Source organism: Leptothoe sp. LEGE 181152 (assembly GCF_032906605.1).
GTDB lineage: Bacteria > Cyanobacteriota > Cyanobacteriia > Phormidesmidales > Phormidesmidaceae > Leptothoe > Leptothoe turfae.
Window position 1 is genome coordinate 1 of record NZ_JASATU010000021.1, and the last position, 57,671, is coordinate 57,671.

The following is a 57,671-nucleotide window of genomic DNA, read 5'->3' on the forward strand; positions in this document are numbered from 1 at the left end:
ATCGTTTGGTATACTTGAGGCAACATTTTATTTTTTGTGGGGGCTGCATAGTCCCCTATTTTTTTGCCCTTTTAGTTTCCCAAATCATTGCCGACTATAGGCTTGAAGTTCCTTGTCACCCTTTAAGGGCGGATAGTTTCGCCAGTGGGTAGGGCGATGGATAGGTCGGCAGGCAGTGTGGTTGGCGCAGTCATGGGGCGTTTTCCTTGTATTTTCGTAAGGGTCAGGAAAGCGCCCAAAAAGTTAGCCACCCTGCAACGTCATCAGGGTGGCTGTAAAATGCTCACAGCTCACCAACTGGTTGTGCAGTTGGAGGGGTTAGCGGGGTGGGGGTGTTGGCGCACCGCCATCTCGCGCAGCTAAATTTTTGGGTGCGAAATAGCTGACAGAGGTGTTCCGTAGCTATTAGCTTTGTAGGCTATCAGTCCTCAGCTAATTCAGTCAATATGCGGACTGACATCAAGAAAAATTGTTGAATATAGTGAGTTAAGATCCTGCAAAGCATTTGCCCTATGTCAACGACAGTCGCCATTATCCTGACAGCTTTAGTCAAAGCGATATGAATAATGATGATAGTTTTGTGGCAACTCAACCTACCCTTTCATGTATTTGTATTATTCTGAGAGATTCTGGTATCAAAGGCACAATGGTTAACTCGTAGGGGCTGCGCCTTGTGCCAGCCCTGCAACACTATCGCAATTAACCGAAATCTCTTGAGACGATATATGTTGGGTTTATGAGGTTTTGGTGTTAAGGCGATACGTTAGGTTTTGTGACAACCCAACCTACGGGTTATAATGGTTAACTCGTAGGGGCTGCGCCTTGTGCCAGCCCTGAAACACTATCGCAATTAACCGAAATCTCTTGAGACGATATATGTTGGGTTTATGAGGTTTTGGTGTTAAGGCGATACGTTAGGTTTTGTGACAACCCAACCTACGGGTTTACAATTAGAAGCCTGTCAATGCTGGAGGGCAACCACGAGGGATTGTTTCGGAATCCCCGATTGCCCCTACAGTGGATCAGACCACCTTTATTCTGATAATGCCAATGTCTGACTAACGGTTAACATCAGGTCATTGTCAGGATTAATCGAAATTACCTCTACGCGTTCACGTCCTAAGATCAGACCACCGATTGCTCCAGCAACAGTACCCGTTAATACCTCCCAAGTTTGGGGCTCATCATCACCTGTGACTGAGGCAACAGCTGTGGATGCGCCAGAACCTAATACAGCTCCAGCAAATATTTCACCAACGCTGGCTCCCCGACGAATAGTTTCAGTTGTCGTGATAATCCGAGACTGTGCCTGGATGTCAAGCCGACGACCATTATCTAGCACCAACGTTTGTGCCATAAACTGAGAACCTCGCTGACTCCCTGCACTCGCAGGACGCAACTCGCCAATAATTTGGCTATTACGGGGAATAAGTATTTGACCTTGACGATTGGTGACAGCTTCAGCGACCTGAAGTGTGAGAGGTAATGTCTCATCCGGTAATATGACAATCTTGTCACCATCAGCGTGGTCAACTGAAATCGTCGTTCCGGCTGCAACCGATGACTGGGAAGTCGTTGTCGTTGTTCTTGTTTGAACAATATAAGGAGACTGTACTGTTGCTACCTGGTTGCGACTGGCTAACGCTTGATAAATAAAGGCTGCGACATCTGCCCGTGTAGCGGTTTGATTGGGGCGTAAGACTTCGATGTCAGGATAGTTAACGACGAGTCTCTGTTCAGTTGCAGCGGCAATGCTAGCTGTGGCATAGCTGGGGATGGACCGAGAATCACGGTAAACGTCTGCGCTGGCGACGGTTGTGGCCTCGTAGTTAAGGCCGTTCGCTAATGAAACCAATACCTGGGCACGGGGAATATTTTGGTTGGGTTGAAACACATTGTTGGGATAGCCAGATAAAAAGCCCATGCGATAGGCATTGTCAATGGCGGCTGTGGCCCAATAGTTAGCGGGTACATCCACAAAGTTAGTGCTGCTACGAATGTTGGTGAGGTTAAATGCCTTGCGTACCATGGCAGCATACTGGGCACGGGTTACTGGTTCATCAGGGCGAAAGGTGCCATCGGGGAAACCTGCGATAATATCTCTTTCCGCTAGGCTCATAATAAACTGGCTGGCCCAATAGTTAGACGAAACATCAGTAAACTGGGTTTGAGTTTGGGCGATAACTGGAGCTGGTGTGACGAGGGGTGAGAGTGTTCCTGCACCCATGCCCAGCATCAGTAATAAAGCAGTTGTTGTCTGAAACTGTCGCATTTTTAGCATAGTAAAGATCCTCAAAAACAATGCATAATTTTTTAGAAACTGTGGCTTTGTGCCAACTTGCAACCTCAAGAAAAAGAATCTTTTTAGTTGTTGTTGATCTGTTGTAAGGGCGCGCTGATGTTTGCCCTTCGAAAGATAGGCAAAATGCTCAATATCCTGTATTGGGCGTATTACCATACGCCCCTACAAAAAATCTTTCAGTTCTATAGAGAGAAGGTGGTTAATGTCTGTAGAAGGATAGATGAGTAGACAGAAAAATCGTATATAACCCTAAAAATCTTTTCCTGGTTGAGCAATGCTATTCAACAAGGTGGTAGAGCCCCTGTTCACGAATTGACTCTAACAAGACTTATTTTCAAAATTCGAATGGTGTCATTACGCCTTTTTAACTGGCATAGTGACAAATCTGGGATATGAAGCGCTGATATCAGATGATTTACCTTTTATCTATTGTTTTTTCTGGCTTATAAGCTGCTGAAACCATTGATAGGAAAAGAGTTAGGCAAGCTTTATAGAAAACTACAATGGTCTATATCGTTATTTTGAAGCTGCTTTCTTTCTTTCAAACTGTCACATTCATGCTTCCTTTGTGGGTTTGCCACACAACCTACCGGGGGATATTTCCGGCTTGCTGGCCGACGAAATCACGGATGGCTTCCCAAATGGCGGTGGGGCCAATGCCAAAGAAAATTTGTAACCCTAGCAAAATCAGGGCTGCTAAAAAGGCTGTTTTTAGGGTGGCTTTTACCACCTTGATCAACCAGGTAAAGACCAGGATTGAAATAGCGATCGCACCAATGACAACCACAATTTCCATGGGCCGTGCTTCCTCTTAGAGTCTGACCAATCTTAACCTATGAACCCAGGGCTACAACCTGACGCTCGGTGAGTGTATTGCTAACGTTAATCACTTCCTGGCGAGCCCACTGGTCAGCATCCAGGATGTCCTGGAGTGAAGGGGTTGTGGTGAGGTGGTCACGGTTGCGATCGCACACCTTCTCAATCACCTTGGGAATATCCAAATAATGAATTTTCTCATCCAAGAATAATGCCACCGCCTGCTCGTTAGCTGCATTGAGAACGGCAGTCATGGAGCCACCAGCTCGTCCAGCTTCATAGGCCAGATTAATGCAGGGATACTTAGCATGATCTGGCTCCTGAAATGTCAAACCAGCCAGCTTTGATAAATTCAAAGGATCCCAATCTGTGCAGATACGTTCAGGCCAGGAGATCGCGTACAACAATGGCAACCGCATATCGGGCCAGCCCAGCTGTGCCAGCATAGAGGTATCTTGGGTCTCAATCAGCGAATGAATAATGCTTTGAGGATGAATCCAAATATCAATATGGTCATAGTCCATCCCAAATAAATAATGGGCCTCGATCACCTCCAGCCCTTTATTCATCATGGTGGCAGAGTCCACTGTAATCTTACGTCCCATGGACCAGTTGGGATGCTTGATGGCATCGGCAACGGTGACATCCTTGAGCTTGTCGACAGGCCAATCCCGGAAGGCACCGCCGGAAGCCGTCAAAACAATGCGGCGTAGTCCGCTCTCAGGCACTCCCTGCAAACATTGGAAAATGGCGGAGTGCTCGGAGTCAGCAGGCAGCAACTTCACACCATGTTTTTCCACCAGGGGTAGCACAACGGGACCACCCGCAATTAGGGTTTCTTTGTTAGCCAGAGCAATGTCTTTACCTGCTTCAATGGCGGCAATAGTGGGCAATAATCCTGCACAGCCGACGATGCCAGTTACGACAGCCTCTGCATCACCATAGCGGGCTACTTCTACGATGCCATCTGCGCCAGCCAGAATTTGTGGTTGTGGGTCTACATCAGCAATTGCTTCTTTGAGTTCTGCCAGCTTGTTCGCATCGTGGATGGCGACAATTTCTGGCTTAAATTGGCGGACTTGCTCAGCCAGAAGTGTCACATTGCGGCCTGCAGCAATGCCAACTAAGCGAAACTTATCAGGGTGATGCTCAACAATATCGAGGGTTTGGGTGCCAATGGAGCCAGTTGAACCAAGCAGAGTGATTGCCTTCACGGTAATTGCCTATTGCTAAAGGTTTACAGCTGACCATCTGGCCCGCCCTGTTTCAACTATAGATTCTTAACGTCTTTTCACAAAATTTTAAGAGCTGTGGGGAATGGTTCGCTTTTAGAAATCACGACCATAATTGATTGAAGGAGACGCTAGCGAATCGCCCTAACCATTTATGGAAGCTTTTTCCCCTGACCCACCTAAGTGGGCCGAATCTGCAACTCATGCCCTGACGTTTTCCTGTCCGCACTGTAGCGAGTCTGCCAGCGTAGCGACTGATGTTTGGATTAATCGCCGATCGCCTGTTTACACCCACAACCACAAACGCAAGTGGCAAGAGTTTTATCAATGTAAATGTGGCGTAGCCTGGTGGGCTTGGAGTAGCGATCGCCCGCCGAACTCCTGGCAAGTAAACGATCCACCAAATGATCCACCAGAGGAATCACCGTCCAATTTGGATCCCCTGACAGGGTTAGGGGATAGTTGGGGAAGTTTTGATCCCTAGTGTCTGAGCTGTGTTTTTTTCAATGCCTATCATTGTTTTTGGCAGTCTTAATATGGACCTGGTGGCCCAGGTCCCTCGTTTGCCTCAGTCTGGCGAAACATTATTGGGAACCGGCTTCACCACAGTCCCAGGAGGAAAAGGCGCTAACCAGGCGGTAGCGGCTGCCCGTTTGGGTGCGCCTACAACCATGGTGGGTCGGGTTGGTGACGATAGCTTTGGACAGGAGCTATGCAATAGCTTGCAGGCGTCTAATGTGGCTACAGAGTTAGTGCTGGCCGAGCCGGGACCTTCAGGGGTGGCCCTGATCAACGTGGATGAATCGGGTGAAAACCAGATCGTGGTGGTGCCTGGAGCTAATGGCCATGTGGATTTATCCGATGCAAACCGCCTACCTCTAGGGCCTGGGCCCTCAGTTTTACTGATGCAGTTTGAAATTCCCCTGGTGGCGGTACAGGCAGCTGCAAAGCGAGCGGCTGAGCATTGTGTAATTCTAGACCCAGCCCCGGCTCGCTCCGATTTACCTACAGATTTTTATAGCCTGGTGGATATTCTGACGCCTAATCAAACAGAGGCATCCCAGCTTGTGGGCATGAAAGTAAAGAGTGTGGCCACCGCCATGGAAGCTGCTCAGGTGCTGCGACGGCGGGGCGTATCGACAGTCATTGTGAAATTGGGGAGCCAGGGGGCAGTGGTTGCCTCAGATTTAGAGGTCTTTCATGTGCCTGCTTTTGAGGTTAAAGCGGTGGATACTGTGGCTGCTGGGGATGCGTTTAACGGTGGTTTAGCAGTTGCTTTGGCAGAAGGAAAATCGTTGCGGGCAGCAGTTGTGTGGGCCAGTGCAGTAGCCGCTCTAGCGGTTACAAAAGCTGGGGCACAGTCATCTATGCCAATCCGAGCACAGGTGGAAGACTTTTTGCTCAGCCATCCTTCAGGTAGTTTATAGTCTTGATGCTCTAGACTGAATGAGTACCGTGTCGAGTGGAAAAAATTGGTGTAGTCAGTGGAGCATTAGCAATAATTTGCGGTTAATTCAGCATTGCTAATAGGCGAGACTGTGCATCCGAATATTTTTCGCAAACGTAGTACTTACACAGCGGCGTTGCTGCTTAGCAACAGCGGCAAGATTGTCATTACGCTTCCTGCGCTTCAATGCCCTCAAATCAACCAGATGTCATTTTTTTGGTGCTCGACACTCAGCGTGTGGATCGCCTGTCGTGTTACGGCTACGAGAAGCCGACTTCGCCATATATAGATGCGTTTGCTGAGGGGGCGACACGGTTTAAAGTCGCGATCGCACCCGGCCAATGGACCATTCCTTCCCATGCGTCCATGTTCACTGGACTGTATCCATCACAGCACCAGATGCAGCAGTCCTACTCAGTAATGCCGCCTCATCTCAAAACCTTGGCAGAGCGACTGCAAGATGGCGGTTACTACACATCTGCATTTTGCAATAACCCTCTGGTTGGCGTCATTAACAATGGTCTGCGACGTGGGTTTTACAGCTTTCTCAACTACAGCGGTTTACTCAGCTCTCGCCCTAACCAAGCCGGTATCCCCTCAAGCTTTTTAGATAAATATCGCCAGCTATTCAAACGCATTGTTGCAAAGGCACTCAACCAGGTTCAAGATGCCTTTGCTCGTTCTGACTGGTTACTATCATTATCATTTACACCTTTAATGGTGCCCCTGTGGCAAACGGCCCTCAGCTTCAAAGGCAATACTCGCAAGTCTTTAGACGATGCCGCTCAACTGTTGATTGAGCGGAAAGGTGTGAAGGCGAACCAACCCGTTTTCACCTTTATCAATCTGATGGGCACCCATATGCCCTACCATCCTCCCCGCGAGTACATCGAAAAATTTGCCCCCAATGTTCTCAAAGATCGCGATGCTCAGACGTATCTACGTCGCTTTAATAGCGATGTCTACGGTTGGCTTGCGCCCCTGATGGGAGCCTTGGGAGACCAGCAAAAAGAGACCCTAGATAGCATGTATGATGCTGAGGTCGCTGCACAAGATGTACAGGTTGGTCATTTTCTAGAACAGCTGAAACAGGCCGGTCGTTTAGAGAATACCTATGTTGTTGTTTGTGCCGATCATGGAGAGCATTTAGGAGAGAAACAGCTCATCGGCCACAGCCTCTCTATCTATAATGAACTGGTGCAAGTACCATTAATTATCCATGACCCTAACGATATAATTAGTCGCGGCACTGTTCGTGATGATGTCGTCTCCACTCGCTGTTTATTCCATACTGTATTGTCAGCAACAGGGCTGGCAACTCCAGAAGAGGCCGAGCTTAGTTTAGAGCATTCAAACACCAGCAAGACTCTAGAAGAGGTTGATCCTGAACATTGTGTTTATGCAGAGGCCATCACTCCGCAGAATGTGCTGAACTTGATTCAAAAACGGCAGCCTGAACTTATATCTCAACATGCCTGCGATCAAACTAGAAGGGCTGTGTGGGTTGGGAATCACAAATTAATTGAAACTGCTCAAAATCCTCCCGAACTCTATGATGTTCAAGATGATCCGAATGAGAGTTTAGATTTGAGCGAAATTTTTCCAGAGATGGTGGAATCATTACAAGATTCTCTCTCTGCCTTTAGTCAAGATGCTGATCAGCATCGGGCTCTATACTCTCAAGCCCGTGCAACTGGATTTGATGATCCAGAAGTTCGCCGTCGTCTCAAAGACCTTGGATATCTAGAAGAATAAGTATGTATCCTCCCGTAGATCCGACGATTGTCGAAATTGGTCCCTTTGCCCTGCGTTGGTATGGCCTACTCATGGCCACCGCTGTGATTACCGGCTCCTGGTTTGCCAGTAAAGAAATTGAACGCCGTGGTAAGAACCCTGAAGATTTTTGGGACATGTTGATCTGGGTGCTCATCCCAGCCTTTATAGGTGCCCGTCTCTACTATGTTTTTGTCCAGTCCAGTGATAAAGCCTTTTACCTCCAGAATCCTGGTCAGATTTTACAAGTCTGGGGTGGCGGTATCCATATTTTTGGTGCATTTATCTTTGGGAGCATTGCCCTCTGGCTCTTTACCAAATTCCGTCGTTTACCCACGCTAATGTACCTAGATGCAGCGGCGGTAGGTTTACCCATTGCCCAAGCCATTGGTCGCTGGGGTAACTTTATCAATCAAGAACTCTATGGTCCCCCCACCGCTTGGCCCTTTGGTTTGCGTATTGATCCACAGCACCGTTTAGCTCCCTACAACGATTTAATTGCCTACCCTGAGTCCACCCGATTTCATGCCCTGTTTCTATACGAATCTGTTTGGAATTTGTTAGGTTTCTTGGTGCTGTACTGGGTGTCAAAGCGGTTTGGTAGACAGTTACGACCTGGCGATATATCCCTGTTGTACTTAATTTGGTATCCCTTTGGTCGTTTCTTTATTGAGTTCTTAAGAACAGATTCCTGGTTCTTCCTGGGTACACCGTTTAATGTGGTGCACATTCTATCTCTTCTCGCGGTTGTTGGGGCGGGAGCTACGTTTTTCCTCAGGAGACGTGTTGCTTTGAGATAATGCCCTCATCCTAATCCCGTTCCCCAGGGAGTGGGACGTTGAAAAAGCCTTTATCAGCCTTTCGGTTAATAGAAATCAAAGTCTTTCTTTCCTTCTCCCCAGGGATAAGGGGCTGCGGGATGAGGGGCCATTCCCGACTTAAATAATACTCACATATCTAAACTCATTTACTTCTCCTTCTTCCTCTACCTGTCCCATGCCTCCCTCTCCTCGCCTCATTATCATCGGCCTTGACTGCATGGAACCCTCTCTCGTCTTTGAGCAATGGCGAGAGGATCTACCTAATCTCTCCCGCCTCATGACCCAAGGTAGCTATGGTCGTTTAGAAAGCTCCATTCCTGCCATTACCGTTCCAGCTTGGAGCTGTATGATGACTGGGCGCGATCCGGGGGAACTGGGCATCTACGGCTTTCGTAATCGAGCAACGCGGGCCTATCAGAACATGACAATTGCTGATGGTCGAGCTGTGCGTTTCCCTCGGCTATGGGATTATCTGGGCGATGCTGGTTGGAAGGTGGCTGCTCTAAGCGTTCCCGGCACATCGCCACCCTACGAGGTAAATGGTTCAATGGTGTCATGTTTTCTGACGCCCAGTCCCCAGGTTACCTTTACCCATCCGCCGGAGCTGGGTGCTCAGATTCGTAGCTGGATGCCGGACTTTATGATGGATGTGCCTGAGTTTCGGTCAGAGGATAAGGCTGAAATTCTGTCGAATATTCATAAGCTATGCGATCAGCGCTTTACCCTGGCGGAGAAGCTGATTGTGCAGGACCAGCCGGACTTTTTGATGCTGGTGGATATGGGTGTGGACCGCATTCACCATGCCTTTTGGAAGCCTATGGATCCACGTCATCCTGACTATCAGCCAGATATGCCCTTTGCTACGGCGATCCATGACTATTACTGTCATGTGGATGAGCGGGTAGGGCAGCTGCTTGCTCAGTGTGATGATGACACGGCTGTTTTAGTTGTGTCGGATCATGGCGCACAGCCTCTGATGGGGGGGATTTGCATCAATGAATGGTTAATTGAAAAGGGCTATCTCACACTGAAGGAAAAGCCGAGTGATCCAATTGCTTTGGATAAGGTTGAGGTGGATTGGGAGAACACCAAGGTGTGGGGTGCGGGTGGTTACTATGCCAGAATTTTTTTGAATGTGCGAGGGAGAGAACCCCAGGGAGCGATCCCCTTACAAGAGTTCAAAGCATTTCGCGAGCAGTTGATTAGTGAATTAGAATCAATTACGTTTCCAGATGGTTCTCCGATGGAGGTGAAGGCCTATGTGCCTCAGGAGACTTATCAGAAGGTGCGGGGAATGGCTCCGGATTTGCTAGTGTACTTTGATTGGTTAGCGTGGCGTTCGGTGGGCAGTGTGGGCACAGGCGAGCTGTATGCTAAAGGGAATGATACTGGGCCGGATGATGCCAACCATGCTCAATATGGGTTAATGATTTTCCATGATCCGAAAGCCCCCCAGGGTGGTCAGGTGTTAGAGAATGCCCAGCTATATGACATTACGCCGACCATGCTAGATCGGTATGGAGTGGATGGTCCTAGTGATTTGCGGGGTAAGGTTTTGTCGATATAGATGAACCGTCCCCAGGCAGTGACGCCGTCTACTACCATTGAGCGAGATAAGACTGAGTTACAGTGCTTTTGTCAGTCAATGTAAGGAAAATGTAGGGAGGCGCAACCCGATGCCTATCAACTGGTCAGCCTTGGGACGGCAACCTCAGACCTATGGGTTACTTTTGGGGACAGCCTTTGGGTGTGGTCTGTTGGTTATCTTAGCCGGTAACCGACCGGTGGCCTGGTTGGGGGGTGGTGCTGTGGCGACTGTGATGACAGGCAGCTGGGTAACGGCTTATCGATCGTCGTCCAGCGGTGTACAAGATGACAGTGACTTGCTGAATGCTGCTACCTTTCAAAGGCGGATTGAGGCCATTCACGCCCAGGTGGCTCGCGATGGTTATCAGACTTGGCAGCCGGTTAAAGCTTGGGCATTGCAGTCGCAAACGTTTGCGATGGGTATTTGCGATCGCGAGTCCACCCTTCGCACTGAACTGCTCGAAGCCCTACACACCGTCGTGGAGTTAGCCCAACAGGTGGCCGATGGCCTTCAGGTACAGGCCCAGATTCAAACGCCCACCTATCAACAAATGGCCAAAAGGCAGCTGAAGCAAAGTTGCGATCGTATGGAGCAAACCTACAAGCAGCTACAGCAGCTCCAAGATCAGGTAGCCTTGGCCAGTCTCTCCCAGGGGGATGCCTCCCTACCCCAGCGATTAGAAACCCTCATCGCCGCCAATAAAGAAATTCTAGAAACCTAGGCCGGTCAACTGCTTAGATACCTGCTCAGACACCCGCTGCCATCGTTGCTTCAATAACAGCCATGCTCAAAAAACTGTTTCCAAATCGCACCCACCGTCAGCTCATCAGTCTTGTCCTAGGACTGATGTTTACCCTTAGTCTTGGGGGTATAGGTGGCTGTCAATCGCCAGTCACATCCCTGGAAACAGCCCAAGCCACCCTCACCAAGCAGGTCTTACCCCAAATCAATGTTGCTAGCAATCTAGTCTCCGACGAAGTTGCCAGTCGCTACACCGTTGATCAAATTGCAGAGCCCCTGCCCGACATTGAGAACTTTCCCCTCTATGGAGCCCAACCCAGGGCAGACCAGCTCTATCTAGAAATCTACAGCTCCTCGGAAAAAGCCAATATTGACCGGCAAAATGAGCGTTGGCTGGTGGAAGTGGCCGATGCCTTTAACCAACGTCAAGAGAAAAGTAGCTCTGGCAAAGTTATCCAGGTGGGTATCCGTCAAATCGCCTCCGGTACCGCCGCTCGCCTCATCGGTGCAGGGGTCGCCCAGCCCACGGGCTATAGCCCTTCGAACGATCTATGGGTATCGATGATCCAAAGTCAGGGCATTCAGGTGACCCCTGTGGCTGAGCGGCTGGTGGCGAATACGGCTGGGTGGGTGGTGCCCAGTGATGTTTACCAACAGCTGGAGGGTAGCGGTGAGGTTACGTTTGATAGTTTGTTGAATGCGATCGCAGCAGGCCAAATCAGCGTAGCCTACCCCAATCCCTATAAAAGCTCCACCGCCCTAAATTTGCTCTACACCCTCTATTGGCGTGCCGCTGGTCATCAAAAAGATGGTGGGGCGTTGACCAAAGCCGAGTTACAAACCCCCCAAGTAACATCGGTCTTTGACCAGTTTCAATCCCAGGTGCTGATCACCACACCGACTACATTAGAGCTGCAGGAACTTTTCCTCCGAGACCAGACCAAACTCCAGGCATTTCCATTGGAATATCAAAACTACCAGGCCCTCAAACAGGTCGCTGGATTTGAATCCACTGAATTTATTCCCTTTGGTATTCCCCACAACAATCCTCTAGTGGGTTTTGATTGGAATACTCCCGAAACCGCCGCTGCCCTGCAAAAGTTCGCCGCCTTTGCCCAGTCTCCTGACATGATAAAACTGGCCAATAATCAAGGCTTTGTTGACACCGATTATCTCAAGGCTGCCCATCCCCCCATCCCCAATGGAGAAACCCTACTAGCGGCCCAGTCCACTTGGAAAAGCAATAAAGATAGTGGTCGTACGGTTTATCTCGAAATGGTGATTGACACTAGCGGGTCCATGGAAGGTGAACCCCTGCAGGCTGTTCAAGCCGGGTTGCGCATTGCCAGTCAACAAATTAACCAAGGCAACCAGGTGGGCCTAGTCACCTTTGCCGATCAGCCAGTCCGACGGCTGGAGCTGACTCCCTTTGATGAGCTGCAGCAGAAAAAACTATTGGCCGCCATTGACCAGCTCCAAGCCGATGGCGGTACCGCCATGTACGACGGTGTGATGGTGGCTTTAGCAGACCTGATGGAAAAACGAGCCAACGACCCCAACGGTCGATTTTACCTACTACTGCTCAGTGATGGTGATGTTAATGAGGGGCACCTATTCCGCGATGTCCAAGACATCATGGCCTATAGCGAAGTGCGGTTTTATCCCATCGCCTACGGCAACGTCAATGAAGCCGAACTACAAGCCATTGCTAGCCTGCGAGAGTCTACCGTGAAGCAAGGCAACCCCGACAATGTACAAACCTTGTTTAAGGACTTATTCCAAGTAAACCTGTAATGGCCCCACAAAATCCGACAAAACGTTTGTTGAGTACCCTTGGCCTGGGCTGGTTAGCCTTTGGTGGCCTGGGGCTAGGGCTACGCTATGGGGTTCAAGTCCCAGAAGTGACTGTGATTATCGATCAGAGTTATTGCCCCCCTGCCCAGTGGCAGACAGCTGTGGTCAAGCCCTACAGCGACCTGTATGACAAGAGTCAGGCCAACCAACGCAAGATTGCCCAAGTAGTTGTGGTCACTGACATTGAGCAAACAACACTGGCTACGATTCCTACCCCCGACGATCTGGGTAAGCCATTTGGTCAAGCACCTAGCCCAGAAACATTGACTACACTGCAGCAACAGTTTTCAGAAACTGTTGTGCTCAAATGTGGGCCGCATTAAGGATGTATATTTGATAGTGCTTCAAACAACCTCTGCAAAAAAATAATGACTCTCTTTAACGCTGTGGCTATACAAAGCATACGCAGTCAAGCATTGTTGCCCTTGAGTTTGCTTCTGTTGTTGCCGGTGACAGCCTGTGATGCAACATCGTCAGATGCTGGTGATATTAGCTCAGAGACTACACAGCCACCGGCTGAATCTATTCCAGTTGAAGAGCCCCTCCCAATCGATGAGCCAATCGATGATCCAGATGCATTACCGGCAGAAGAATTGACGGGTGTAGCCCTCGCTCTGTCTGGAGAAGGCGTATTAGTGGTCGATCAGCAGTCTGGAAAAACTCAAACCATTCCCTTTGAGACAGATCTTGAGACGTCCCAAACAGCGATTTCTGCGTCTTTAGGAGAACCCACAGAAACAGCGGAAAATGGCGAATGTGGTGCTGGGCCAATGAGTTTCATTACTTGGTCCAATGGTTTTACGCTCAATGCGATGGAGAATCAGTTTGTTGGTTGGACAGTACGTCCAGAGACTGAGAGTGCAAACTTGACAACGTTGGATGGTGTTGGTCTAGGCTCAACGTTAGTGGAATTGGAAGAGAACTATGATGTTGGGGTAATAGAAAGTAGTTTAGGAACAGAGTTTAATGCATCCAATAGCTTGTTTGGTTTGTTGGATGCTAATGAGCCGGATGGTATTGTTACCTATTTATGGGCTGGCGTAGCTTGTAATTTTCGCTAGTCAACGTCCCATCTTGTATCAATCTGGAATATTGACTAATTTGTGAACTTCAATGGCAATATCAGGAAAGGCAATTGGATGTATACTGCCATCGCTGAAGGTGTCCTGACTTACAAAATCACCCTTTTGTAAGTTTCTAAACACGGTTAGCTGCCTGTCTGTGATGTTAATGACCCAGTACTCTTGGATGCTTGCTTGAGCGTAGAGCTTTCGTTTGATATTCAAATCGTAGGTTAGGGTGGTATCTGCCACCTCAACTAACCAATAAATATCTTCCGGGTAAGGATGACGCTTTAGATAGAGGGTTTCAGGTAGACGAACGATGGCGATGTCCGGTTGTGGTTCAGAGTCAATAAGGGTGATGGGATGGGCTTCAAAAACCTTAGCCTGATCTTGCAGAATGCGTCTCAGGTACTCGGCACCACGATCGTTAATAAATCTGTGAAACGCGCCTTCTGGAGCCATGTCCCAAATTTCTCCGTTGATGAGTTCGCAGCGCCGATGATCGAGAATACCTAGATCTCGCATGTGCTGATAGTCTGCAACTGACCATTTGGTTAATGTGCGCATGACTTGAACCTTCTATGGAGGGTCGACTGTTAACTAGATTTCTATATTCTAATTGTTGATTTCTCCGTCTATTGAAACCTGATGATATACAGGACGCTTCCTAAAGCTTGTGTATCAATTGATTAGAGGGGTAACTCTCTGTCTATTTGTTCTGTTACTTTAGTTTTCGAAAATCGTTACAATAAATCAAGCAAGGCAAAGCTACTTTTAAGTCAGCATATGAAGATATTTTTGAGCTTTAGCGGAACCTCTAGTATGCATGTAGCAGAGGCGCTTTATGAGACTCTACCGATGATTTTACATTACGCACAGCCTTGGTTATCTCGTAGAAATATTAGTGCTGGAACCAGATGGGGGGAAGAGCTTAGTGAGTCGTTGCAATCCACTTCATTTGGGATTCTTTGCTTGACTCGTCAAAGTTTAAATTCTGACTGGGTAATCTTTGAGGCAGGTGCGCTGTCTAAGTTTGTATCGGAAGCAAGAGTGGTTCCTTACTTGTTCAATTTAAGCAATAACGATTTAGGAGGTCCGTTAGCTCAATTTCAGTCGAAGCTTGCTGAGAAAGAAGCTACATTTCAAGTCATAGAAGCAATTAATTCTGGAGCTGAAGAACCTATTGATGCGGCTCGTTTGCGAAAGCAGTTTGAAGTTATATGGCCCTATCTAGAAGGTAAACTTCAGGATATCGCAGATGACTCAACCGCGTCTGAAGCCCGACCAACTGAATCAGTCATCGAAGATCTATTTGTGTATGTTCAAGATCTAAGTCGAAGATTTAGTGTATTGGAAGAGGTAATTAACCAGAAGTCAAATTCTACAGATGCTAAGGCATCTTCAGACAGCACAAATAAGATCAAGCTTGACTCTTTAAAGGAAGTTATTAGGCACTCTGAGCGATTGCTCTCTGGTGACTCAATGTCTCCGGACACAGTATCATCAGCCTTGGAAATGGCTGAGCATTGCCAACGTGAAATAGCCAGCTTGCTCTCTGGTGAGATTCTATCTGCACCTACTAGGGATCAGGCAAAACGTTTAATTGGAAGAGCAGAGGCTCTGATCGCGCTGGCAGAAAAAAAGCAGGAAGACAAGGATTAGTTCAGCAGACCTAACTACCCTTCATCAAAGCTTGGAAAAATGTCTGTGATTTTGTACCTTGATGCACCTACAAGTCGATTAATTCCATTAACAATTTTTCCCATAGTTGTAGGTGATGGAGTCCTCCTCTGATTGTAGTACTTCGATAAAGAAGATGTACTTACTCCGCTTGCCTGTGCAACTTTGCCTTGGGTAAGTTCCTCATTTGCTAACACCCTCTTCAGATTATTCGTGGCCATAGCTTTAAACAGATTGCAGCTTTTGCTAAGTATCGCCAAAAGATAGCATATTTTTTCATATGCTGCCATTTTTTCTAAAGAGTTGCCATATTTTCTCAAAGACTGACATGTTTTACCATGAAGTGACGAGTGGATGGACTATGTGTCTCTCTTCTTTGTCTGGTACCTAGTTGTCAAAGCTGCATCGTGTTGTACAGCGCTTGAGTTCTTCTTCGATAAGTATTTCACTGTTGATTGTAATTAATAAACTGTTTCCACAATTACAACTGGTAAAGGACTCGTTTCTATTACTGCCTGTGAAACAGATCCAACAAGTAAGGTTTCTAGATATCGATGTCCTCGCTTACCCATGACGATTTCTGCAGCTCCATAGTCCTGGGCAATTTGTAGGATGTCTATAGAGATAGCTCCAGATGTTGTGATAAATCGATGGCGGATGTCGGCTAAGTATTTTTTGGTCTGTTGTTTGATTTGGTGGATGCCTTGAGGATCATCAAGGCGTTGGACGTGTAAAACCACCACATCGCCATCACATCGGCGAGCAAGATCAGCAGCCTTTGTTAGAACTTGTTTCGCTAAGGGGGAAGTGTCAATAGCGGCGAGTAGAACAATACGGCGATTTACAGAGACTTTGGTGGGGTCCACCTCGCCTTTGTCTAGCAGTTTTGGGGCAAAGGTGGGAATAGCCCAAGCCCCTAAGGGAGCCGTCACTAAAATCGATAGAGCCGCGAGGGCAAGGATTGTTTCTCCTCCATCCACTCCTTGAGCTAAGGGAATAGCCCCAATTGCTGCTTGGACTGTGGCTTTTGCGGAATTACCTGAGAGCAGAAACAGACGTTCTTTGCGAGTCCAGTTGCTACCTAACGTGGCCAGATACCAGCCGAGAGAACGTCCTACTAATGTGCCGATAGCCAATATCAACAGCCCGGCCAGGAGAGTATCTTCTAAAACATGGAGCTGAATGCTAGCTCCTAGCAATACAAACAGAATAATCTCAGCGGCAACCCACAGACTGTTGAATCCTTCTCTTAGCCGCCTTGCCAGGGGGGGATCGAATTCAATAAGAAAGAATCCGGTGGTCATGACGGCTAAATAGCCAGAGAAGATAGGGATATGTTCTGCAAGAACAACGAGCAATAATGCAACGCTGGCAGCAACTAGGGCATCCTGAACGACATTCTGAGTCCAGTTTTGTTTGGCTAAAACCACGACGAGCAAACGAGCTGTGAGCCAGCCTAATATGATGCCTAAACTGACTTGCAGGATGACCTGAAGTGGCAGAAGTTGCACAGGGCTGAGGCTGAGACCACCAAACGCGATGCCTGTGGCAGTTCCTTGGGTGAGAAAGGCTAGCAGTAGGCTAAACACGAGTAACAGCAGCACATCTGACAGAGCACTACCAGTCAAAATGGCGTCAGGGATACCCTTTTTGACACCCCAGCCGAGACTCTTGAGGCGCAGCATTCCTGGCACGATGACAGCTGGAGATTCTGCTCCAAGGATGCAGCCGAGCAGTAGCCCAGTGGCTAAATCAAATTGAAATAGCCAGATAGCGGCTAGAGCGACGGCGATGGCTTCACAGGTAGCGGGTAAGAAGCCAAGTCTTAGGGCGACGGTGCCTTGTTGGGCTAGCTTTTCACGGTCTAGGCCCAGACCAGCTTTCATGAGGATCACCATGACAGCAATGGTACGGAGAGAGTCGGCTGCACCCAGCACTCCAGGGCTGAGCACGTTGATGACTTGGGGACCGAGGAGGATACCTGCGAGGACCATGCCGACCAGGGCTGGGGCTTTGAGCCGTCGGGCGATTTGTCCGGCAAAAAAGCCTGTGAGGAGGATCCAGATGATGCTTTCTAGCATTGGGTCGATGACTGGGAAATGTTGAAGATTGCTCAGGGATAACCATACCTGTTCTTGTCGGTACTGGTTGAGTGCAGGGTGGGCTAATGCTTCTTGAGGAGATGTTGACTTTGACTCCGCTCAGCCAGCTATTTCGCGGGGGAGCAGTGAAGTCGAACTCCGATCACGGCGAGTTGTTTATTTCTGATAATGACCGCCGGCCATCATGAGATCAACTAAGCCATCGACCATGCGATCGCACTCTAACGGCATAATCTCTTTCCCGCCCATCATCTCCTGCACAATCAGATAGTGAACCATCGAGCCGGAAAAGACCCGAGCCGCAATCTCAGGATCTGTAAACTCTAACTCGGGATGATTTGCCAGATAAGTCGATAGCCTTTCCAATAAAGGTTTAGTCAGCTCTCGCACAAAGGTTTGGGCTAGTTCAGGAAACTGCTCAGATTCACCAATAATCAAGCGCATCAGGGTGAGGAACGGTTGATTGCTAACCGCCTCATTGATAAATGATCGTCCCATTTTGCGCAGCATGACGTCAGGCGAGGTGGGCATTTCCGCACGTGCAGGCAAGTTTCCCATCATGTTGCTGCTTTTGTGCAGCAGCTGTTGCACTAATGCGACAAACAATCCCTCTTTATCCTGAAAATAGCTGTATAGCGTGGGTTTTGATACCCCTGCTGCCTTGGCGATACGAGCCATACTCGCTGCAGCATACCCTTGGGCCATGAACACTTCGAAAGCACCGGCCAGAATCGCTTTGGCTTTGTCAGCTTTAGGATCTGAGGATGCGTCGGATGGGGCAGGGGTAACAGGGCTCACTCAAATAACTCCGGGGGGTGGGAAACGGGATCTCATTTTACTAAACCGTTTTGATTTTTATTGACTTTACTAAACCGTTTAGTAAGATAAAAGTATAGCGAGTTGCGTAAGCTCATGAATCTCAATCTGATAAATCCCCAAAAAATAGCTGTAAGCCGTCAGTGGTGGTTGATTGTGGGTGTCGCCGTTTTAGGCGTAGTGGGCGTTACGGCTTGGCGTAGTGCTCAGGTCCTGAATCAGCGTGAAGAGCAGGTGGCTGTGCTGCCTGAAATCACATCAGTGACCGCTCTAGGTCGTTTGGAGCCAGACGGTGAAACGATTGATCTGACAGCCCCTACTTCTGCCCAGGAGAGTCGGATTCAGGAGCTACTGGTGAAAGAGGGTGATGTTGTGGAGGCGGGGCAGGTCATTGCGATATTGGATAATCGCGATCGCATGCAAGCCGCGTTGCAAAAAGCTGAGCAACAAGTGCAAATTGCCCGCGCTCAGCTGGCCCAAGTTGAGGCGGGTGCCCAAACTGGCGAATTGCAGGCGCAAGTGGCAGAAATCGCTCGGCTTGAGGCTGACCAGGCTGGTAATATCAGTGCCCAGCGAGCGACGGTTGCTCGCCTGGATGCTGAAGTGCAACATGCTCAAATTGAGGCCCAGCGCTATGGGTCGCTATATCAGCAGGGGGCGGTCTCGGCGTCCCAGCGCGATGCTAAACAGCTGACTTACACCACAGCCCAACGCCAGCTTCAGGAAGCTCAAGCTTCTCTAGGACGAATTGAGTCAGCAGGTCAGGAGCAAATTACCCAGGCCCGTGCCACCCTCGACCGGATTGCAGAGGTGCGTCCGGTGGATGTGGATGCAGCTGAGGCGGACGTGCAATCTGCGATCGCAGGCGTGGCTGAAGCGCAAGCCAACCTTGATCAGGCTTATGTGCGCTCTCCCCGCGACGGACAAGTACTGAAAATTCATACTCGCTCGGGAGAAACCATCGGTGATGAAGGGATTGCCACCCTGGGCCATACCCAGCAAATGATGGTGGTTGCTGAGGTGTACCAGGATGATATTGCCAAGGTAAATCCTGGTCAGCGGGTGGAGATTACGACGCCTACTATTGACGATGTTCTACAGGGAACGGTTCAACGAATTGGTCTTCAGGTGGAATCGCAACAGGTGGTCAATGAAGATCCGGCGGCCAATATTGATGCCAAGGTCGTAGAGGTTCATATTCAACTCGATGACCCTGATGGTGAGACGGTGGCAACGTTAACAAATTTGCAGGTCACCGCCGCCATTCAAATTCAATAGATCCTCGTTCCCATATTCCCGTGTAGAGATATTCCATGGAACGTCTCTACACGGGGTGCTCCCACCTCTATTGGTCCCATGAACCCTCTCCAAATTATTAAATCTCTCCAAGAACGAACGCCCCTAGGGTTGTTGCAATTAAAACACGACCCAATGAGATTGCTAACTGCGATCGCCGGTATCACCTTTGCCGATGTGCTGATTTTTATGCAGTTAGGGTTTTCAGATGCGCTCTATAAAACCAACACCCAATACCCTCGGTCTCTTCAGTCAGATATTGTCCTGATTAGTACCCAGGCCAAGAATTTTGGACAATTGCGTACTATTCCTCGTCGACGGTTATATCAAGCACAGGATGTACCGGGGGTTGTTGCTGCCGATGCTCTTTATGTGGGCTCTGTAGAGTGGCGTAATCCTCAAACCCGTAAGAAAACCTCCATGATGATTGTTGGGCAAAATCCCCATCGCCCTGCCTTTGATATTCCTGAGGTGAATGCCAAAATTTCGGAGACTCGAATGCCGTATCATGTTCTCTTTGATCAGGCGTCGCGGGGTGATTATCAAGCGATGATTGCCAAAGTGCAAGCAGGACAATTGGCCACAACTGAGGTGGGTGTGAATACGGTAACGGTTTCAGGGTTGTTCACCGTAGGCGCATCCTTTTCTGATGATGGGGCCTTGATCACCAGCGGTCAAAATTTTTTACGATTGTTTCCTAGGCGTGAAGCAGGCACTGTCAGTTTAGGGTTGATCAATGTCGATCCCGCCTATGACCCTGAACAAGTGAGAGAACAACTCATAGCTCGTCTGCCGGAAGATGTCATGGTGTTAACCCATGATGGCTATATTGACTTTGAGTTAAATGAGATTCAGGCTAACTCTCCCATTGGGTTTGTGTTTGGTCTCGGAACGACCATGGGTTTTATTGTGGGAGTGGTGATTGTCTATCAGGTGCTTTCCACAGATGTGAATAGTCATCTGGCTGAGTATGCCACCTTTAAGGCCATGGGCTATCGCAATAGCTATCTTCTCGGTGTTGTTTTTGAAGAAGCCTTGATTCTCTCATTTCTAGGATTTTTCCCCAGCTTAGCTATTGCCCTTGGTGCCTATAGTCTGACGGCTACAGCGACGGCGTTGCCGATTGCGATGCCTGTGAGTCGAACGTTTGTGGTGTTTTTGCTGACGCTGGTGATGTGTAATGTTTCCGGTGCGATCGCAACCCGTCGTCTCCAAGCGGCTGATCCTGCCGATATTTTCTAGCCTGGTGTTGGAGGGCTGGCACAAGGCACAGCCCCTACCCGTTAATCTCCATCTCCGTCTCTATTTCTCTTTCACAGACCTATGACGACTGCACCTGCTATTTCTGTTCACAAGTTAGACCATTATTTTGGCTCTGGGCAACTGCGCAAACAAGCCTTGTTTGACATCAATTTAGACATTGCAGCTGGAGAAATTGTGATTATGACGGGTCCCTCTGGTTCTGGAAAAACCACGCTGCTCACCCTGATTGGTGGCTTACGCTCGGCGCAATCCGGGAGCCTACAAGTCATAGGACATGAGTTATGCCAGGCCAGTGGGCAGGCTCTAGTTAAAGCGCGGCGCAATAATGGTTATATATTTCAAGCCCATAACCTGCATGGTAGCCTGACTGCACTGGAAAATGTGCAAATGGGCCTGGAAGTGCAGGGAAGAGTTACTAAACAAGCCAGGCATCATCGAGCCGCAGAGATGCTGAAGCAGGTTGGGCTAGAAGAGAGGACCGATTACTATCCTGCTGATTTATCGGGTGGACAAAAACAACGAGTTGCGATCGCGCGTGCGCTAGTCAGCCATCCTAAGATCGTGTTGGCTGACGAACCGACAGCTGCCTTAGATAAGAAATCAGGCCGAGATGTGGTAGACATTATGCACAACTTAGCTAAAGAGCAGGGCTGTACAATTCTACTAGTCACTCACGACAATCGTATTTTAGACATTGCCGACCGTATCATTTACATGGAAGATGGACGTTTGTCGACGCAAGATTCAGGATAGTAGGACCTTGTATCTGTCCTCAGTTTTGTAGCTACTTCAGCAGAACGCTTGTACCCTCACCTATCGAACCATGGGCGTTCTGGTTAATTAGAGTCATCAACCCATATGGGTGCTCCCTTGTAAAAGAATTCTGAATGCTTACAGCGAGGACAGATATGAACATCAAAAATCAGATGCTCTTCAACATCTAAAAGAGTGCCTAGAAATCCCCTATTTTGATTTTGAGAGTCAAATCTATAGGTCTTAAGATACTTCATCTCTGTTTGACAGCGTAAACACTTCATCGATATCTATCCTTCAGGTGATGAGCCGGAATCATTGTTTCTTATCGTTTGATACAGAGCTCTTAAGACAATTTACGAACGGCTCAACAGCCTTGACTATGAGACATTTGTTAAAGAAATGCCATTGAGGGTTCGGTATCACATCCACATTTAATAATGGACACACTTACGCCACAGAGTACTAGTGATCGATAGGCCCGTAGGTCTAGATATGCACAGCTTTACTCTCATAGGTCTGTTATTCCCTCTGCAATATAGTCTTTGCCAATGTGCTGATACTCGGCCAAGGTAAACGCATCTACTTGAATAGCATCCAACTGTGCCTGTTCTGTCGTTGTGGCCAAGTCAGATTCTGCGCCTGTAATCAGCCCAGCTCGCAGTGCCGCTTCCACACGACCCACAGGTGGTGTAATCTTCAGCTGACCATGGCGTAGTGCCGTTTTGATTTTTTTAAAGATTGGCATTGCCACAATGGAAAGCTGGTAAGCACGCTCTAGTCGACCGAGTGCCTGTTCTGCCTCAATGGGTACATACAATCCTTTAGTAATGTGCTTGCGTCCATCAGGAGATTGCAGTAATTGAGCTACAGCATGGCCTTGGGCATCGGTGGGAATCACACCAATGGGATTTAACCGGAACCAGGGTAACGTTGTGGCTCGCATCAGACCACCCAAAACAGGAATCTTCAGATTTACCAATAGTCCTTCTAATGCTTGCTGAATCTGCCCAAGGCTATGGTGCATCGCCCAGTGAACCAGGGGTAAATCGTCTTCACGACGCCCTTCTGCCTCAAACCGTCTGAGTGTGGCTGTCGCTAAATACATCCAAGAAAGCATATCGGCAAAACGACCTGTAATTTTCTCGTGACGCTTGAGTCGACCACCGTAGGTGAGCATGGCAAGATCCGATAGAGCTGCAAATGTGGCCGAAGCCCAAGCCAACTTTTGATAATATCTCGCCGTTTCTCCTCGAACGGGAGGTTTCACCCCATGGCCATGGGTCCAACCTAAGACTTTTGCACGGGTGAGATTTCGTAAAACAAGCCCCACATGTCGCCAAAATGCATGGTCAAAGGCTGCAATGTTGTTGTCTTCTAAAGCGTCAATTTCATTGACAATATAACCATGACAACGGATCGCTCCTTGACCATAAATCATCAAACTGCGGGTGATAATATTCGCTCCTTCAACCGTAATGGGAATCGGTGTTGCTGTATAAATATTGGCCAACAGATTGCGAGGTCCGCGACAGATTCCAGCACCACCGAGAATGTCCATGCCGTCATTGATAATGTGGCGGGACAGCTCAGTAAACTGATACTTAGCAATGGCAGAGACCACGGCAGGCTGTTCGCCTTGGTCCACAGCACCGCAGGTATATAGACGCGCCGCATCCATCAAATAGGTGAGACCACCAATGCGAGCCAGGGGTTCTTCTACCCCTTCAAATTTGCCGATGGATAACCCAAACTGTTCGCGTACAACACTGTAGGCACTGGTTACCCGCGAGACGAGCTTGGCTATACCAGTACAGGTGGCTGGGAAGCTGATACCACGACCAGCAGCAAGACTCTGCATCAGCATTGCCCAACCCTGGCCAGCGCACTCAACACCACCAATAATCTGACTAGCAGGCAAGACTACATTACGACCAGAAATTGGAGAGTTATAGAAGGGTACACCCATGGGGTCATGGCGATGGCTCAGTTGAACGCCCGGAGTATTTGCAGGAACTAGGACACAGGTAATGCCGACATCGACTCCTTTGCCTAGGAGATTATCGGGGTCACGGAGACGAACAGCTAAGCCGATGAGGGTGGCGATCGCACCCAGCGTAATGTATCGCTTCTGCCAGTTCAACCGCAAATATAGCTCACCATCTTTGCCCTTAAATACCGTACCGCCAGACTGCAGACTTGCTGCATCCGAACCAGCCGTTGGTTCCGTTAGGGCAAAGCAAGGCATTTCGTTGCCCATGGCGAGTTTTGGCAAATAGCGCTGCTTTTGCTCGTTAGTCCCATAGCGCAGCAGCAGCTTGGCTGGCCCTAAAGAGTTCGTCACGCCTACCGTCGCTGTGTAGGTAAATGAGCGCGATGCTAGCTTGGTCATGATCGCACTATAGGCTGTATTCGAAAACCCCAAACCGCCATACTCTGACGGAATCATCATGCCAAAGAAGCGTTCTTTTCTTAGATAAGCCCACACATCATCGGGGAAATCTTTGCGCTGATGGATCTCCCAGTCCGTGGCCATGCGGCACACCTGTTCCACAGGGCCATCAATAAACACTTGTTCATGGGGACTCAGTGTCGGGTAAGGCTCTGCCAAAATCCGCTTAAAGTTGGGTTTACCAGAAAACAGTTCGCCATCTACCCAGACAGTACCTGCTTCGATAGCCGCGCGTTCTGTTTCTGAAATTGCTGGCAACAACTTAAAGAGTCGGATGGTTTTAGCAATGGGTGCCGTAATCACTACTTGACGGATAAATGGCACATTAAAAATAATGGCCACTAGGCCAAATAGAATCCATAGCCATAAAGGCACATGGACGATAGCGAGTACCAATGCTGCGTAGGCAAACCAAGCCAGCATCGGCACATTAATGTAGGCCAGAACAACAAATAGTCCAAGCAATCCAACAATTAAACCAACGATCAAGAGAGTCATAGTATTTACCCCTTGTGTCACAACTGGACTAGGGCATGAAGAAGAATCTGTATTTTTGTTGAAGTCTAATTGACAACAAACGCTGCCTTGCGCTTTCCAAGCCTAGTCTCGTTTTGTCACTCTCTATGAATTAGAGCAACAAATTTTCAAACACTCCAGCGGCACCCATGCCACCCCCAACACACATGGTGACCATGCCATAACGGATGTGGCGACGTTGCATTTCATGGAGCAATGTTGCAGTAAGTTTCGCACCGCTACAGCCGAGGGGATGGCCGAGTGCGATCGCACCGCCATTCACATTGATTATGTCCTCGTTTAGTCCCAACTTACGAATGACCGCCAGACTTTGGGCTGCAAACGCCTCGTTAAGTTCAATTAGGCCAATGTCATCCAGACTTAGCCCCACCTGCTTCAGCACTTTAGGCACCGCTTCCACCGGCCCAATTCCCATAATCTGCGGCGGTACACCGGCAACCGCAAAACCCAACAGTCGCGCCATCGGCGTAAGGTTCAATTCCTGTACCTGGCGAGCACTCATCAGAATCGTGGCGGCAGCCCCATCCGACATTTGGGAGGAGTTACCGGCTGTGACGCTGCCCCCACGCCGAAATACAGGTGGCAATAATGCCAAAGCCTCCAGGCTGGTATCAGATCTGTAACCTTCATCCACTTGGAATTGAGTTGTTTGGGTGTGGACATCACCATTTTGGTAGACCGTGTCAGTGACGGTCAGGGGGATGATTTCATCGGTAAAGTTACCAGTCTTGATGGCTTTGATGGCGTTTTGGTGCGATCGCAGTGCAAATACATCTTGATCCGCCCGTGAAATCTCAAACTGCTTTGCCACATTCTCCGCTGTGAGCCCCATAGAGGTATATACCTGGGGTGTTTCAGCCATCATGGCTGGGTTAGGGCTCCAGCGGTCCCCACCCATGGGAATCAAGCTCATGGACTCCACGCCTCCAGCCACCATCACATCCGCCTGCCCAAAGCTAATCGCCTGGTGTGCCATAGCAATTGTCTGTAACCCTGACGAGCACAGCCGATTAACCGTCATGCCCGGTACTGACGATGGTAGGCCAGCCCGGTGCGCCACTACCCGACCCAGGTTATAGCCCTGCTCTGCCTCGGGCATGGCACAGCCCATAATGACGTCTTCGATTTGGTCTGGTTGCAATCTGGGGAGTTTTGCGATCGCGCCGCGTACAACTGCTGCCCCCATGTCATCGGGCCGCATATGCCGTAGAGTACCGCGCGGAGCCTTACCAACGGCTGTACGTACGCTCGCAACAATGTAAGTATCTTGCATGATATTCTCCAGGTAATGAGCAACAGGCCATAGGGACAATGGACAACGTAGATTGGGTTGATCCACAAGACTCTAAACCTTCAACACAGTGCCCAAGACGAAACCCAACCATTCCAATCATCTCGACCATCAATTCCGCAACGGCTTCTTAGTCTTCAATAAATGCATAATCCTCTCCTGGGTTTTTTTCTGTTGCAACAACGGCAAGAACACCTCCCGCTCTAACCCCAGCAAATACTCCTCAGATACTCTTGCCGGAGCCGTTAAATCACCACCAGTCAAAATGTAGGCCAGTTGACCTGCCAAGAATCGATCATAGTCACTAGCAAATCCCCCTTGTTGCATGGTGTAAGCCATATGGTCGAGTACTGCACGTCCCTGTTGTCCTAACACCCAAAAACTGTCGTGGGCCGGCGGACGATACCCTGCCCGATCAAGGCACAGCACCTCTTCTTTTGCCACATAGAGACGCTGGTCATTGTTCATAACAATGTGAGTATGGGCAGGCAAAAAGCCTAACTCCATTGCCTCATAGGCGCTGCCTGCAACAGTCGCTGTTGCCACAGTTTGAAAAACATGATTCAAGCAGGGCTGAATGTGTTGAGCTGTAATGCTCACAGCCTGCTGTGATGCCCACTTTGCCAAACGAGTGGTACCGGTTGCCCCAGGAATGAGACCAACACTTAATTCGACAAGGCCAATATAACTCTCGGCAGCAGCGACCACATGGGGACAAGCCATTACTAACTCACAACCTCCTCCCAAGGCTCGCCCCTGCACTGCCGCCACAATCGGTTTATGGAAGTAACGAATTTGCTGTAGCAACGTCTGAAACGTCACCAACAAATCAGTAATCATTGACCAGTTGCCAGTTTGAGCTGCTGTTGCCATTTCCACAAGGTTGGCCCCACCACAGAAATGGTCGCTGTTATTCCCAATGACAAGCCCCCGGTACTGATCATCTTGAGACAACATATGCAGCACCGTCTGTAACCCATCTACAACAGACGTGCTGAGGGTGTTCCCCTTAGAACGAAACTCATAGAGCGCAACGCCGTCCTGCATGTCAAACAGGGCTGCTTCTGAGGTTTCCCAAATCTTACTGTTTGTTGTTTTAATCAAAGGCAGATGAATCTCATCTGTAGCTTGTTCTACCGTTTGTTGCCCCACAGGACCAAGTACTGAATCAGCCATCAGCAGACTGCTCGGTACGCCATGGGGACTCCGATAAAAGTGTCCTTCCCCTACAGCTGCTATTTCATTAATCCACTCAGGTACATGTAAATTTGCCGCCTGCATATCATAGAGCACTCGATGGAAACCAATGGCATCCCATAGTTCGAATGGCCCCATTTGCCAGCCAAATCCCCAGCGCATCGCTCGGTCAACGTCAGCAGGGCTATCAGCAATTTCAGGCAAACGACAGGCACTATAACTCAATAACGCTAATGTTGTTTTACGGAAGAAATCACCCGCTCTACCCAACAGGGTATAAAGCACCCTGACTCGATCGATCAGTTTAGGTAACTGTGCAACATTCTCAAGTCCTGGCAAGTTAAGGGGGCGAGGTGCTTCGTAGGCAAAGGTTTTAGGATTCACTGACAGAATATCCTGCTTTACCTTTTTATAAAACCCTTGTCCTGACTTAGCTCCTCGCGAACCAGTTTCCACCAACGTTTTTAACAAAGACGGCAGCTTAAACATCTCCCTTTGCTCATCATGGGGAATGGCTGGATAGATATTTTCAGCTACATGGAGTAAGGTATCGAGGCCAACCAAGTCTGCTGTTCTAAATGTTGCCGATTTTGGACGACCAATTAATGTGCCTGTCAGAGTATCAATCTCCTCAATGGAGTAGCCATCGTCAATTAGGGCATGAACACCGAGAAATGTGGAAAATAAGCCAATACGATTAGCGATGAAATTAGGGGTATCTTTAGCAAGAACAACACCTTTGCCTAGATAACTACGACCAAACCGTTCCATTCGCTGCATCACTGTTGGATCGGTTACATCGGTGGGGATTAGTTCCAACAGTTTTAAATAACGAGGTGGGTTAAAAAAGTGAGTCCCTAAAAATCGTTGCCGAAAGTCTAAGGAGCGTCCATCCGCAATCTGAGCAATGGGTAACCCACTGGTATTGGTAGAAATCACCGCATCAGAACGCACTACCTGTTCTAGTCGGGCCATCAGCTGTTGCTTAATATCCAGACGTTCAACTATAGCTTCAATCACCCAATCTACCTGGCTTAGACGAGCAAAATGGTCATGATAGTTTCCGAGCTCAATCCGATGGGCCATATCAGGGGAAAAGAAAATTGGCGGGGAGAGTTTTCTAGCCTTATTAAATGCCCCTTCTACCACTGCATTTTTATCACCTTTCGGAGCAGGTAGATCCATCAGTAATACCTGCAATCCTGCATTTGCCAAATGAGCTGCGATCTGAGTACCCATAATGCCAGCCCCCAGCACAGCAGCCGTTTTGAAAGGAAGAAAAGTCATAATAGATCTCCTCAAAAGCAGGTCAACGGAGGGCAAATACCCTCCACTAAAAATACGAAATACGGAAGGTGGGCACCGCTCACCAAAAACAGACTGTAGGTTGGGTTGAGTCTATTGAAACCCAACAAATCCAAATATCATGAAGCAGTTTGCCGATCACGATGATATAAGGTCCCTAAACGCCTCCACCTTTGATATAAATGAGAGAACCTCCTTGGCGACACCTGGCACAAGGACTCAACCTCTTGATAAAGCACATCGATTTCCTGGGCATAAGCCTTATAGAGCTGTTGGCGACTTCCCCTAACACCCACCTTTTCAGAAATCAGCACAAACCGCTTAATGGTTGACCAACTTGGCAACCGAGCATTCATTTGGTCAATAAGCTTTTGGTAATAAGATCTCATCAGTACTAACTCATCAGCTTGACCTCCAACATTACTCAGCAATTTCTCTAATAGCAGATCCCAGTTTGACAAAATCTCCCCGCCAGCCTGAAGAGTTGTTTTGAGAATTTCATTTTCAGGGACAATCAACACTCCACAAAACTTTTGTCCAGGTCCCACTAGCAAAGCTTGTTTCACTAACGGAGACAGTCTCAACTGTGTCTCAATCGGTGCCGGAGCGATGTACTTACCAGTGGATAACTTGAAAAGATCTTTCTTGCATCCCTGGAGCGTCAATAGGCCATCTATAGAAAACTCTCCAAAGTCTCCCGTGTGGAACCACCCATGGGCGTCAATTACTGCATCCGTTGCTTCTGGATCATCGTGATACCCCACCATGATGTAGGGACTATGGACTAAGACCTCACCATCCGCCGCCAGCCGCATTTCCACACCGGGGATAGGTGCCCCCACAGTCCCTGAGCGCAGCCAGCGCGCGCGGGTGTAGCTGAGCACAGAACTGGTCTCAGTTAAGCCATAGCCCTGCTTCACCGGGATACCAACGCCATTAAAAAAGGTCATAATCTCAGGACGTAGGGCCGCTCCACCACATAGTAGATGGCGTATATTCCCGCCAAATGCTCGACGCAAATTCTTAAACACGCTATGGCTGAGTAGCCAGCGCTGTAAATGACGCCAGCTTACACTCCCCAACTCATCATCATGGGCCAGATGCCAGCCCCAGTTCAGCCAGTAGTGTTTTAACCCACGGGACTGTTGTCGCAGGTTATTAATTCGCTCATAAACTTTCTCCAGCAGTCGTGGCACCGTAATAAATATGGTGGGTTTCACGGTCGCTAAATGTAGAAATACCCGTTTTGGAGATGAGAAATAAATGTGATGGCCAAAGGCAAAGTGGCCATAGAGAAATGCCCTTGCAAAAATATGGTTGAGGGGTAAAAACGATAGGGCCACTTCCGGTGTACCTGGCTTCAGTCCTGGCATGCTGCTAAATGCCGCCCAGATATTGCCAGTTAAGTTCCTGTGACTTAACATTGCGCCTTTAACGTGACCACTGGCATCGGGGTTGTAGACAATGGTGGCCAAATCATCGGCATGAATCCGCTGCTTCAATGCCTGAATCGCCTCTGGGGAATGGGCCTGACGACCCTGGTGAAGAATGTCTTCTAACGTTTTAATTGTGCTCTTTGATAACACCCAGGCGGGGCGTATAGCTTTCTCGACAACAATAATCAAATCAACCTGCTGGGCTTGGTGGTAAAAGCGCTTTAACGTTTTCCAGGTGGACACAACTAGTGCCTTAATGTGGGCATCGGTAACTATCCAGCTAATGGTGGATAGCGACTGCCCTTTGTCTATGGGGATGGTGACTAGATTTGCGATCGCACTGCCCATATCCACCAACGCCCAATGGATATCGCTCTCTAGTAGCAGGCCAATGCGGTGTGACTCACTGGTACCCTCGTTACCGGTCAATCCTTCGGCCTCTAAGCCTAGCGCCAACTCTTCAGCAGCAGTACGAAACTCAATATAGGAATAAGTCTCCCACCCATGGGGAGTCCACTGATGCAACGCAGCATAGTCATAGGCACACCCCATATCTAACAAATCAGGAATAGTATGATGAAGCTGTACAGAACCCTGAGTGGCTGGCGCAACATACAACGCGCAGCAAAGGGGACATTGATCAACCATCTTTTTAAGAGAGCTAAAAACCCTCTTCCTCAATACAATTGGGACGCCCGTTGCAGTGGCATAGGGCAATCACACCCAAAGACCTATAGTTCTACCCAGCAAAGAGAGGAGTGGATAAGGGTAGAGCCTATGGCTTGGTCATTAACAGTTGAATTTAGCCATGGGCAAACGACTCCGAGCCTTCATTAAGCAGACTAAACCTCACACCTAAACCCATTTCAAGCAGTATTTTCTGTACAGAAAAACGCATAAAAAAGACTCGTTACAGGAGTCATCAACGGGTTTAAAGTCGCAGCTGACTATCAGGCTAGAGCTGAGATAATCTATTCGATAACAATAAAAAACAGCCAGATAAATGGCGACTTATAGTCAAGAATCCAGCTGATTAACCAAGCAATATCGCAGTAAAGAACTTAGTCTATTTCAAGTAGCCTAGTTGGGTTAGCTGGTTTTCTAATACCACCATTATAGTGGGATCGCCCATCAGACATGAAGTTGTCTTAATAAGGTCGTAATATTTCAGAAATATTTAAACCGCCATTTGATAGCTATTTGAACACAGTCTCATCTTTTTTGATGTGACTCTCTAGCCAACTATTAATATCTTTCATAATCTCGGTTTGATTAATTTCGTTATAGAGTTCGTGATAAGCTCCGCTATAACTAATGAACGTCTTATCTTTTTGAGATAAGTCTTGAAAAAAAACTTGACTGATTCTAGGATCTGCAACTTTATCAGCAGTGCCATGCAACATCAAAATAGGTGATGTCAGATGTTCTTGATGACTCCATAGAGTCTTTGTCGTTTTTAGAAACTCTGTTGCCAGACGAGCTGTCCCCCGACGATGTCTTAGCGGATCGTGGGCATAGGCTAAAACCACCGAGCGATCGCGTGATGGCAAAATGTGATTGAGGCCAAGGGAAAGAGAAAATCGGGGCCAGCCCATGGATAATAGTTGACCAATTCTTAACCGCAGGTCAGTTTTAGCATGGATACCAAAGGGTGGCGATGCCGCTACGATGCCTGCAATGCTTGGATATAGACGTTTGTTCGATTGTCTTTCCGTTAGGTGGCTGTTAAGTTCATAGTCCAACGCGACAATACTACCTAAGCTATGCCCTAATAAGAAACAAGGCACCAGTGGATGCTGTTGCTGGACTATGGCAAGCAAGTAAGCTAAATCATTTCGATAGTCTGCCCAGGCATTAATATGGCCACGCTGTCCCGGTGAACGACCGTGACCCCGTAGATCATAGCCATACAGGGCATACCCTTCAGGCAATAGAGCTTTCACAACATTTTGAAAAAGACCACTGTGTCCACCTAATCCGTGAATCAAAATCACAATTGCTTTCACGGTCGATGTTGGCAACCAGCTCTGATAGTAAAGACTTAAGCCATCTGCTGCGGTGAATAGACCCTCTTGATGTTGGACAGTAATTGTCTGCCATTGAAGCTGTTCCAGACGCTGCTGAAATTTATTGAGCACAGGTTGTAAGGCATGATCAGACTTTGCACTGATGAGGTGTAAATCATAAGGAGGCTGACTAATGGCTTGGGCATAGGACGTTAGCTGTGCCTGAGGAGTCTCCGATTGCCGCAAATAACGATCAAAAAATAGAACACTCAATCCACACAGATAGCTGTCAATAATAGGGGGGGATAAATTGAGACTGGGTAAATCGTCATGGCTGGTCAGTTGCAGAGAAGATAACAATTTTCTGAGATCATGCACATGGGACTTGCCCCGAATAACGGCTAAAAATCGTTCTTGGCTGGCCAGTAGAGGAAACATTTGTAGGGGTTCCAAGGCCATGGGTGCTGTTTTATCGTTGCTGCCAGTTGCAATAACTGTAGGAATGGTGACAGACGCTAAACCCTCTGCACCAAATAGGCCATTACCAATGGGATCCACCGTAAAAATAGCGCTAATGCGAGAATCCTGAAGCGGTGTAACTTTGGGCGGTAGTGACAACGCTCGACATTGGAGCAATAGGGATACATTTAAGCTTTCAGAGATTCCCTCACAACGCTGGGCTAACGCCTCAAAATCAATGGTGGCCCCTGCTAAGGCTAAGGCTGTGTAGCCTCCAAAAGATTCGCCTAATATGCCTACATCCGTTACCTTCAGATGGCCATCATAGTCGTGCTCATTTAGACGCTCCAACTCATCTAAAAGGGCACTAATATCATGGGGACGATCAAAAAAATCATGGAGTGAAAATATCTCGTCAACACGCCCCGATAGCAAGCTATGAACCTGATGGGTATCGCTGCCTGGGTGCTGGGGTACAGCCACTAGATAACCATGGGATACCAAATGTTTAGTGTAACGAGTCATGGTCTGGGGATTAGCTGCTAAACCATGGGAAATGACCACAATGGGTACGGGATATGGAATGTCTCCCAGAGGTTCATAGAGAAAAACCTGAAATGGTTGAGATGAGCGCCGTTGTAAACGCAGCACTTTTTGACGTATCCCCCAGGGACCAGGGACCCGAGGATCAATCTCCGGCACTGTCTGTTTCGTTGCTTCTTGCAACATCAGTGTCTTGAGTAAAGCTAACAGTTTATCGGTGGTCTGCAACAGGAGATCAATTTGCTGTGCTGTTTCCAGCAGCCGATCCGTGCGAAGATTGCCGGCTATTTGATACAGCAAGCTCATGATCGATAGCTGATCGGCTTGAGTGATTTTTCGGATTAGTGCCTGACGACCAGCTACATCGTCAGGTAGTTCAATTAACTGTCCTAGCCTTACTAATAAGGATTCACCAATATCTGTGCGTAAAAATCGCTGTAAGCTCTTCGCATCGAGTCTTACTTGGGTTTGTAAAATCTCTTGGCATTGAGTTTGGGCCTGAGGGTTTTGGCTGTCAAGATATATCTCACAAGTACGCTTAGCTAGCTGTGGTAGCCGTCTCTGTTGCCATATCAGAGACACTCGTCGCTGTAGCACTTGTTGAACTGAAGAGGGAAAAAAGGCCATCACAAACCTCGCAGACAAGAATACTTGTCCACTCCCCTCCTAGTTTGATTATGGTGTAAGAACAGGTGCTTTTATGCAGAATGATAGGGTGTTTAATATACGATCTTCATGTATCTAGTGATTTACACGGAGGCTATACGTATTATTTGTCATGTTTTGACGACATTTGATACGTATTTATCGGCGGCTATCTTATGACTTAAAAGCAGTTTTTTGAGGCCGAGTATTTCATGCCATCGCTGAAACTCCCTAGAACCAAGCATTTGTCAATTAGTCTTAAGTTAAAAAATATTGTGGACTGCGAAGGCGTAACTGTTTAATCCATAGTCTGTGTATCAAAGATAGCAAGCTAACGGCTTGATTCAGAAAAGTAGGATCAATACACTACCAACAGGTGTGTTGTATCTATATGTAGAGCAATGAGCGTTTTTCCTAGGGTTATAGATAGGTCTCAAGTTCTGGAGTGTTCTGATCATCAGTTAAAGCAAGTGGGGCAATACTTAAAAGCAGTACGTACACAACAAGGACTGTCATTGCTACAGGTGGCACAACGTACGCATATTCAACCCAAGCAATTGCGTGCCATCGAAACTGGCAATTGGATGCAGTTGCCAGAAGCAATTTATGTACAGGGATTTCTCAAACAATATGCACAGTCTTTGGGGTTGGATGGTGTAGCGATCGCAAATGATCTTGCAGTACAACCTGCTCCGGTGAACACTAAATGGTTAAATCAGTCCAATTTTTCGGCCCGTGAACGAGGCGTTGGACCGTTGCTGATCAATTGGTTGGTTGGCTAAGCCGATTCCTTGGGGGTGGCCTTAGCAGCTACTGGGGAAATCTCGCTGCCCGTGGCTGCTTCGGCGTTTCCATCTTCTTGATTAGCAACAGATTCTAGGTCTGACTCTGACCTAGGTTGTACGCGTGGAGCCTCATACATGGCTAAGTCAAACCAGAAGGTGGTACCAATACCCACTTCACTGACTAAACGCATCTTACTGTTGTGCTTGGCAATAATGTTTTTAACGATAGAAAGGCCTAACCCAGTACCTTCTAGCGTATGAACGCGATTTTCTACACGATAGAAACGATCAAAGATTGCATCTTGATCTTCAGGTGCAATGCCAATACCGGTATCGGAAATTTCGATGCGGACACTGTCAGTAAAGTCTGGGTGATCAACCGCCGATGGCGCACGATAGGCACGAATGGCCACACAGCCCCCCGCTGTAGAAAACTTCAGGCCATTCCCCACTAAGTTACCAAACACCTGCAACATTAAATCGTAGTTGCCTCGCACCGGTGGCAGACCTTCTTCAATTTCTTGAATCAGCTCTATTCCTTTATCCTTAGCGTTGAGCTGATAGGTGCGCAGGATCTGTTCAATGGGTTGATGAATATCCAACGCCGAAAACTGATAGCGACGATTCGACTCCAACCGTGAAAGATCTAACACGTCATTCACCAGACGTGTCAGGCGATCAGTTTCATGATTAGCGGTCTCTAAAAACTCCTGGCGCTCGCGGTCAGACAAATCATCACCATACTCATAGAGAGTTTCAATGAACGATTTGATGTTGAACAACGGCGTCCGTAATTCATGGGAAATGTTGCTAATAAACTGGCTCTTGGCCGCATTTAAGGCAACCTCTCGGGTAATATCCTGAATTGTGAGGGCAATACCTTTAACCGTTTCACCCGACTGATCCAACACGGAGTTCAGTAATACGCGAATGGTACGACTCGTAGGTTCAGTCAGGGCAATGCGAAATTCTTGGCTTTCAGATGAGTCCCCCTTAGCAGCCTGATATAGTGGGCGGGTCATCTGTGCCCTCACCTCTGTGGGAAGATGCTGTAACACATTACCGTCCGGTGGTAGGTGAGCGTCCCAGCCAAAAATACGACTAGCTGCCGTATTGGCAAGCACCACCTCCATGTTGGCATCGATCAAAATTGCACCGTCAGCGATGGTAGATACAAGGCGCTCTAACTTGGCTTTCTCAGCAGTGAGTTCTTCAATATTCTGTTCTTCATAGCGCTCTAGGCGCTCTGCCATGTAGTTAAAGCTTTGAATTAGCTCACCCAACTCGTCTCCACCTCGGGAGAGATCGATCCGCTGCTTAAAGTTACCGGCAGCAATGTTCTTCACACCGGTTAAGAGTTCTTTAATGGGCTGAGTAATGGTCAGCGCATTAAACACTGCTCCCAAAATCACCATCACCCAAATGCACACAAATACAGCAATGGTGACATCACGTGTGAGGTGGGAAGATGCCACCACCGTCGGATTAGGATTAATCCCTAACGCTAGGACACCGAGGTAATTGCCTTTGACTTTAAGTGGGACAAAGACATCAGTGACTTCGCCAGCAGGGGTGAGATGCTGACGCACCATGGGCAGATCAACACTCTTGACATAATTCTCTGGCAGCTGCATACGGCGGCTGAGGGTAAGAGAGTTTTGCACCGCCGAATCAGAATAGGGAATACCAAAAAAGATATAGCCCTCTGGATTGGCATAGAGCATATAGCGAATGCTCGATGTGCTCTCCATAAACCGCCGGGAGAATAGGGCCAGCTCATCAAGCTGCTGCGATTGGACCAAGGGGGCTGTATTTGAAGCTAGCAATAAGCCTAAGTCACGCCCAAAACGGGTGTCATTCAAACGGGCATCGAGCTGGATCGTATTTACGGCCCAAAAGGTGAGGCTGCTCATAATCAGAGATACAACCAAGGTGGCCGCCGCCATTAAACGCGTCTGGAGGGTAAAGTCTTTCCACCAGTCAGCGATTAGAGTGCGAATTGTTTGAAACAGCTCTACCATTCAACCTACATAAACCGCTCGATAGTATTGTGACATGAATCCCAAAATGACGGGTGGAGTGGGGCATGGGGACAGGGAACGGCAGGGATGGACGTTTTGAGTTTTGAGTGCTGAGTTTTGGGTGAACGGTGAGCAGATACGCATCAGATAGAGTCTCTCAGGCAAGCGGCTCACAATTCAAAACTCGTTCGTAATTTAAAACTGATCTCTAACCCTATGGCCGATATCTCGCCGATAGTAGGCATTATCAAACTGAATGGCTTCGGCTGCAACATAGGCGTTTGCGATCGCATCTCCAAACGTGTCACCTAATGCTGTCACCCCTAGAATGCGCCCACCGTTGGATTTGAGGGTTCCTTTGTCTAACTGAGTTCCCGCATGGAATACCATGGCACCCGTATCGGTAGCGGCATCGATACCATCAATGGTCATGCCCTTAGGATATTTGCCAGGATAACCATCAGCCGCCAACACCACACAAGCCGCATAACCAGACTTCCACTCAAATGGGGGAAGTTCCTCTAGGCGCTGCTCACAGCAGGCCAGCATGATCTTGTCTAGGGGTGTATTTAACAGGGGAAGCACCACCTGGGTTTCAGGGTCACCAAAGCGACAGTTAAACTCAATAACTTTGAGGTCGCCTGCGGGGGTAATCATCAGTCCGGCATATACGACGCCACGGTAGTCAATGCCTCGGTTTCTTAGCGCCTGTACCGTCGGTTCTAGCACTTCAGCCTGAATGCGCTCCAATAGGGCAGAGGGGACAACAGGAGTGGGCGCATAGGCACCCATACCGCCAGTATTAGGGCCTGTATCGCCTTCGCCTATCTGCTTATGGTCCTGGGCAGGCATCAGGGGACGAATGGTGATGCCGTCGGTGACGGCCAATACTGATGCCTCCTGGCCTGTCAGAAATTCTTCGATGACTACTTGTTTGCCCGCTGTACCAAACTGACCGCTAAATATGGATGAGATCGCATCTTTAGCCTCCTCCAGAGTCATGGCGACAGTCACGCCTTTCCCCGCAGCCAATCCATCTGCCTTGATGACAATGGGAGCCCCTTGTTCCTCGACATAGGCAGTGGCCGCTTCACCATTATCAAACACAGAACTTGCTGCGGTCGGTATACCCGCTTCCTGCATCAGTGCTTTTGCCCAGGCCTTACTGGCTTCCAGCTGTGCCCCATCTTGATTGGGGCCAAATACAGTAATTCCCTGAGCCCTCAGGCCATCTGCTACACCATCTGCTAGGGGTTGCTCTGGACCAATAGCCACCAGACCAATATTCTGCACCAGGGAAAACCGCGCAATCCCCTCGACATCATCTACAGACATCGCCAAATTACTACAGCCAGCCAATGTGGCCGTCCCACCATTGCCTGGAATGCACACTACTCCACTCACATTGGGTGACTGTAACAATGTCCATGCCATGGCGTGCTCACGCCCACCACTACCAATTACAATGGCCTTCACAACGTTTTTTCCTGACAAAATAAACGGGCTTCATTTTCCCATGTCATGGGCGTATTGGGAAAAGGTTGTAATGTTCCTGTTTCCGCTGGAGATTTGGGACATTCGATGGCATACCCCTATCTCAATACACTTGGTAATATATATGAAGTCTGCATTACCAAGTGCATTACTAGGTATTTATTCAGCAGTCTCTATATCCTGTTCCTCACTATTCCTCTGATTTTCTGCTGAGGTCAAAACGTCTGTAGCGGTGATACCTTCGGTGCTGTTCCCAAACCGCCACAGCACCGCTGCCGCCTCAGCGCGAGTGACTGCTTTATCGGGCTGGAAGAGCGTGGTGTATCCAAGGGCTCGACGGATATTGGCAAATTCTCCATTGCTATGGTCAGTCAGGACAGCCTTGAGGACTGTAGGCTCAATTTTGCCAGCATCTTGAAAGCCCCAAGCCTCTGTCACAGCCGTAGCCGTAGCCGCTGGTAATGCCGCTCGGGTATCTAACGGGACTTTCCAAAGAATCAGATCTTTGCGCGTTAGAGGAGCATCAGGTCGAAACTTTACAACCGTAGTGCTGCCATTCAGCGGGCTGGGGATAATCCCTGCCTCCGCCAAGCCTTGAATCGCTGCAAAATCAATATTGGTTTTACCCACATCTTGAAACGTTGGTTGAGCACTTTCTACAGCGGGGCGAATTTTTTTGGCGCGCTGGTCGCTATAGAACTTATTGTTGACAGCCAACAGCCAACGGGCATATTCCCGCCGTGTGATCACTTGGTTTGGCAAAAACTCATTGGGGTCGCGTTCAATATTGTCATCTGCCTTAACATCAATCAGCATCAGTACATCCAGAGCCACTAAATCCTCGATATACTGTTGCAATTCTTCTGGAGCTTCTCCAATATCGATGTAGCTTGTTTGGGTAAATGTGGGGGTTACCGGCGTCTCAGACTCCGGTCCTTCAGGTTGGTTACTGGTTGCAGCCTCCTCCTCCGCTGGTTCAGCTTCATTGGGAGCCGCTGGAGTGGCAGTTGTCCCTGGTGTGCTAGCTGTCTCGTTCGTAGCCGTTTCTTCCTCCACTAGGCGTGGGTCAGGCTCCAGATTCTTTTCTAATGAATCTCCCAACTGACTGCCTTCGCAACTGGCTAAAAACAAGCACAGGACAAAACCCAAGGATTTGACGATGTGCTGAGGAAGGTATTGCATTCCACTAAGCTCCCTAGAAGCTGCGTTACCACGCTAGCGTATCTGATCAAATACATGGCAGGCTAGGCTAGGGACACCTCCTTCTTTGGGTTTCTTCCATGGCACGTCCGCTGATTATTGACTGCGATCCTGGAGTGGATGATGCGATCGCACTCCTACTGGCGATCGCCCATCCCGCAGCATTCAATATTCTTGGCATTACCACCGTCGCGGGCAACGTCCCGCTACACTACACCAGCCAAAATGCCCTCAAGATTTGCGCGTTAGCCCATGCAGACATTCCTGTCTACGCAGGCTGCCCTCGTCCCATGCTCAGGCCCTTATCCACTGCCGTTGATGTCCATGGAGCCACTGGTTTACAAGGGACAGAGCTACCTACCCCTCAACAGCCACTAATGGTGCAACACGCTGTTGCATTTTTAATCGAGACCCTGCAACAAGCATCAGCACCGATCACCCTGGCCACCCTGGGACCATTGACCAATATTGCCGTTGCCCTGATCCAAGCACCTCAAATCACCAACAAAATCGACACAATTATTGCCATGGGCGGTGCCATTACCCACGGCAACATGACGCCTGGTGCTGAGTTTAATATCTATGTCGATCCCCATGCTGCCCAGGTCGTCTTCGCATCCGGCATTCCCATCAAGTTGATTACCCTCGACACCACCCATCAGGTACTTACCACACCTGAGCGCCTCAAAAGCTTCAGAGAACTCCATACCCCCGTGGGTCATACTGTCGCTGATCTGCTTGCCCACTACGGCACCCCTGATGTTGAACGCTATGGGATGAACGGCGCGCCTTTGCACGATCCATGTGTGATCGCCTACTTATTAAACCCCGAGCTATTTACGTTTCGGCCTACCTATACAACCGTCGACACGACCAGCCCTGAAAATATGGGTCGTACCGTTATTGACTGGTGGGAGCGCACTGGTAAAGCACCTAATGTAGATGTAGCCGCCTCTGTAGATACAACCAGCATGTACGACTTGCTCATAAAATCCTTAGCCACACTATAATCCCAATTCCCCATTATCTGCTGGCCCAGGGCACCCACAAGGGGAGGTCCCTGATTGCCCGCTAGCCCAGGTACACCCACAAGGACAGCCCCTATATCCTATGGTCTGCTGGCCCAGGGCACCCACAATGGGCAGCCCCTACATCCTATTGTCCACTTCCCAATTAATCATCAATACTTGAACAAAGTCCTTTACTTTACTGCGCCAACCAGGAACGATTGCTAAAATGCCATCAAGCCGCCCGGTAGAGTAATGACCTATACCACTCAGGAACTTATCGACATCCTCGATCAAGAACTCAAGGCCGCCTGGCGCGGAGAACGCGTATTACTATCCACTGATGATCGCTTAGCCAATCCCGTAGTCTCTAAAGCTATTGGCGCTGAAAAACTAAGTAAAGTCTTTGCCCTTAAAGATTTTCGCGATCAGATTCATCAGTACCAACGAGAACACAATGTATCTGGCCTCGTGTGGCATCCCTGCACATTCAAGGGTCAAACTATTCGACTACCAGAAATTCATCCAAACCTAGCGGCAATTCCAGCCGATAAAGCAACCCTAGCCGCTGCTAAAACGACCATTATTGAATTCTGGCGGACTTCCAGTGAAGGGTTAAGACTGTGGGCAGCAGGTCATGATCCTGTAGAAATTGATGCCGCCACCGTTGAAAGCTATATCAAAGAAACGGAATGGGCCGATATTAGCGCCACTCGCTGCGAGCTATACCTGGGTCTATGTTGGGGCAATCCCAAAGAATGCTATTGTGGCTGGGCTTACCCGGAATCAGGCTGTCATCGCATTATTGCCGCTACCGCCGAACCTAGCGACATAAAGATATAACTATTATGTGATTGCAACTGATGTAGTACTAGCAGATGGTCAAGTAAACGAAGCAGCAGCAGCTCTCTTGAGCAGTCTATTTAGCTCATTAGAGTGACCCGAAAATTTGGTTAACCAAGTCATTCAGGTAATGATCATCAGAAACAAAGGCTAGAAAATTTCAAGTCCGAACTTTACAAGCAAAAAAGCGGAAGGAATATATTCCTTCCGCTTTTTCAATAATCAATTAGGATACAAGCTTACCGGCTATACCCAAAAGCTTAGTAGCGGTAGCTGCTGCCAGAACCAGGCTTATGAACGATGAAGCTAAGGATTTGGCACTGCTTCACGTTGTCAAATCCAACAACACGAACAAAGCAATCGGGGTACTCAGAACGACAAGCCTGCACTTCGTCTAGGACTTCACGAGTGCTGCTTGCGTTAAACAAAGGCAGCTTCCACATGGTCCAGTAGTAAGCAGTCGGATCAGAATCTTCGTTGAACTCAATGGCAGGGAAGTAACCTTGCTCAAGTACGTACTGAATCTGACGCTCGATCTGAGCATCAGTCAAAGGAGGGAGGTAAGACAGCGTTTCGTAACGACGCTCTTTGGGCAGAGTTTTCATAATCTACTCGTCAGTATCGGTTTACAACGGTTTAGTCAGACTGAGAATCCCTATCACCCGCATCAGCTTCGCTGTGAAAATCATCAGAACTCATTTGAGTAATGCGCTCTAAATGTCGCTTACGATGCTCAATGTTTGCTTGCTGAATGCCCGTCACGACCATCTCTGGGAGAAATTCAGTCACTTCTTCCGCGAGGTGCTGACGAACAGTCATAACTCGAAGCGCGAGATCTGCATTTTCCTGCATGAGCGAAGCAATAAAGGCTTCACCATCCTGTAACTTATCTCGAGTTGCAAACTCATTGAACCAATAGGAGCGAGGCAAGTTTGTTTCTCGCAACTGCCCCATGACTATTCGAACCGCTTGATAGGTTAGATAGCTTGTCAGCGTCTTAGCCGTATCTTTTGCAATTCGCTTTATATCCATGGGTGAGCTCAATGCATCACAGGCATTAAAGCAGCTTGAAACAGCTGATGCGGTAACCAGAGCAGCAGTTTTGATATTGGCATTGCTAACGGATTAGCAATCGCCCTTAATCGCAATGACCACTGCTCTAGCTATGGCAATTAGAGAGTGTCTCTAGTTAGAGAGTGTCTCTAGTTAGAGGGTGTCCACAGTGTCGAACTCAAACTTGATTTCCTTCCAAAGTTCGCAAGCTGCAGCCAGCTCAGGAGACCACTTGCAAGCTTCACGGATGATGTCGCCACCTTCGCGAGCCAGGTTACGGCCTTCGTTACGAGCCTGAACACAAGCTTCAAGGGCAACACGGTTAGCAGTTGCACCAGGAGCATTACCCCAAGGGTGACCCAACGTACCACCACCGAACTGAAGAACGGAGTCGTCGCCGAAGATTTCAACCAGAGCAGGCATGTGCCATACGTGGATACCACCGGAAGCAACAGCCATTACGCCACCCATGGAAGCCCAGTCTTGAGTGAAGTAAACACCACGAGACTTGTCTTGCTCTACATAGTTTTCACGCAGTAGGTCTACGAAACCAAGGGTACCAGCGCGGTCACCCTCAAGCTTACCGACAACAGTACCGGTGTGGATGTGGTCACCACCGGACATCCGCAAGCACTTAGCCAGAACCCGGAAGTGAATACCGTGGTTCTTCTGACGGTCGATTACTGCGTGCATCGCACGGTGGATGTGCAGTAGGAGACCGTTGTCGCGACACCAGTGAGCCAGAGTCGTGTTAGCAGTAAAGCCACCCGTCAGGAAGTCATGCATGACGATGGGCTGACCGAGTTCTTTGGCGAACTCAGCGCGCTTCAGCATCTCTTCACAAGTGCCAGCAGTTACATTCAGGTAGTGACCCTTGATTTCGCCAGTCTCTGCTTGCGCCTTGCTAATGGCATCGGCACAGAACAAGAAGCGATCGCGCCAGCGCTGGAAAGGCTGAGAGTTAATGTTTTCGTCATCCTTAGTGAAGTCAAGACCACCACGCAAGCACTCATAAACCGCACGGCCATAGTTCTTAGCGGATAGACCGAGCTTGGGCTTAATGGTGCAACCAAGTAGAGGACGACCATACTTATTCAGCTTGTCGCGCTCAACCTGAATACCGTGGGGAGGTCCCTGGAATGTCTTGAGGTAAGCAACCGGAATGCGTAAGTCTTCCAGACGTAGAGCACGCAGAGCCTTAAAGCCGAATACGTTACCTACAAGAGAAGTAAGCAAGTTAGTAACGGAGCCTTCCTCAAATAGGTCCAGAGGATAAGCAACGTAGCAAATGTACTGGTTATCTTCACCAGGTACGGGCTCAATGTCATAGCAACGACCCTTGTACCGATCCATGTCGGTTAAAAGGTCGGTCCATACAGTGGTCCAAGTACCGGTGGAAGATTCTGCAGCTACAGCAGCTGCACACTCTTCAGGAGGAACCCCAGGCTGAGGGGTCATCCGGAATGCGGCCAGAATATCAGTATCTTTGGGCGTGTAGTCCGGAGTGTAATAGGTAAGTTTGTAATCCTTTACACCAGCACTATAGCCAGCCTTCGACTGCGTCGACGTCTGAGAGTAAGACATATCTCCCTTTCCTGTGAATCAAACTAGATGGCTTACGAACTCTTGCAATTCCCAGATAGGGCGGTCTGCCGCTGTTTGACTGAGTTAACTGAGTTCGAAAATCGTATCGAGCAGCAAACACTGCTAGACAGCCAAATTGACTGTTCTCCTTATGGTTAGGCAGCAAACAACTACCTAATTCTTTAAAGAATACTATCAGCGATCTGATAAGTTCTGTTTTGGAACTTCTGTATAGATTCATAATTTTTATTTATGAATCTACGTTCCATATCATTAAGTTTTCGAAAGATGCGTCTATTAATGCAGCATATAGAGGTTTTGCTAGCCAGGCAGATTATGCCTAGCATCTTTTGGAGGTAATGTCCCACGGAGATTAAGAAAGTCTTTTATTCTCTAATGAATTTTTTAGATTTATTGGTGAACAATGCCCTGCCTGGAACGGCTAGAGTTGACACAAATCCTTGGGCACGCTATCAAAAGCATCAAGTTACCTGCTGCCATATGTTGCAGGAGAGATAAACCCATGGTCTGTAGGGAGACGTCACTGTGATTTCTGTTAAGCAATTGATTCAGCTGACCGTAGGCGCAACACTGTTGTGGAGTGCTGGCATGCCGGTTAGGGCGCAAGAATCGACTGGGACCCCTATATATACAGACCCGCCGCCGCGAGCTGTGCCACTGCCGTCTGATCGCCCTTATCAACGCAATCCTCTGGCAACTGACTTTCGGGTGGGGGCGCTGCAGTCAGACTTTACGGGGAGTCTCTGGGTGGGCTCCCACCAGGGATTGGCTCGTATTAATCCAGCAACGGGCGTGATTCAGTCTCGGGTCAATGTACCCAACCGGTTTATTGATGCGATGGCTCAAGATCGGGTGGGGCGTATTTGGCTAGGCACGTTTAACGGTCTTGTCAGGGTTGACCCTCGCATTAATCAAATCACTGCACAAAACTTTCGATTACCGTCTAATCGGGTGTTGGACATGGCCATTGATGGTCGTGGTTTTTTGTGGGTAGGGACCGATCAAGGTTTGGCGATGGTCAGTCCTGATCGAGGTCTGTTGATGACCACCCTGCAAGAGCTGCCAGGTACCAGTGCAAATGCGTTGGCTGTTGATCAGGATGGACAGTTATGGGTGGGAACCCTATCGGGGTTGGTGCGGGTGGATACGGCATCAGCCTTTATTTTGAATCAGGTTTCTAATATCCCAGGTCGTTCTGTCCGAGCGATCGCAACGGGACCGCAAGGACAAATATGGGTGGGTACATCCCAAGGTTTATTTGTCTTTGATGGTAAAACGGGGGCTCTGCTGCGCTCTGTGACGCAAATGGAAGGCAAAAGCGTTACCGACATTGCCTTTGATACAACCCATACCCTTTGGGCAGGGACTGAAAACGGATTGTTTAAGCTCAATCCTTATAACGGTGCCATTGTCAGCCAGGTGCCCAACTTACCCTCAGGCAATGTCCTCTCGTTGGCAACAGACGTCAGTGACAAACTTTGGGTGGGTACAACAGAAGGTTTGGCTTGGGTAAGTTTGACCACAGGCAGAGCCAATACCCATGAGATGTTTACCAACCAACCCTGATTAGCACCATAAGGTAACCAGAAGCCCCTCTAACCCTGTTAGCCAATCCCTTGACGACATTTTCTATTCTTCCAAAGCAAGAAAATGCCGTTACCCCCGAAACGGTCTAGTTGTGGCCTAATTGTAGTAGAGGCGATGGTGCAGCCATCCTCCGGTAATACGTGACTACGGTGATTAGCCATGACCATAACGGTTTCTCAAATAAATCGTTGGAAGCAGGAGGGACGTGCCATAGTAGCACTTACGGCCTGGGATTATCTATCCGCTCAGCTGGTGGATGCCGCTGGGGTAGATATTGCGTTAGTGGGTGACTCCCTGGCAATGCCTGTGCTGGGGTACGAAACTACGGTGCCTCTAACGTTGGATGAGATTATTCACCATGCCAAGGCGGTGCGTCGTGGGTTATCCAATGCATTTATGGTGGTGGATCTGCCGTTTTTAAGCTACCAGGTCAGCCCAGAACAGGCTCTGGTGACTGCTGGCAAGGTGATGAAAGAAACTGGCACCCAGGGAGTGAAGTTAGAAGGCGGTCATCCGGCGATGGCGGCAACGGTGGCACGGTTGACCCAAATTGGTATTCCTGTCATGGGGCATGTGGGCTTGACACCCCAGTCAGTGCATCAGTTTGGGGGCTTTCGTAAACAAGGTAAAACCGCTAAAGAGGCTGAGCGCATTTTGCAAGAGGCTCAAGCGTTAGAGCGGGCAGGTGCATTTGCCATTGTGCTGGAGCATATACCGCAGGATGTGGCTAAGACTATCACCCAAACGTTAGGAATTCCTACCATTGGCATTGGGGCTGGGCCACACTGCGATGGTCAGGTGTTGGTTACCTCAGACCTGTGGGGACTATCGGAATGGCAACCACCGTTTGCTCAACCGCTGGCAGATTTGCGATCGCAAGCCATCAATGCCGTCCAACAATTTTGTAACCAGGTCCGCCAAACTCCATAAGCCGTCATCGGGGGGTGACTTCCCAGGGATTGCCATATGCCGCTAAGCTGGCTAAGACATCGGTGGAACCTAGCGTTCGTTGGCTCAGTCAAATGGGCTGAGATATGGTGCGTTTGGGAGCACTTAATGACCCATGGGCATAATTCTTTCCTTGGGGAGGAAAAAATTAGTAAGAGTGATGGAAAACTCAAACTTTAAAACTCAGACCTTAAACTTCCCCAGACCTGCGCTAACGTTGGCGAAACTCTTATAAGTAACTTCTAAATTTATTTACTATGGCTAAACTGTCCGCTGAACTTCAGCGCTACTTTTTAGATGCTCCCTCGCTGACGCCAACACCCCATGAACAAGCAGCAGCGGCGGCAGCTACATCACGTTTAGATGTCACCTTAAAGGAATTACTCACCCTGGGGGGAGAGCGTACTTTTGGTTTTTTATTTGTACTGCTCTCACTGCCCTCAGCCTTGCCTGTGCCAGCACCGGGCTACTCGATTCCATTTGGCATTGTTATGCTCTGGTTGGCAGTGCAGCTGATAGTGGGTCGAGAAAAGCCCTGGCTGCCAGAAAAGTGGATGAACAGAGGATTTGAGCGCACTAAGGTGGCGGGCTTCATCACGAAGGGATTGCCCTGGCTACAGAAGATTGAGGCGGTATCGCGCCCTAGACTGTCAATTATCTGCACAAGCCCTGTGGGTCGTATGGTGTTGGGAATTGCGATCGCACTAATGTCAATGTGCATGATGATTCCCATCCCCGGCACTAACACCTTGCCTGCCATTGGCATTTTTGTGATTGGGTTTGGCCTACTCGATGATGACGGAGCAATTAGTTTGGCAGGCCTGACACTTTGCACCCTGGCCGTGGGTCTAGTGGGAAGTATCTTCTTTTTGGGTGCCGAGGTTGTTGATCAAGGCAAAGATTGGGTCAAAGGCCTTATTTTTGGTCAGTAAATGAAAACGACAGTTGCATGACGTGACTTAAGACAATCACTAAAAGATTGCCTACAGCACTCTGCCGTAATCTCACATCAATTCTGGAAACTCATAAACGATAACCCCTGAATCAGGGCGGTTGGTAATGTCAGCATAGCCAGATTTAACCATCGCTGTAAGCTCCGTTTCGATAGCTTCAAAAGATTGACCCGTATCCATCACAGCCTGGGTCACAGTAATCTGGCCACCGTGCAGCTTAGCTAAACGCAACAGTTTCACCGCTAGCGGATCTTGGCTAACTTCAGCGGCAACAGCAGGCTGTAGATCAAAGTTGGATGGGTGGTCATCCACAAGCTGTCGCTGTCGTTTTTCTGCCATATCTGAAATTAGAAACAGGTCAACAAACTGACCAATTCCAAAGAAACCTAAAGTACACATCCAGATGACGCCGGACGTAATTTTGCCGTTGTAGAGTCGATGTAGCCCAAATATGCCTAAAAAAGCGCCAGCCCACAAAAAATAACTCGCAATTTTACGATTTTGAACTTGCTGGGAAGGCACGATAGCAGACATAGCTCAACTAAGTAGGGGGTCTAGTGCTTCCAGCTTACAAAAGGAAAACTGAGAGCGTCCATAAAGATTCGTTCGGGTTGACCGAACCGAGCTAGAGAAAACTTTGAATTTTGAGGTTTGTATTTTGAGTTGATGCTCTTTAGTTGGTTCAGACTTAGTGAAAGGATATCAACTCAAAACTAATACGCAATCCTGACTGATAACATCCGATATCGAAGGGCATCCACAAGGGCGTCGTGCCCCTACAAGATTGTCTATTTTTAATTGGGTTGAATGTATTCGGACTTGGGATAAGCACTCAAAATTTATTCTTCTCGCAATCTTTCCCAAAGCTCTCTCGCTTCTTCTTCACTCATATCCAAACGTTCGCGAGAATGCTGCCAAAACTTCTCCCACCAATCATCCGGCTGAGTGTGGTCGCCCTCATACTCAGTAGGGCGACCTTGACGACCATCTAAGACCAGGCTGCCTACATAGTCGGCCTCATCATAGACTTTTTGGATTTGTTCATGAATTTCGCGCATATCATCAGCAGAGACAACGCCATTGCTGGTGGCTTTGTAAAACTGGACGGTGACGCGAATTGGGAAATTAGGATCTCGTTCGATCTCAAGGTTATCGATTTCGGTGAACGGACCTTCGACTTCACCATGACCGATAACGGCAGCCTCTACATTGCTACTACGCTCCATTGAGTCCATAGCCGCTGATTCCAACATCATGGTTCCAGCCATCGGTGCAGCGGACATAAAAGGCTGTTTTTGTTTGAGGGGTACCTGAATAAGCATGACCATGTTGAGCCCTGCCTTGTCTGCATCAATGTTCACAGGTTGCTCATTGGTTAGCTCGGTATCGCTACCGGCATCAATCTGAAAATCGCTGAGCCGCTGGCCCGTGAGACTAGCACGCTCGCCATTTTGATTGAAAAATAAACGTTGTCCCCAGGTATGTCCGGCGTCAAAGCCATCACGCTGGTTATCAATTACAGTGGCGCTGGTGCCTTCTCGGGTTACCAGCAATGTGAGCACAGCCGGATCACCCGGGTAAGACTGGTAGTTAAATAAAACAGGGTTAAAAGTTGCTTCGTCGCCTTGGGGAATCGGTAAGAATGCTGCTTGAGCGCTCACCAAGACATGACTGTCACGATCTGCTAAAAGGGATTTCTCTGTGCCAGCCCACGAATCTGGCTCACTCAAATAGCTACGCAAATTTTCAAGTACATCTTCTAAGGAGACCCGTTCTAAATCCTCACCTTTTTCGTTACCGGTAAGCACATAAAACTGATCTATAGGAACATCACCTGTGAGATCCGCAAAATTCGGATAGCGGATGACGGGCATCAGGTGCAGCGAATATTCTCCTGTATCAGGATCTTGTTGTTGGACCTGAATGGTCATATCGCTGATGTTAGGACCAACTGCAGAATTGTCATAACGCCCAGTATCTTCCCAAGTAACGTCGAGGATATCTAGCCCCCAGCGGTCTGCCAGGGTTTGGCTACTCTGGTCATAAATCATTGACCGGGTGCGCTCAATGACTTGACGATAATCTTCAAACTGTTGTCGCCGCACAATACGAGGTGCCTTCTCCGGTCCAGAAACTGGCACATTAGATACGTTAGCTAGCAATTCAGCTGGCTCAGAGGATAAATTTGCCTCAGCTTGATAGGTCATGCCCATCATTGCCATTGCCCCCAATCCTAATAACCAAAGCCGCTTAGCCATTTATCTGCCTTCCTTGTATTCGTTATGCTCAGCATATAAAGGGATTCAATGGCATGGGGTCGGGTTACAGAAAATGCAACCATTTGACTACGCTTGATACCTCACCACAGTCAAACCTTGTCATAGGACAAAAAATATGAATTTCAGTTTTAAGGTCAAAAATGAGAGTCACAGAAATGAGTTTCATTTTTTAGTCCGAAATTGAAATTGATGAAAATGAATTTCAATTTTAGGCCTAAAATTGAAATTCATGGGGACGGATTTCAATTTTGGGTCATTAAGTGCAATGGATAAAGCTGTTTTCGCTGATAATGCCCCTGGTCAATTAATTGAGCTGATTGTTGATGGACATCAAGATTGGGCTTTTATTCCTGCGCCGTTACCAGATTATTGGGAAATACCGACAAAGCTTTGGCCAGTCTTAGCTGACGCTCGAGAAGCATTAGCAAGGTTAGATGGGATTGGAAAAACCATGAAAAACTATGAGCTCTTACTTCAACCTCTGCAACGGAGAGAAGCTCTTCGATCCTCTAGTTTGGAAGGAACTTACACAACAGCTAAACAGTTATTGCTATTTGAAATTGATCCTAAGCAGCCCACTTCAGCCCAGGATTCACTAGGAGTCATCGATATTATCTTCGATTAAAATCTAGGACTTTCTCTTGCAATAATCACTAGCCGATCTTCTTTGTTTAACACTAATTCCGCTGGAGGATTCACCTGAGTAGTTCGTTTATCTTGTTTGACCGACTCTATGGCCAACAACAATGCATCAGATTGTTGCTTAAGAACTTGAGCTAATGCCCAATACTGTTTACCAATCCAATCAGTTGGAACCTGGATCTCATAAATTTGATTGCCACTTTGCACCGTCAACAACTCCGAAAGAGCCTCTACAGAACCCTGATTTCGGGCAGATGTGGCAATTAGATGGCTTGATACTTCTTCTGTAACAATCACATCATCAACACCAGCCAGCTTAAGCTGCACATCATTACGACGATCCAACAACTGCGCACAAGTATAGATAGAAGGATTCAATTTTTCGATAGTCAGAGCAGCCAAAACTGTACGGGCATCTCGGTCTTGGTCTGTACGCGGATGGGTGGCATCGGCCAATAAAATTGCCCTGGAAGCATGAATAATCCCAACCGTTTCGAGGATATCAATTTTGGTGTAATCCTCAGCATAAAAGTAAAGCTGAGAAGCATTGAGATGGTTAAGAGCCTGAGCCGGTTCATCGGTTGCTTCGGCCACAATCACGACCGCACAGCGATTTATCCCATCGGCCAACAACTCTTCCACGATTAAATGCCCACCTCGATTCCAGCCGCAAATTACAATGTGGCCCCGCAGTTCATCAATTTCCAAGGCTTTGAAGTCCATAAAAGTTTCTAGTTTGCGCATCATCACAGCAGAGACGACACCAGTAAAGACAGCAAATGTGGTCAGTCCGCCCATCATGACAACGAGGGCAATTATGCGCCCAATATCCGTTTGTGGATCACCGCCAATTGGTTCTCCGGCAACTAAGGATAAAATGCTCCACCACATGGAGTCTCGCAGGCTTTCAATGCGCGGGTTGTAGGGCTCTTCAAATAGGTAGATGGCCAGACCCCCTGTGAGCACAATCAAGCCAATCACCATAAACACGCCAATTTGAATGCCTAGACTGGCCGCGATCGCACTCGACAACCGCCCCAAACTGCGATTCAGCAAAATCCCCGCCCGCAACAACCGCAGCAACCGCAGCAACCGCAGCAGACGAAACGCCGTGATCATTGGCATAGTAGCCAGGATATCAAGCCAGTAATTACGCCAAAACCGCTGTTTTTTCCGCGCTATCCAATAACGGCAGCTTAGTTCCAGCATAAAAATGCTCGTCAGCCCAGCCTGAAGATGGCTAACCCATCGGGTAGACAGCCCGCGAGTATCCAGTACCACCTCAACCACGACCAAAAATACCGATAGCAAAATCAAGGCTACCAGGGCAATTTCAGTTTGCGGGGCATGGATGAAGCGATCAATATGTTCTTTTAGACATGACGTCTGGCGAACACGGCCACTCATACAACTCGATCAAATAGGTGAATGGCATCCAGCATACCCGAGAGACTACAAGCTTCGACTATTGGCTAGGATCTTTCCTGAAACTGCAAAAAATAACGTTGTTTTATTAGCCATAGGTCGAAGATCGAGAGATTACCTATGGTGGTGCTCGGCAAATGCTTATAACCCATCGTGATGCATTTACACAGATCAATCGTTATGCTTAGTCCTTAGGTATTCTTACTGAGCTGCTCGCCAGTGAAACTAACGCTAAGATCACTGATTGCGATTCCGTTAATCACGCAGGTCGTTGTTGTCACAACGATCACAGGGTGGCTTGCCCATCGAAACGGCCAAGCATCTGTAGAAACATTGGCCTATCATCTACTCCACGAAACAGGAGAACATTTTCAACATAAATTAGAAGCCTACACAGCGATTCCACCACTAGTAACCCAGGAAAATCTAGATTCCCTAGAGCTACAGCAGTTGGATCCTCAAAATTTAAAAAGCTGGTTTCCTCATTTATTTCGACAAATACAACGCTTTCCAGATGTCACTTATATCTACTATGGCGATATTAACGGTCACTATGTAGAGCTTAATAAACTACCAGATAGCAGCTTGGAATTAGCAATCAAAGATCGTAGTTCAAATGAATTTGTCAAGATTTTTTCAGTGACAACCGATGGTCAATTAGAGCCAGCTCAATTAAACATATCCTATGATCCACGCCAGCGCCCCTGGTACAAAACAGCCATCAGGCACCAGCAGGCTCGATGGACCAATGTGTACGATTTTGAAGATCCATCGCCTAAATTAGGCATCAGCTTTGTACGTCCCTATCTGGATGATGACAAAACATTACAAGGGGTGCTCGGTGCAGATTTTTCCCTGGAGGCCCTCACAAAATTTGTAGAGCGTTTTCAAACCAGTCATTCCAGTGCCATGTTTATCATGGATATGGATGGTAAGGTGCTGGTTAGTTCTGAAAACCGTACTTTGTTAGAAGATAATGACATATCCATCTCATCTGCGCAGGTACAACATAACGAGCTCATTCAGAAAACCATTGAATACACCCTGAAAGAATTAGAAACGAGTGGTCCAATTCAGGGTACAAGGCAGTTCAAATGTCGAGTTCAGGAGACAAAATATTGGGTACAGGTTACACCATTTTTTGATAACCATAATCTAGAGTGGCTAGGGGTCTCTCTATTACCTGAAGCCAATTTTACAACGCAAATTCATGCGAACAGCCGTAATACGATAGTCCTATCTCTATTGGCGATGGGGATTTCTAGCGGTGTCAGTTTGCTGATCGCTCGGTGGATTAATCGACCTATACAACAACTTGGATTCGCCACCCAGTCTCTGGCTAAAGGTGATGCTCGGAAGGGTATTGTGCCCTCTCATATCCAGGAACTCAATGTATTGATCAGTAGTTTTAATCGCATGAAAGGAAGCTTAGAAAACTCGCGATCGCAACTAAAAACATATTCACAACACCTTGAAGACTTAGTTGACCAGCGTACTCAGGCTCTACAGCGTTCAGAAGAGACGTTTGCCAAGGCGTTTCAACTCAGCCCTAATGCCATTACCTTGAGCACTCTAGATGAAGGCCGTTACATCAAAGTTAACGATCGCTTCGTAGAGCTCATGGGGCTACCCAGGGAGAACATTGTCGGACGCACTAGCAGAGAATTAAACATTTGGATTCCGCCGCAAACCCGAGGTGTATTTCATCAAGAATTGGTCAAAGGTAGGTTGCGTAACCAGGAATGGAGAGTCCAAAATGCATTGGGAGAAATCAAAACAATTTTACTGTCTGCTGCAATTATTTATTTCCAAGATAGCGCCTGTGTTCTCGTCATTGGTAATGATATTAGCGATCGCATTGCTGAACAAGAAAAACTGCGTCAGAGTGAAGAACGCTGGCAACTGGCTCTAAAAGGTAATAATGACGGAATTTGGGACTGGAATATTGCTGCAGGTAAAATTTTCTATTCCCTACGATGGAAAGCAATGTTGGGCTATGGTGAGCATGAGATTGCCCATAGCCGAGATGAATGGGAGAGTCGTCTGCATCCAGAGGATCGAGAGCGAGTTCTCAAAGCAGGCCAGGCTCATCTAGATCAGAACACACCTTTCTTTAGCGAAGAATACCGTCTTCGTTGCAAAAATGGACAATACAAGTGGATTTTAGATCGTGGTCAAGCCCTCTGGGATACTGATGGCACGGCCATCCGCATGGTGGGCTCCCATACGGATATTAGCGATCGCAAACGCAACGAAGCGATTATTCTCCAACAAGAGCAGTTTCTTCGCAGTATTTACAATGGTGTAGAAGCAGGTATTTTTGTCGTCGATGTATTAGGTTACAAAAAATTTTGCTATGTAGACTCCAATGCTACGGTTGAGCGGATGTCCGGTGCTCGGAGAAAAGCGTTGATTAACTCTACTCCAGAAGAACTCTTCTCCCCAGAAACAGCTGTCGAACTTACTCAGAAGTATCAGCACTGTGCTGATTTTGGCGCACCCCTCACCTTTGAAGAGGAGCTATATATCAATGATCAATGGAACTGGTGGTTAACAACCCTGACACCATTAAAAGACAGCCAAGGAAAAACTCACCGGATTATAGCCACCACCTTAAATATCACAAAACGCAAATCGATTGAAGCTGCCCTTGCTCAACAAGTTCAAAGCGAACAGCTACAGACGAAAATCAGCAATGCTATACGTCAAAGCCTCGATACCCTAAAAACCTATCAAACAACCGTAGATGAAATTGGCCTGGCATTTGGCGTCAGTCGCTGTTGTTTTCATCTCTATACCGATACACCTACTCCACAGTTACACACTGTTGCCGAATATCTGATTCCCGACTACATTTCCCAAAAAGCCTTTAAAATTTCGACTCTCCAAAGCCCTTACATTCAGGTGGTGCTGTCCCAGGAAAACGCTTTAGCTATTGACGATGTTACCCAGACGTCTCTGCTCGAACAAGAACAGTCAACGTGGGAGCAGCTACAAACTAAATCCATGCTGGCTATTCGCACATCATCCTATCAAGGGCCTCCCAATGGAGTCATTGAAATCCATCAGTGTGACCGTCAACGGGCGTGGTTATCTTGGGAAATTGAGCTGCTAGAATCTGTTGCCGCCCAAGTTGGTATCGCGATTACCCAGGCACGTCTCCTAGAACAAGAACATGCCCAGCAAGAAGAACTTGCGCAACAAAATATTGCATTAGAGACCGCAATTCAAGCAGCCCAGCAAGCCAGCCAGGTCAAAAGTGAATTCCTGGCCAGTATGAGCCATGAGTTACGCACGCCTCTCAATGCCATTCTAGGCTTTGTTCAAGTTATGCAGCGTACCCTTAAATATGGGCCTGAGCGCTTTCTGCAAGACTCTGCACAGCATTTAGACGTCATTCAACATAGCGGTGATCATCTACTTACCCTTATCAACGACGTCCTCGACATGTCAAAGATTGAGGCTGGTCACATTAGCATTAACGCGCAACCCTTTGACCTGCATCAGTTACTGCATTCACTAGCAACCATGTTTCAAGAAAAAGCTGGCGCAAAAGGACTAAATTTAACGTGTGAATGCGCGATTGAAGTACCCCAATATATAGAAACTGATGAAGCCAAGCTACGACAAATCCTCATTAATTTATTGGGTAATGCTGTTAAATTTACCAACAGTGGCAGTATTACGTTAACGATTTCCGGCAAAAACCACCTTTCCATTGAGGTCCAAGATACTGGTTCAGGGATTGACCCTAAACAGCTCCAGTATCTTTTTGACGCTTTTTATCAAACCGATATTGGTCGTCAGTCTCAAGGGGGAACGGGGTTGGGTCTGGCCATCAGCAAAACCTATATTGAACTCTTAGGCGGTCATATATCTGTCCAAAGTACACCAGGACAAGGTAGTATTTTTCGATTTAACCTCCCAGTCACTCCCGTCGATATTCTAGATATTGAGGAAGATGAGAGCAGCTCAACGGTAATTTGTCTTGCACCCAACCAACCGAGCTATCGCGTTTTAATTGTGGAAGATAAGTGGGCGAGTCGAACCCTGCTCATGCAACTGTTAGAGCCCGTTGGCTTCAAGGTAAGAGCAGCTACAAATGGCCAAGAAGCCCTGCAAATTTGGCAAAAATGGCAGCCTCACCTAATTTGGATGGACATGCGTATGCCTGTGATGGATGGCTACGAAGCGACTCAGCGCATCCGCACTAGTCTACAAGGGCAAGCAACAGTCATTATTGCCCTTACTGCTAGCGCTCTAGAGAGTGAAAAACAGATGGTCTTATCGGTGGGCTGTGACGATTTTGTGCGCAAACCCTTCAGAGATAGCATTATTTTTCAAAAACTACAGCAACACCTCGGAGTACAGTACATTTATGAACACCAACACACCCATAATTTCCCTAGACTGTCATCTGATAACCAGCATCACATCATTGTCGAACAGCTGTCTAAACAGCCAAAAGAGTGGCTACATCAACTCCATGAGGCATCTAGCTTAGCCGATGCAGAATGGGTTGCTCAGCTCATTGATGAAATCCCAATACCTGAAGATCAATTAGTCGAAGCACTGACTAAATTAGTCAAAGGATTTCGCTGTGACCTGATTACTGAATTGACGACCTCATCAAGACAAGCCTTCGAACCCTAAACTCTTCTATCACAGTGCTGACTATATTGAATCACTCTCCTTAATTTTGAGCATAATGACCCAACCCTCAGATGCATCACTAAATCCTTTACCCTGCGGCGATATCTTAGTGGTGGACGATGTCCCCCCCAATCTAGATTTTTTATCTACAGTGTTGACTCAGCAGGGGTACAAAGTACGCAGTGCCATCAACGGCGAGGTCGCGCTCAAAATTGCTAAGGCAGCCCAGCCAGACCTGATTCTCTTAGATATTAAAATGCCTGGAATGGATGGCTATGAGGTCTGCCGCCTGCTCAAAGCAAATCCAATAACTCAAGAGATTCCTGTCATTTTTCTGAGTGCCTTAGATCAAACTGATGAGAAAGTCAAAGCCTTTAATCTAGGAGGCGTGGACTATATTCCCAAACCATTTCAAGCGGAAGAACTACTAGCCCGAATTGACAATCATCTAAAATTACGTGCTGCCCAATCTGAAATCCAAAAGCTCAACTCTCAATTGGAACAACGGGTCATGCAACGTACCGCTCAGCTAGAGAAAGAAATTGGTGAACGGTTACGCATGCAAGAAGAACTTGTACATATGGCAACCCATAATAGCATTACTGGGCTGCCTAATAGAGTTTTGCTAACTCAGCGATTACAACAATCATTCACACAAGCACAGTCTAACCCAACCCAAAGACTGGCCGTCATTTTGCTTAAATATAACAAACTGCAGCTAGTTAAAAATTCCCTTGGGCACCAAGCTGTAGACCAGCTCATTGTAGCGATTAAGAGTCGCTTAGAGACAATAACCTGGCCAGGTTCTCTATTGGCAAACTTTGGAGAAGATACATTTGCTATTTTAATTGAGGCCTTTCGGAGTGAGGAACAAATTACTCAATTTGCAGAACAATTACAGCGAGAAGTTACGTACCCTTTCCACATCAGCAATCACTTAATCTATGGACAAATTGAGGTTGGTATTGTTCTACACTCCCATAAATATCAACAGGCTACTCATATATTGAGAGATGCAGCCACTGCATTATCTCAGGCTCAAGCTGAAGGTGCTGGTAGAATAGAGATCTTTAATTCTGGTATGCATCAACGTACATTCTCCTTCTTTGAAGTGCAAAATGAGTTGCATAGAGCGTTGCATAACCAAGAGTTAATCCTTGTTTATCACCCTATTATCTCTTTGGCAGACAATTATCTGAATGGCTTAGAAGCTCTAGTGCGTTGGAATCATCCTCAAAGGGGCATATTGAGTGCTGATGAATTTATTCCTGTTGCAGAAGAAACCGAACTCATTCTTGAGTTAGACCGCTATGTTCTGCGGTATGCCTGTCAACAACTCAAAGAATGGCAAGAGCAAAATTTACTGCATTCTTCATTTAAGCTACATGTCAATATATCATCTCAGCAGCTAACTCAAAGAGACTTTATCGACTATCTGGATCGCATATTAGGAGAAACTCAAATTGATCATCAAAATCTTGCCTTTGACGTTACTGAATATGGCCTCATGCAAAAAACAGACGTTGTTCTAGCGACCTTAGAGAAGCTTAAGCGCTATCAAATTATGGTGAGCATTGATGATTTTGGTACGGGCTCATCGTCGCTCAGCTATCTATACAGCTTAAAAATTGAAAACTTAAAAATTGATCGTTCCTTTATCCACCAAATGAACAATACGACGAAAGGTCTGAAGGTCATCAAGGCTATCGTCAATTTAGCCCATGAGCTAGGCATGAGTGTAACCGCCGAAGGCGTTG

Annotated in this window: 44 protein-coding genes (1 of these 44 running past the window's edge); 23 read left to right on the forward strand and 21 right to left on the reverse strand. The window is 47.9% G+C overall.

From position 1 onward, the window contains the following. Positions 1-156 precede the first annotated feature (156 nt). Positions 157-363, forward strand: coding sequence for a hypothetical protein (locus QGP82_RS13020; protein ID WP_499059533.1), 207 nt, complete (start codon positions 157-159; stop codon positions 361-363). A 670-nt stretch (positions 364-1,033) separates the two neighbouring features. On the opposite strand, the gene QGP82_RS13025 is transcribed toward QGP82_RS13020, so the two are convergent. From QGP82_RS13025 to dxr, 3 genes are all read right to left on the reverse strand, one after another. After that, complete coding sequence (locus tag QGP82_RS13025) at positions 1,034-2,281, reverse strand: S-layer homology domain-containing protein (protein WP_499059535.1); 1,248 nt, start codon at positions 2,279-2,281, stop codon at positions 1,034-1,036. A 607-nt stretch (positions 2,282-2,888) separates the two neighbouring features. Beyond that, entirely contained in the window at positions 2,889-3,098 is a 210-nt protein-coding gene (locus QGP82_RS13030; protein WP_163661088.1) for a hypothetical protein, read from the reverse strand. A 37-nt stretch (positions 3,099-3,135) separates the two neighbouring features. After that, complete coding sequence (gene dxr / locus QGP82_RS13035; protein ID WP_163661086.1) at positions 3,136-4,332, reverse strand: 1-deoxy-D-xylulose-5-phosphate reductoisomerase; 1,197 nt, start codon at positions 4,330-4,332, stop codon at positions 3,136-3,138. 172 nt (positions 4,333-4,504) lie between these two features. Here dxr and QGP82_RS13040 point away from each other — a divergent pair, with 172 nt between their 5' ends. From QGP82_RS13040 to QGP82_RS13080, 9 genes are all read left to right on the forward strand, one after another. Further along, positions 4,505-4,834, forward strand: coding sequence for a hypothetical protein (locus QGP82_RS13040; RefSeq protein ID WP_163661084.1), 330 nt, complete (start codon positions 4,505-4,507; stop codon positions 4,832-4,834). Positions 4,835-4,856: 22 nt separating this feature from the next. Beyond that, complete coding sequence (gene rbsK, locus QGP82_RS13045) at positions 4,857-5,777, forward strand: ribokinase (RefSeq protein ID WP_499059538.1); 921 nt, start codon at positions 4,857-4,859, stop codon at positions 5,775-5,777. 206 nt (positions 5,778-5,983) lie between these two features. Continuing rightward, complete coding sequence (locus QGP82_RS13050) at positions 5,984-7,552, forward strand: sulfatase (RefSeq protein ID WP_499059539.1); 1,569 nt, start codon at positions 5,984-5,986, stop codon at positions 7,550-7,552. Between the two features lie 2 nt (positions 7,553-7,554). Continuing rightward, entirely contained in the window at positions 7,555-8,370 is an 816-nt protein-coding gene (lgt, locus tag QGP82_RS13055; RefSeq protein WP_006517328.1) for a prolipoprotein diacylglyceryl transferase, read from the forward strand. A 196-nt stretch (positions 8,371-8,566) separates the two neighbouring features. Further along, a complete protein-coding gene (locus tag QGP82_RS13060; protein ID WP_499059542.1) occupies positions 8,567-9,958 on the forward strand; it encodes an alkaline phosphatase family protein in 1,392 nt (463 codons plus the stop codon). 109 nt (positions 9,959-10,067) lie between these two features. Further along, a complete protein-coding gene (locus QGP82_RS13065; protein ID WP_163661076.1) occupies positions 10,068-10,700 on the forward strand; it encodes a hypothetical protein in 633 nt (210 codons plus the stop codon). Between the two features lie 62 nt (positions 10,701-10,762). Further along, entirely contained in the window at positions 10,763-12,514 is a 1,752-nt protein-coding gene (locus QGP82_RS13070) for a VWA domain-containing protein (protein WP_499059544.1), read from the forward strand. Next, on the forward strand, positions 12,514-12,897 hold the full coding sequence (locus QGP82_RS13075) for a hypothetical protein (protein ID WP_499059546.1): 384 nt from the start codon (positions 12,514-12,516) through the stop codon (positions 12,895-12,897). The genes QGP82_RS13070 and QGP82_RS13075 overlap by 1 nt, the downstream gene beginning before the upstream one ends. Positions 12,898-12,942: 45 nt before the next feature. Then, entirely contained in the window at positions 12,943-13,635 is a 693-nt protein-coding gene (locus QGP82_RS13080) for a hypothetical protein (RefSeq protein ID WP_499059548.1), read from the forward strand. Positions 13,636-13,653: 18 nt separating this feature from the next. On the opposite strand, the gene QGP82_RS13085 is transcribed toward QGP82_RS13080, so the two are convergent. Then, positions 13,654-14,205: a Uma2 family endonuclease gene (locus QGP82_RS13085; protein WP_499059550.1), complete on the reverse strand. Its 552-nt coding sequence runs from the start codon at positions 14,203-14,205 to the stop codon at positions 13,654-13,656. 219 nt (positions 14,206-14,424) lie between these two features. On the opposite strand from QGP82_RS13085, the gene QGP82_RS13090 reads away from it, so the two are divergent. Then, positions 14,425-15,300, forward strand: a complete 876-nt coding sequence (locus QGP82_RS13090) for a toll/interleukin-1 receptor domain-containing protein (protein ID WP_499059552.1) — start codon at positions 14,425-14,427, stop codon at positions 15,298-15,300. A 14-nt stretch (positions 15,301-15,314) separates the two neighbouring features. Here QGP82_RS13090 and QGP82_RS13095 read toward each other — a convergent pair whose 3' ends face one another. From QGP82_RS13095 to QGP82_RS13105, 3 genes are all read right to left on the reverse strand, one after another. Then, the gene (locus QGP82_RS13095; RefSeq protein ID WP_163661064.1) at positions 15,315-15,608 is read right to left on the reverse strand and encodes a helix-turn-helix domain-containing protein; all 294 of its coding nucleotides are present in this window, start codon (positions 15,606-15,608) and stop codon (positions 15,315-15,317) included. 171 nt (positions 15,609-15,779) lie between these two features. After that, positions 15,780-17,399, reverse strand: a complete 1,620-nt coding sequence (locus tag QGP82_RS13100; RefSeq protein WP_499059554.1) for a cation:proton antiporter — start codon at positions 17,397-17,399, stop codon at positions 15,780-15,782. A 177-nt stretch (positions 17,400-17,576) separates the two neighbouring features. Next, positions 17,577-18,218 (reverse strand): TetR family transcriptional regulator, encoded by a 642-nt coding sequence (locus QGP82_RS13105; RefSeq protein ID WP_163661060.1) that lies wholly within the window; start codon positions 18,216-18,218, stop codon positions 17,577-17,579. Between the two features lie 114 nt (positions 18,219-18,332). Here QGP82_RS13105 and QGP82_RS13110 point away from each other — a divergent pair, with 114 nt between their 5' ends. The 3 genes from QGP82_RS13110 (at position 18,333) to QGP82_RS13120 (ending at position 21,548) form a co-directional block, all read left to right on the forward strand. Further along, positions 18,333-19,514: an ABC exporter membrane fusion protein gene (locus QGP82_RS13110; RefSeq protein WP_499059555.1), complete on the forward strand. Its 1,182-nt coding sequence runs from the start codon at positions 18,333-18,335 to the stop codon at positions 19,512-19,514. A 78-nt stretch (positions 19,515-19,592) separates the two neighbouring features. Further along, positions 19,593-20,774: an ABC transporter permease DevC gene (gene devC / locus QGP82_RS13115; RefSeq protein WP_499059557.1), complete on the forward strand. Its 1,182-nt coding sequence runs from the start codon at positions 19,593-19,595 to the stop codon at positions 20,772-20,774. An 81-nt stretch (positions 20,775-20,855) separates the two neighbouring features. Beyond that, the gene (locus tag QGP82_RS13120; RefSeq protein WP_499059559.1) at positions 20,856-21,548 is read left to right on the forward strand and encodes a DevA family ABC transporter ATP-binding protein; all 693 of its coding nucleotides are present in this window, start codon (positions 20,856-20,858) and stop codon (positions 21,546-21,548) included. Between the two features lie 511 nt (positions 21,549-22,059). Here the strand turns inward: QGP82_RS13120 and QGP82_RS13125 are convergent. From QGP82_RS13125 to QGP82_RS13145, 5 genes are all read right to left on the reverse strand, one after another. Then, positions 22,060-24,498 (reverse strand): acyl-CoA dehydrogenase, encoded by a 2,439-nt coding sequence (locus tag QGP82_RS13125; RefSeq protein WP_499059561.1) that lies wholly within the window; start codon positions 24,496-24,498, stop codon positions 22,060-22,062. Between the two features lie 130 nt (positions 24,499-24,628). Further along, a complete protein-coding gene (locus QGP82_RS13130) occupies positions 24,629-25,810 on the reverse strand; it encodes an acetyl-CoA C-acyltransferase (protein ID WP_499059562.1) in 1,182 nt (393 codons plus the stop codon). A 129-nt stretch (positions 25,811-25,939) separates the two neighbouring features. Beyond that, entirely contained in the window at positions 25,940-28,312 is a 2,373-nt protein-coding gene (locus QGP82_RS13135; RefSeq protein ID WP_499059564.1) for a 3-hydroxyacyl-CoA dehydrogenase/enoyl-CoA hydratase family protein, read from the reverse strand. 137 nt (positions 28,313-28,449) lie between these two features. After that, a complete protein-coding gene (locus QGP82_RS13140; protein ID WP_499059566.1) occupies positions 28,450-30,414 on the reverse strand; it encodes an AMP-dependent synthetase/ligase in 1,965 nt (654 codons plus the stop codon). Positions 30,415-30,962: 548 nt separating this feature from the next. Beyond that, positions 30,963-33,401 (reverse strand): alpha/beta fold hydrolase, encoded by a 2,439-nt coding sequence (locus tag QGP82_RS13145; protein ID WP_499059568.1) that lies wholly within the window; start codon positions 33,399-33,401, stop codon positions 30,963-30,965. A gap of 419 nt (positions 33,402-33,820) precedes the next feature. Here QGP82_RS13145 and QGP82_RS13150 point away from each other — a divergent pair, with 419 nt between their 5' ends. Continuing rightward, positions 33,821-34,201, forward strand: a complete 381-nt coding sequence (locus QGP82_RS13150) for a helix-turn-helix domain-containing protein (RefSeq protein ID WP_163661041.1) — start codon at positions 33,821-33,823, stop codon at positions 34,199-34,201. Here the strand turns inward: QGP82_RS13150 and nblS are convergent. From nblS to QGP82_RS13165, 3 genes are all read right to left on the reverse strand, one after another. Further along, positions 34,198-36,225, reverse strand: coding sequence for a two-component system sensor histidine kinase NblS (gene nblS / locus QGP82_RS13155; RefSeq protein WP_163697457.1), 2,028 nt, complete (start codon positions 36,223-36,225; stop codon positions 34,198-34,200). The genes QGP82_RS13150 and nblS overlap by 4 nt on opposite strands. A 195-nt stretch (positions 36,226-36,420) precedes the next feature. Continuing rightward, positions 36,421-37,701, reverse strand: a complete 1,281-nt coding sequence (purD, locus tag QGP82_RS13160) for a phosphoribosylamine--glycine ligase (protein WP_499059570.1) — start codon at positions 37,699-37,701, stop codon at positions 36,421-36,423. 177 nt (positions 37,702-37,878) lie between these two features. After that, positions 37,879-38,901 (reverse strand): S-layer homology domain-containing protein, encoded by a 1,023-nt coding sequence (locus tag QGP82_RS13165; RefSeq protein WP_499059572.1) that lies wholly within the window; start codon positions 38,899-38,901, stop codon positions 37,879-37,881. 98 nt (positions 38,902-38,999) lie between these two features. Here QGP82_RS13165 and QGP82_RS13170 point away from each other — a divergent pair, with 98 nt between their 5' ends. Next, the gene (locus QGP82_RS13170) at positions 39,000-39,929 is read left to right on the forward strand and encodes a nucleoside hydrolase (protein WP_499059573.1); all 930 of its coding nucleotides are present in this window, start codon (positions 39,000-39,002) and stop codon (positions 39,927-39,929) included. Between the two features lie 252 nt (positions 39,930-40,181). Beyond that, a complete protein-coding gene (locus QGP82_RS13175; RefSeq protein WP_163661031.1) occupies positions 40,182-40,769 on the forward strand; it encodes a hypothetical protein in 588 nt (195 codons plus the stop codon). Between the two features lie 260 nt (positions 40,770-41,029). Here QGP82_RS13175 and QGP82_RS13180 read toward each other — a convergent pair whose 3' ends face one another. From QGP82_RS13180 to QGP82_RS13190, 3 genes are all read right to left on the reverse strand, one after another. Next, a complete protein-coding gene (locus QGP82_RS13180) occupies positions 41,030-41,374 on the reverse strand; it encodes a ribulose bisphosphate carboxylase small subunit (protein WP_006517353.1) in 345 nt (114 codons plus the stop codon). A gap of 31 nt (positions 41,375-41,405) precedes the next feature. After that, positions 41,406-41,801: a RuBisCO chaperone RbcX gene (rcbX, locus tag QGP82_RS13185; protein ID WP_163661030.1), complete on the reverse strand. Its 396-nt coding sequence runs from the start codon at positions 41,799-41,801 to the stop codon at positions 41,406-41,408. Between the two features lie 174 nt (positions 41,802-41,975). After that, entirely contained in the window at positions 41,976-43,406 is a 1,431-nt protein-coding gene (locus QGP82_RS13190) for a form I ribulose bisphosphate carboxylase large subunit (protein ID WP_163661027.1), read from the reverse strand. A 546-nt stretch (positions 43,407-43,952) separates the two neighbouring features. Between QGP82_RS13190 and QGP82_RS13195 the strand changes: the two genes are divergently transcribed. From QGP82_RS13195 to QGP82_RS13205, 3 genes are all read left to right on the forward strand, one after another. Next, positions 43,953-44,993, forward strand: a complete 1,041-nt coding sequence (locus tag QGP82_RS13195; RefSeq protein ID WP_163661025.1) for a two-component regulator propeller domain-containing protein — start codon at positions 43,953-43,955, stop codon at positions 44,991-44,993. A 180-nt stretch (positions 44,994-45,173) separates the two neighbouring features. Further along, a complete protein-coding gene (gene panB / locus QGP82_RS13200) occupies positions 45,174-45,944 on the forward strand; it encodes a 3-methyl-2-oxobutanoate hydroxymethyltransferase (protein WP_499059575.1) in 771 nt (256 codons plus the stop codon). Between the two features lie 275 nt (positions 45,945-46,219). Then, on the forward strand, positions 46,220-46,894 hold the full coding sequence (locus QGP82_RS13205; RefSeq protein ID WP_163661023.1) for an exopolysaccharide biosynthesis protein: 675 nt from the start codon (positions 46,220-46,222) through the stop codon (positions 46,892-46,894). A 72-nt stretch (positions 46,895-46,966) separates the two neighbouring features. Here QGP82_RS13205 and QGP82_RS13210 read toward each other — a convergent pair whose 3' ends face one another. Then, on the reverse strand, positions 46,967-47,449 hold the full coding sequence (locus tag QGP82_RS13210; protein ID WP_163661021.1) for a TM2 domain-containing protein: 483 nt from the start codon (positions 47,447-47,449) through the stop codon (positions 46,967-46,969). A gap of 305 nt (positions 47,450-47,754) precedes the next feature. Further along, a complete protein-coding gene (locus QGP82_RS13215) occupies positions 47,755-49,173 on the reverse strand; it encodes a hypothetical protein (protein ID WP_499059577.1) in 1,419 nt (472 codons plus the stop codon). Between the two features lie 286 nt (positions 49,174-49,459). Between QGP82_RS13215 and QGP82_RS13220 the strand changes: the two genes are divergently transcribed. Further along, positions 49,460-49,819, forward strand: coding sequence for a Fic/DOC family N-terminal domain-containing protein (locus QGP82_RS13220; protein ID WP_499059578.1), 360 nt, complete (start codon positions 49,460-49,462; stop codon positions 49,817-49,819). Here QGP82_RS13220 and QGP82_RS13225 read toward each other — a convergent pair. Then, positions 49,816-51,243 carry an ion transporter gene (locus tag QGP82_RS13225; protein ID WP_163661015.1) on the reverse strand — a complete coding sequence of 476 codons (1,428 nt, stop codon included), beginning with the start codon at positions 51,241-51,243 and terminating at the stop codon, positions 49,816-49,818. The two genes, QGP82_RS13220 and QGP82_RS13225, sit on opposite strands and share 4 nt — an antisense overlap. A 237-nt stretch (positions 51,244-51,480) precedes the next feature. Here QGP82_RS13225 and QGP82_RS13230 point away from each other — a divergent pair, with 237 nt between their 5' ends. Both QGP82_RS13230 and QGP82_RS13235 read left to right on the forward strand, forming a co-directional pair. Next, a complete protein-coding gene (locus tag QGP82_RS13230) occupies positions 51,481-55,914 on the forward strand; it encodes a PAS domain-containing protein (protein WP_499059581.1) in 4,434 nt (1,477 codons plus the stop codon). Between the two features lie 55 nt (positions 55,915-55,969). After that, on the forward strand, positions 55,970-57,671 hold the 5' portion of the coding sequence (locus QGP82_RS13235) for a two-component system response regulator (protein ID WP_163661011.1). It continues 107 nt past the right edge of the window; the window shows 1,702 of its 1,809 coding nt (coding positions 1-1,702); it begins with the start codon at positions 55,970-55,972; its stop codon lies beyond the right edge, outside the window.

Coding starts and splice junctions, on each gene's coding strand:
- QGP82_RS13020 (WP_499059533.1), top strand. CDS start 157: ATGGATAGGTCGGCAGGCAGTGTGGTTGGCGCAGTCATGGGGCGTTTT.
- QGP82_RS13025 (WP_499059535.1), bottom strand. CDS start 2,281: ATGCTAAAAATGCGACAGTTTCAGACAACAACTGCTTTATTACTGATG.
- QGP82_RS13030 (WP_163661088.1), bottom strand. CDS start 3,098: ATGGAAATTGTGGTTGTCATTGGTGCGATCGCTATTTCAATCCTGGTC.
- QGP82_RS13040 (WP_163661084.1), top strand. CDS start 4,505: ATGGAAGCTTTTTCCCCTGACCCACCTAAGTGGGCCGAATCTGCAACT.
- rbsK (WP_499059538.1), top strand. CDS start 4,857: ATGCCTATCATTGTTTTTGGCAGTCTTAATATGGACCTGGTGGCCCAG.
- QGP82_RS13050 (WP_499059539.1), top strand. CDS start 5,984: ATGCCCTCAAATCAACCAGATGTCATTTTTTTGGTGCTCGACACTCAG.
- lgt (WP_006517328.1), top strand. CDS start 7,555: ATGTATCCTCCCGTAGATCCGACGATTGTCGAAATTGGTCCCTTTGCC.
- QGP82_RS13060 (WP_499059542.1), top strand. CDS start 8,567: ATGCCTCCCTCTCCTCGCCTCATTATCATCGGCCTTGACTGCATGGAA.
- QGP82_RS13065 (WP_163661076.1), top strand. CDS start 10,068: ATGCCTATCAACTGGTCAGCCTTGGGACGGCAACCTCAGACCTATGGG.
- QGP82_RS13070 (WP_499059544.1), top strand. CDS start 10,763: ATGCTCAAAAAACTGTTTCCAAATCGCACCCACCGTCAGCTCATCAGT.
- QGP82_RS13075 (WP_499059546.1), top strand. CDS start 12,514: ATGGCCCCACAAAATCCGACAAAACGTTTGTTGAGTACCCTTGGCCTG.
- QGP82_RS13080 (WP_499059548.1), top strand. CDS start 12,943: ATGACTCTCTTTAACGCTGTGGCTATACAAAGCATACGCAGTCAAGCA.
- QGP82_RS13085 (WP_499059550.1), bottom strand. CDS start 14,205: ATGCGCACATTAACCAAATGGTCAGTTGCAGACTATCAGCACATGCGA.
- QGP82_RS13090 (WP_499059552.1), top strand. CDS start 14,425: ATGAAGATATTTTTGAGCTTTAGCGGAACCTCTAGTATGCATGTAGCA.
- QGP82_RS13095 (WP_163661064.1), bottom strand. CDS start 15,608: ATGGCAGCATATGAAAAAATATGCTATCTTTTGGCGATACTTAGCAAA.
- QGP82_RS13100 (WP_499059554.1), bottom strand. CDS start 17,399: ATGCTAGAAAGCATCATCTGGATCCTCCTCACAGGCTTTTTTGCCGGA.
- QGP82_RS13110 (WP_499059555.1), top strand. CDS start 18,333: ATGAATCTCAATCTGATAAATCCCCAAAAAATAGCTGTAAGCCGTCAG.
- devC (WP_499059557.1), top strand. CDS start 19,593: ATGAACCCTCTCCAAATTATTAAATCTCTCCAAGAACGAACGCCCCTA.
- QGP82_RS13120 (WP_499059559.1), top strand. CDS start 20,856: ATGACGACTGCACCTGCTATTTCTGTTCACAAGTTAGACCATTATTTT.
- QGP82_RS13125 (WP_499059561.1), bottom strand. CDS start 24,498: ATGACTCTCTTGATCGTTGGTTTAATTGTTGGATTGCTTGGACTATTT.
- QGP82_RS13130 (WP_499059562.1), bottom strand. CDS start 25,810: ATGCAAGATACTTACATTGTTGCGAGCGTACGTACAGCCGTTGGTAAG.
- QGP82_RS13135 (WP_499059564.1), bottom strand. CDS start 28,312: ATGACTTTTCTTCCTTTCAAAACGGCTGCTGTGCTGGGGGCTGGCATT.
- QGP82_RS13140 (WP_499059566.1), bottom strand. CDS start 30,414: ATGGTTGATCAATGTCCCCTTTGCTGCGCGTTGTATGTTGCGCCAGCC.
- QGP82_RS13145 (WP_499059568.1), bottom strand. CDS start 33,401: ATGGCCTTTTTTCCCTCTTCAGTTCAACAAGTGCTACAGCGACGAGTG.
- QGP82_RS13150 (WP_163661041.1), top strand. CDS start 33,821: ATGAGCGTTTTTCCTAGGGTTATAGATAGGTCTCAAGTTCTGGAGTGT.
- nblS (WP_163697457.1), bottom strand. CDS start 36,225: ATGGTAGAGCTGTTTCAAACAATTCGCACTCTAATCGCTGACTGGTGG.
- QGP82_RS13165 (WP_499059572.1), bottom strand. CDS start 38,901: ATGCAATACCTTCCTCAGCACATCGTCAAATCCTTGGGTTTTGTCCTG.
- QGP82_RS13170 (WP_499059573.1), top strand. CDS start 39,000: ATGGCACGTCCGCTGATTATTGACTGCGATCCTGGAGTGGATGATGCG.
- QGP82_RS13175 (WP_163661031.1), top strand. CDS start 40,182: ATGACCTATACCACTCAGGAACTTATCGACATCCTCGATCAAGAACTC.
- QGP82_RS13180 (WP_006517353.1), bottom strand. CDS start 41,374: ATGAAAACTCTGCCCAAAGAGCGTCGTTACGAAACGCTGTCTTACCTC.
- rcbX (WP_163661030.1), bottom strand. CDS start 41,801: ATGGATATAAAGCGAATTGCAAAAGATACGGCTAAGACGCTGACAAGC.
- QGP82_RS13190 (WP_163661027.1), bottom strand. CDS start 43,406: ATGTCTTACTCTCAGACGTCGACGCAGTCGAAGGCTGGCTATAGTGCT.
- panB (WP_499059575.1), top strand. CDS start 45,174: ATGACCATAACGGTTTCTCAAATAAATCGTTGGAAGCAGGAGGGACGT.
- QGP82_RS13205 (WP_163661023.1), top strand. CDS start 46,220: ATGGCTAAACTGTCCGCTGAACTTCAGCGCTACTTTTTAGATGCTCCC.
- QGP82_RS13210 (WP_163661021.1), bottom strand. CDS start 47,449: ATGTCTGCTATCGTGCCTTCCCAGCAAGTTCAAAATCGTAAAATTGCG.
- QGP82_RS13215 (WP_499059577.1), bottom strand. CDS start 49,173: ATGGCTAAGCGGCTTTGGTTATTAGGATTGGGGGCAATGGCAATGATG.
- QGP82_RS13220 (WP_499059578.1), top strand. CDS start 49,460: ATGGATAAAGCTGTTTTCGCTGATAATGCCCCTGGTCAATTAATTGAG.
- QGP82_RS13225 (WP_163661015.1), bottom strand. CDS start 51,243: ATGAGTGGCCGTGTTCGCCAGACGTCATGTCTAAAAGAACATATTGAT.